Genomic DNA, 57671 nt, shown 5'->3' with positions numbered 1-57671 from the left:
CGGCTATAGAGCGCGTAGTTAAGTTAGGAATAAAAGTCGATGTTCTTTTGGGGGATTTCGATCGCGGATTCGACCCCGAAAAATATAAAACAACACAATATCCTATAGAGATTGTACATACTCCAGATCAGGACAAAACCGACTTAGAAAAAGCATTTGATTACTTAATCGAACGTAAAATTCCTGCTGCAAATGTAGTTTGGGCAACAGGAAAAAGAGCTGATCATACCATTACAAATCTTACCAATATAGTTCGCTATCGAAACTTACTCAAGATTGTAATCCTCGACGACCATTCCAAAATATTTTTATTACCTAATAAATTCGAAAAATGGTATACCGCCAACACACCTATTTCGCTCATACCGATTGGAGTCGTAAACGGAATCTTTTCAGATAATTTGGTATATCCGTTACAAAATGACACCTTAACGATAGGCTATAGAACAGGTAGCAGTAATTCCGTTGCCAAAGACGGAATTGTTACAATTACCCATTCCGACGGCGATTTATTGCTAATGGAATGCATGGATTAATTTCCTTACTCTACTGAATTAAGCAAAAGTATAAGGAGCAATTTCCTGCTGTACACTATATCTTTTTCTGTCTAAAGGAGCCAGAAAAAGGATGTCGTTTCCATCAGGGCTAGGCCAAATCATTTCATAAGAAATACTTCCCTTATTTACAAATTAGGATTACGTACCTTTGCACCGAAATTAAGAATGATGAAAACTACAAATAGCCCCGAGAAAACAAGTCTGCATCCTAGAAACCCGCATCGTTTGCGCTATGATTTTGAACAACTAATCACAGATTGTCCCGAATTAAAGAAGCACGTCGTTATAAACGAGCATGATATCGAAACAATTGATTTTAGTAATCCCGAAGCTGTAAAATCGCTTAACAAAGCATTATTAATTCATTATTACGACATACAAAACTGGGATATCCCTAAAAATTATCTTTGCCCACCCATTCCAGGAAGAGTCGATTATATTCATTACCTGGCCGATTTATTAGCCACCACAAATAATGGAGTTATTCCAGAAGGAGAAGCCATTTTAGGTTTAGATATAGGTGTTGGTGCCAATTGTATCTATCCAATATTAGGAAATGCTGCTTACGGATGGAGTTTTGTCGGAACCGATATTGATGAAAAAGCAATCGAGAATTGCAGCAAAATAATCGAAGCCAATCCTAGGCTAATTGATGTTATCAGTTTACAACAACAAACAGAATCACGTTTTATATTCAAAAATATAATTACACCCGAAGATAAATTTACATTCACGATTTGCAATCCACCATTTCATTCTTCGTCAGAAGAAGCTAATAAAAGTGCAGTTCGAAAAGTAACAAATCTAAATCCAAAAGCAAATAGAAAAGCAGCGCCCGTTTTAAACTTCGGAGGTCATAATGCCGAACTATGGTGCGATGGAGGAGAAATTGGATTTATAACGCAAATGATTTACGAAAGTGCCAAATATCCAATGCAATGTTTATGGTTTACTACATTAGTATCTAAAAGAGAAAACCTGTCGAGTATCTATAAAACATTAAATAAAGTAAATGCTTCAATTGTAAAAACAATCGATATGGCACAAGGTCAGAAAACAAGTCGTATTGTAGCATGGTCTTTCCTTACCGAAGCACAACAAGGTAAATGGAGTTTTAAAAGCGAACTTTAAATTATAATAATCCGTTGCCATAAATAATTCTAACACATAGAAACATAGATTTTGCGCTCTAAATAAAGGCGTTTCACTTATTCAAAATACACAGAGCCAACTATGCGAAGGAAATGTATTTCTTTTTTGCTTTCTTTTTCACACCTAAAAACCTATGTTTCTATGTGTTAAATAAAATTTCATCAATTACACCCAATGCATTGTTATGAATACTCTTGAACTTAAAAACATTTTAGACAGTCGAAATACTTCATTTAAAAGTTATTCTGGACAATATAACGAAGAACTTAAGATTGCAGAACAAGATATTGAATTCAAAAAATCTTATTCTCACAACGAGATTAAAGATAAGATCGAGCAATGGAAAAAGAAGTAACATTGTAATTATGATAGATATAAGTAAAAAGCTGATACTATAATCATCAGCTTTTTAGTACTTTTAATCTTAATTGAACATAACTCCTATGCCGAAATTATTTTTAAAAGTTATTGCAATTCTTTTATTCACAAGTTGTAGCGCAACAAAAGAAAAAAAGATTGACAATTATGTTTTCAAAACAAAAAGCGAAAGAAAAGAATACATCAATTCTTATAATGCTGCATTAAAACTTTGGGGTATTCCTTATCAGGAAGAAAATATCGAAACCAGTTATGGCACAGCTCATATAATTGTGACTGGTCCAAAAGACGGCAAAGATTTAGTATTACTTCACGGAATGGACGCCAGCTCGACAATGTGGTTTCCTAATATTAAAGCATTATCAAAAAATCATCGGGTTTACGCAATAGACTTTTTAATAGAAGCAGGAAAATCTCAAGCTCCCAAAAAATCCCTCACAAGCGACGAAATTGTTATTTGGTACAATGAGATTTTTACTCATTACAAACTAAAAAACTTTGATGTAATTGGTGCATCCCGTGGTGGTTGGATTGCTACATTATTAGCAACTCAAAAAGAAAGTAAAATCAACAAACTGGTTTTAATAAGTCCGGCACAAACATTTAAGAACATCGATAAAATGAGAAAAGCATCATCGGCATTCTTTCTGAAAATTTTTCCAAATGAGAAAAAATTAAAAAAGACGCTAGAAACCTTTTCTTATTATCCCGAAAAAATAGACCCTATTTATAAAAAGCAATTTTATCTAGCTAATAAATATGCAAAATCAAACACTAGTTTTTTGCAAATGCAACCATTCTCTGATGAAGATTTAAAAAAAATAACCATTCCTGTTTTGGTCCTTATAGGAGATCATGATGTAATTAATTCAGACGAAAGTATAATTAGAGCCAAAGAATTATTGAGTAATAGTAAAACCGAAACTATCGAAAATGCAGGACATTTTTTAAGTATCGATCAATCTGAAAAAGTAAACAAACTAATGATTGACTTCTTAAAATAGTTTTAACGCTAGAAACTCTTGATTTTTTTAGCCAGAGATTATAAAGATTAAAAGTTTTGAAACATTAAAAAAGTGTTATTAACTATTCTTTAATAATCTTGTAAAAACCACATGGAGTAAATACTATATATAAGCTCCAGAGGAGCATAATGTTTATAGCCAATAGTACATATTAGTTGTAAAGCTCCAGCGGAGCGATATGGATAGCTATCTTCTGATTACTAAATATGCCACCCCGATGGGGTTCTTTTGAAAAAAATGATATTTCTATAAATATTGCGTCCCTCTGGGACTTCTCTTAAAAAGTGTTAGATAGAATTATTAAGGATTAAAAAACTTTGCTCCCGACGCTTCGGGCAATGTCATTAAGTTAAGCTTTTTGAGTTTTTTTTAAAAGAAGCAAAGATTGACTTCTGACTCCGAAGCTTCAGGATTGGGACGAGAAAAAATCCGTGTTTTCGCCTTAGCGAATCCGTTTCATCCGCGTTCCCTTTTAGACAATGTTTGTACAGAAAATAATTAACTATAATTAGCTAAAAAAGCTTAACTTAATGACATTGCGCTTCGGGATTGCGTAAACCTTTGCGAACTTTCTCTAGACCTATGAACTTAAATTGTCTATAAAGGAACACTGATGAAACGGATTTACAAAAGTAAAGACGCGGATTAAAAACGGATTTTAAAAAATCAATAGATATAAAATCTGTTTAATCCGTGTTTTCGCCTTAGCGAATCCGTTTCATCCGCGTTCCTTTCGCATAGAATTATAAAGATTAAAACCTTTGGACCTTTGCAACTCAGAACCTTTTTTAATCCACAAATTTCAATTTAAGATTTTACTTTGTAACTTTACAATCCCAACAATTCTAAATTAAATAAATGAATTTTCAAGTAGTCTCAGATTATAGCCCAAAAGGAGATCAACCGCAAGCAATCGAAAAATTGACCCAAGGTATAATTGATGGCGAAAAATACCAGACTCTCCTTGGAGTAACTGGTTCAGGAAAAACATTTACAGTTGCCAATGTTATTCAGGAAGTACAAAAGCCAACTTTGGTTTTGGCACACAATAAAACATTAGCAGCACAATTATATTCAGAATTCAAACAATTCTTTCCAAACAACGCCGTAGAATATTTCGTTTCTTACTATGATTATTACCAGCCAGAAGCATTTATGCCAGTAACTGGAGTATTTATCGAGAAAGATTTATCTATAAACGAAGAGTTGGAAAAAATGCGTTTAAGCACAACATCTTCCCTACTCTCAGGGCGACGCGACATATTAGTTGTAGCTTCCGTTTCTTGTTTATACGGTATCGGAAATCCAGTAGAATTCCAAAAGAATGTTATTGCGATAGAAAAAGATCAGGTTATTTCGAGAACCAAATTATTACATAGTCTGGTACAAAGTTTATATTCCAGAACCGAAGCCGATTTTAATCCCGGAAGTTTTAGAATAAAAGGAGATACTGTTGAGGTATATCCTAGTTATGCCGATGATGGATTTAGAATTCACTTTTTTGGAGATGAAATCGAAGAAATTGAATCATTTGATATAAAAACTTCTCAAGTAATCGAGAAATACAATAAACTAACTATTTATCCAGCCAATATGTTTGTAACATCTCCAGATGTATTACAAGGAGCGATTTGGCAAATACAGCAAGACTTGGTAAAACAAGTTGATTATTTTAAAGAAATAGGAAAACATCTTGAAGCCAAACGTCTTGAAGAACGTACCAATTTTGATTTAGAAATGATTCGCGAGTTAGGTTATTGTTCAGGTATCGAAAATTATTCTCGTTATCTAGACGGAAGAGAAGCAGGAACAAGACCGTTCTGTTTATTAGATTATTTTCCCGATGATTATTTAATGGTAGTCGATGAAAGTCACGTAACCATATCTCAGGTTCATGCCATGTATGGAGGAGATAGAAGCCGTAAAGAAAACCTTGTAGAATATGGTTTCCGTTTACCTGCGGCAATGGACAACCGCCCTTTAAAATTCGAAGAATTTGAAGCTATGCAAAATCAGGTAATTTATGTTTCGGCTACTCCGGCAGATTATGAATTACAAAAAACAGATGGTGTAGTTGTAGAACAAGTCATTCGACCTACAGGATTATTAGATCCAATTATCGAAATTCGTCCTAGTTTAAATCAAATTGATGATTTAATCGAAGAAATTCAGATTCGTTGCGAGTTAGATGAACGCGTTTTGGTTACAACATTAACCAAAAGAATGGCCGAAGAATTAGCCAAATACTTGACCAAAGTAAGTATTCGTTGTCGTTACATTCACTCCGATGTAGATACCCTGGAACGTATCGAGATCATGCAAGATTTACGAAAAGGAATTTTTGATGTTTTAATTGGAGTAAACTTACTACGTGAAGGTTTGGATTTACCCGAAGTTTCTTTAGTAGCAATTCTTGATGCCGACAAAGAAGGATTTTTGCGTAGCCATAGATCATTAACTCAAACTATTGGTCGTGCGGCGAGAAACCTCAACGGAAAAGCAATTATGTATGCTGATAAAATTACGGCAAGTATGCAGAAAACCATTGATGAAACCAATTATCGTCGTACAAAACAAATTAATTACAACCTCGAGAATAATATAACTCCACAAGCATTAAATAAAAAAATCGATAGTGCTTTTACCAAAAATCCATTGGTAGAGTATGAATTAGGTCATACCCTAAGTGTAGCAGCCGAACCTGATACTGCTTATTTATCCAAAGCCGAATTAGAGAAAATGATACGTGAAAAGCGTAAATCGATGGAGAAAGCAGCTAAAGAATTAGACTTTCTTCAGGCGGCAAAATTGCGTGACGATATTAAAAAGCTACAAGAACAATTGGCTTAATTGTGTTGTTCCTGGAAAATTTTCAATAATATCTCAGGGTCAATCATCGCATTCGGTGCATTCTTCATTAAATTTAAAATACGTTTAGTTGCTATAGGATTCAATCCCATATCGATAGAAATTTGCTGTATTGCAGCAGCCTCTTTACTATGCAATATTCCGTCGCAATGCATGATTAAAGCCAATCTATAAAATTGCTGAATGCGCTGAAACTCCGATTTTATAACAACAGGAGGAACTTCCTGATGAAACAAATCCTTAAAAGTTACTTCGTCAATATTTAATTCCTGAGCAACTAGCGACAAAAAATCAAATTCCCTCTTATGTAATTCTCCATCAACAGTCGAGAAAGAAATCATTTCTAAAAGTAAACTTATTTTTTCGGCATCCGTATTCATCAAATTCATATTTTTAGCTAAAATATTGTTTTTAAATTTAAAATACAAAAACATCAGAAATGCAATTAATTATCAGAGCATACGATCTTAAATTAAAACACACATTTAGGATTTCAAGAAAAACAATTGATTACCAACCAACGGTAATTGTCGAATTAAAAAAAGACGGATTTTCAGGTTTTGGCGAAGCAACATCCAATCCATATTATAATATTACAATTCCGATACTAGAAAATGATATCGAGAAAATCAGACCGATAATTGAAACTATCGACAATGAAACTCCCGAAGAATTTTGGACAAAAATAAATCCATTATTACAAGAAAATAAATTTGCATTATGTGCATTAGACAATGCTTATAATGATTGGTATGCTAGAAAACAAGGTAAGAAGCTATATCAATTATGGAATTATACTATCGAAAATAATCCACTGACCAATTATACTATCGGAATTGATTCTATCGAAAAAATGGTTTCAAAAATGAAAGAACTCCCATGGCCTATTTATAAAATTAAGTTAGGAACTCCAGAGGATATCGCCATAGTAACTGAATTAAGAAAACACAGTAATGCTGTTTTTAGGATTGATGCCAATTGTGGTTGGAATGTTGATGAAACTATTAAAAATGCCATTGAACTAAAAAAACTAGGAGTCGAATTTCTGGAGCAACCTCTCAAAGCTGATGATTGGGAAGGACATCGAGAAGTTTTTAAACATTCGGTGTTGCCAATTGTAGCCGATGAAAGTTGTATTATAGAAAGTGATATTGCTAAGTGCCATAATCATTTTCATGGTGTAAATATAAAATTAATGAAATGTGGTGGTATCACACCCGGACGACGAATGCTACACGAAGCAAAACAATTAGGATTAAAAACAATGATAGGTTGTATGACCGAATCTACTGTTGGAATTTCTGCAATTGCTCATTTATTACCAGAACTCGATTATGTAGATATGGACGGTGCTTTGCTATTAGAAAAAGATATTGCAAGTGGCGTTATAATACAAAATGGAGAAATAAAATATGCCGAAGGTAACGGAACGGGAGTTATCTTATATTAATCGTAATTTCAATATAAGGAAAGTGACTATTGAATTACTTTTAAAACGTACCTTTGTAAAAAATTAAACGATGACAAATAACGATATCCTAAAAAAACTACGCGTAGCCTTAATGCTCCGTGACGACCAAATAGTTGAAATATTAGAATTGGTAGATTTTAGAATTTCAAAATCAGAGTTGGGCGCTTTTTTTAGAGCCGAAGACCATGAGAACTATATGGAGTGTGGCGATCAGGTATTGCGTAACTTCTTAAACGGATTGGTAATTCATTTAAGAGGAACAAAAGAAAATCCTAAAAACCCTAATGAGGTTTTAGCTAAACACAAAGCAGAAATTCCTGCTAAAGATAGCACAAAGGAAAGACCAGAATTTAAAGCTAAACCAAAAGATGAAGAAAGTGCCAGAGGAGATCAAAGGCCATCTAAATCTGGAACTGGTGCAAAAAAGCCTTTTAAAAAGAATAATAGTAAGTCTACTCCAAAAATACAAGTAGTTGAAAAAGTAAAATTCAACTTCGGTAAAAACAAAAAATCCTAAGCTCACACTTAGGATTTTTTTTATGCCATTATGTTAAAGTGAAACCATTTTTGTGTTTTCAATCTCAATTCTGAATTCTTTTTGAATTTGAATCTGTATTTTTGTTTAAAATTAGATATTAAAACATGAAAAGACTTATTTTATTTTTAGCATTTGTATTCGTTACCCAAATAAATGCACAAGAGCGTCCAAAACTAGTAGTTGGAATTGTTGTGGATCAAATGAAGATGGAATATCTCTATCGCTTCTCTGATGACTTTACTCCTAATGGTTTCAAAAGGCTTATGAATAATGGATACACGTTTCAGAACATGCATTACAATTACATGCCTACTTACACTGCTCCTGGACATGCATCTATTTACACAGGAACAACTCCTGCAACACACGGAATTGTAAGTAATGAATGGTTTAGCCGAAAATTAGGAAAACAAATGTACTGTACTGATGATGCTGGTGTAGTAACTGTAGGCGATGGTACAAAGGAAGAAGGCGAAATGTCTCCAAAAAACTTATTGAGCACAACTATTACCGATGAGTTAAGAATGGCTACCAATTTTGAAGGAAAAGTAATTGGTGTAAGTCTTAAAGATCGTGGTGCAATTTTACCAGCTGGTCACTTTGCTAATTGGGCTTTTTGGTATAGCAAAACAGGTTCATTTATTTCTAGTACTTTTTATGGAGATAAACTACCTGATTGGGTTACACAATTTAATAGCGAAAAACATTTTTTACCATACATAAACAAAGGTTGGGATTTATATAAACCAGTTGCTACTTACAACGAGAGTTTACCAGACAACAATCCTTACGAAGGAAAATTATACAATAGTGCAGCACCAGTTTTTCCATACAACTTAAAAGAAATGTATGATAAAAATGACGCTGGAGTTATTCGTTCTACTCCATTTGGAAATGACTTATTAGCCGAATTTGCTAAAAAAGCAATCGAAAAAGAAGAATTAGGAAAAGATAATATTACAGATTTCTTAACGGTTAGTTTCTCATCTACAGATTACGTTGGGCATTTATTAGGACCACGTTCTATGGAGTTACAAGATACTTATTTACGTTTAGATCAAACTATAGCCGACTTTTTAGCTTATCTAGATAAAACTGTTGGTAAAGATAATTATTTACTTTTCTTGACAGCTGATCATGCCGGAGCAGAAAATGTAAATTACCTTAAAGATCGTAAGTACAATGTAAATAGTATTAGCCCTAAAGATATCCGTAAAAACCTAACTGATTTTTCTGTAAAGACGTTTGGTCAGGATTTAGTTTTAAACTATTCTAGCTTCAACTTATTCTTCAATAAAGAAATAATCAAAAACAAAAAATTTGATTTTGTGAAAGTCAAACAAGCTTTTAAAGATTATTTAATGGCTCAGGATTACGTAAAAAGAGTATATACCGAAGAAGACATTTTAAATGCTACAGGTAATGATTACTACTTAAACTTTATTGTAAAAGGATATGATGTAACTCAAAACGGGGATTTAATTGTATTAGACAAACCAGGTTATATCGAATATATGGGAACGGGAACTTCTCACGGAACACCATATACATATGACACACACGTTCCAGCAATTTTTTACGGTTGGCATATTAAAAAAGGGGAATCATACAACAAGAAAACGATTACTCAAATTGCACCAACAATTGCTCAGAAAATAAAAGTAACGTTCCCGAACGGAACAGAAGCAAATGTTCTGGAAGAAGTTTTAGACAAAGAGAAAAAATAATCTTTTTTCTTAATCCTAAAAAAGGGCTGTATTTATATAAATACAGCCCTTTTTGCTATACAATAGTTCCCTTTATTACTTCGGCTAAATTGCTACTTTTTATATCACACACCTCCATTAAAGACATTTTACTCCTTTATTTTATATTCATTTATAGACTCTTTTTAAACTTTGCAAACAACCTCAACAGTTAAATCTCTTAAACTTAAAAAACAATATTCTTATAAATTGTTAAAACACCTTAGATTACCTTGTTTTTAAGACAATTTACTTCTATATACATCAAAATTTACTATCTGATAAATATCATCATAATGTAGCAAATATCTGAATATTTTTAATACTACAATTAAGGGATATTATTATGATTAAGATTTTAAATTATTTATTACCACCACGCAAATGGGTACCCTTTGTTATAATGGCAGTGGGTATAGGAATGGGATTATTTGCTTATTTATTATATGTATCTAACGCAGTCTCGTACCTCTCCGACGATCCTAAAACATGTGTTAACTGCCATGTAATGACTCCTTTTTATGCTACTTGGCAACATAGCTCCCATGCAAGAGTTACCAATTGCAATGATTGCCATGTACCACACAACAATGCCTTTAATAAATACTTTTTTAAGGCAAAAGATGGTATTTATCATGCAACCATATTTACATGGAGAGCAGAGCCACAAGTTATCCATATAAAGGAAGCTGGTACAGATGTAGTTCAAAAAAACTGCCAACGTTGCCATAGTGATCTTAATGCTAATGTTAGTACAACAGGAGTAACTCTGGAAAGCAAAAAACATGGTGAAGGAAAATTATGCTGGGATTGTCACCGCGAAGTTCCTCATGGCAGAGTAAATAGTTTATCGTCTGTACCAAATGCCAGAGTTCCTTTGTTGGAATCTCCTATTCCAGAATGGCTACAAAAACAAACCGATAGTACAAAAACTGCAAAAAAGAAAGAATCAAATCAAACAAAATAGAATAAGAATTAAAATTTTCAATTAAATACAAATATAATTATGGCACCACTAAAAGAAATTATAAAACGCAAACCATGGTTAGGATGGGTAATGTTTGGCATTACCATGTTAGTTGTGTTTATGCTTGGCTTATTAGTTAATAGCGTAATGGAACGTCGTACAGAAGCTTTATTTGTTAATAAAGTATTAGCTCCTGTCGGTGAATTTGAATCAAGAAATGAAGTTTGGGGAGCAAATTATCCTCGTGAGTTCCAAACTTATTACCAAACTGCCGATACCAGTTTTACAAGTATGTACGGTGGCGGAAAAATGAGAGATATGCTACATGAAGATCCACGTATGGTAGTTCTTTGGGCAGGTTATGCTTTCGCGAAAGATTACAATCAAGGCCGAGGACATTTTTATGCCATAGAAGACATCAACAATTCCTTAAGAACAGGAGCGCCTAAAGGACCTCAAGACGGACCTCAGCCATCTAGTTGCTGGGTATGTAAATCTCCAGATGTGCCACGTATGATGGATAAATTAGGTATAGATGAATTTTACAAACAAACATGGGCATCTTTAGGGCCAGAAATTGTAAATCCTATAGGATGTGCGGATTGTCACGATTCTAAAACAATGAATCTAAAAATTACACGTCCAGCATTAATCGAAGCTTTTAAAGAGCAAGGAAAAGATATTACCAAAGCTACACATAACGAGATGCGCTCATTAGTTTGTGCACAATGCCACGTAGAATATTATTTTGATAAAAAATCTGTAGAAGGCGCGGTTAAAGTAAAATTCCCATGGAAAAACGGTATGACTGTAGAGGATATGGAGAAATATTATGATGATATCGATTTTACAGACTTTGTCCATGCATTAAGTAAAGCACCAATTCTTAAAGCACAGCATCCAGATTATGAGATTCATCAAATGGGAATCCACGGACAAAGAGGTGTTTCTTGCGCAGATTGTCATATGCCATATAAAAGCGAAGGAGGTCAAAAATTTACCGATCATAAAATACAATCTCCACTTAACAACGTAGCAAATTCTTGTCAGGTTTGTCACCGAGAAGAAGAAAAAACATTGGTAGCAAACGTAAACGAGCGTCAACAAAAAATTCATCAAATACGTATTGAACTAGAAGACCAATTGGTAAAAGCACATCTAGAAGCAAAACTAGCTTGGGATAAAGGAGCGACAGAAGCTCAGATGAAAGGCATCCTGAAATTAATTCGTCAATCACAATGGCGTTGGGACTTTACAGCAGCATCTCACGGAGGATCATTTCATGCACCATTAGAAACTGCAAGAGTTATTACAAATGGGTTAAACAAAGCTGCCGAAGCAAGAATTGAATTAAGTAAAGTATTAGCTTCATTAGGACAAACTACACCTATGCAATATCCTGATATTTCTACCAAAGAAAAAGCGCAGAAATTCATAGGTCTTGATATGGACAAAGAGAAGGCCAATAAAACCGAATTCAAAAAAACAGTTTTACCTAAATGGCTAGATGAAGCTAAGAAAAAACAACTGCTATATTCTAATCCTGCCAAATAACAACCAATAAGTATAAAGAGGGTTTGTATAAGTTATTATCAACCTTACAACCCTCTTTAATTAAAAGTTCCAAATTAAGAAAAGAATGAGATTAGTTAATTTTGAAAAACATAAAATTCCAAAAAGAAAGCTCTGGCAATATCCTTGGGATTATAAAGAATCTTTTATAATCGCTGGCGGATTATTACTAACGGGTTATTTATTACAAATAACAACCAGAACTAGTATTAAAGCCATTGGAGCACCTATAAATTATATCATCGGTGGTTTATTTATTGGCATGTTACTTTTGCTGCATTTTACCAGCAGGACACATCCTTGGGTAAAATGGCTAAGATCAGTTCCAGCATCTGTTAGTGCAATTGTCTTGGTTTTAATACAAGCCGTTATCATGGGAACGCTTCCTCAACAAAATTTTGTCGAAGGAGTAAAACCTGATTTATTCGGGTTCTCATTTGTATTAACAAGTTGGCCATTTATTATCGCGCAATTGTATTTTCTTATTACACTTGGTCTCGCAACCCTTAATAGAATGACTCCATGGCAATGGAAAAACTGGGGTTTTATATTAAACCATTTAGGGCTTTTTATAGCAATGACAGCGGGAATTTTAGGTAGTGGAGATTTACAACGCTACACAATGAAATTATACGAAAACCAACTTGTATGGGGAGCCGAAAACGAAAAAGGTGTTATGATCCCCATGCCTATTGCATTTGAACTTACAAGCTTTGATATGGAAACCTTTGCCCCAAAACTTGCATTTGCCGATATTACAAACAATAGTATTGAGACAAAAGGAGTAAACGCGCTTAGAATGATTAATAAAGGAGATAGCTATGACTATAAAGGCTATAAAATTAAAATCATTAATTATATAGAAAACAGCAAGTTTACTGGCAATGGTTATTTTCAGGTAAATGAAGAAGGAGCAACTCCAGCTGCACTGGTCGAAGTGAAATCGGCTACAATAGATACTACAGCATGGATTAGTTGCGGAAGTTTTGCAACCGAATATTCTTATTTACAACTAAACGATAAAGAAGCAATCGTAATGTTACAGCCTGAAGCAAAAAAATACAGTTCGCATGTAAATGTTTTTGTTAAAGATGAGAAAAATGATAAAACAGTAATCGAAGTCAATAAACCTTATAAAGTAAACGGATGGAAAGTATACCAATTAAGTTATGATGAAAAATTCGGAAAATGGTCCAAATTAAGCGTCATAGAATTAGTTCGTGATCCTTGGTTACCTATTGTTTACTCCGGAATTTTCATGATGATAATAGGAGCAGTTTATTTAATATTTAAAGGAAGAGGAACCGTAGTTTAAACAGTTATATGTTTAAATGAATGTTTGAAATTGTATATAAATAAAGATTTTTTAAATGAATTATTGGATCTATTTTTCTCACTATGCCCTTGTGGCGATTATTTGTTGGTTAGTCTGCATGCTTTTACAAGTTGTAAAAAGCACACGTAATAAAACAGTACCTATACTTCTTTTTGCAACATTAGGTGGTTTGGCAATGGTACTATTTACCTATAACTTATGGCAACACTTGGGGCGACCACCTATGCGCACACTTGGCGAAACAAGACTTTGGTATGCCGTATTCTTACCCATTATAGGCGTAATAACCTATACCCGATGGAAATACAAATGGCTCTTAAACTATAGTTTGGTTATGGCAATAGTATTTTTAACCATCAACTATCTTAATCCAGATACCTACAACAAAGCCCTAATGCCAGCCTTACAAAGCATTTGGTTTGTTCCCCATGTATTGGTTTACATTTTTTCTTATGCCTTACTTGCAGCATCATCTATTGTAGCATGTTATGGATTATACGAATATTATAGAGGCACTTATAAAGATGCTATACTCCAACTTGCAAACAATCTAGTATATGTCGGTTTTGGTTTCCTTTCCTTAGGATTATTGTTTGGTGCTTTATGGGCAAAAGAAGCTTGGGGACATTACTGGACATGGGATCCTAAAGAAACCTGGGCAATGCTCACCTGGTTAGGATACTTAATTTATATACACATGCGTTATCGTTACCCCGATAGTATTAAACCCGTTTTAATAACCCTGGCATTAGCATTTGTTGTATTATTACTTTGCTGGTTCGGCGTAAACTATATGCCCTCAGCAGCACAAAGTGTCCATACCTACTCCAATACATAAAAAAAAGAGCAGCAACTATATTTTAGTTGCTACTCTTTTTTACATATAAAGTATCTATCATCTAAATCTATTCCGAACGATGATATCCTTGAGTTTGGCTTTTAAATCTTCGCCCGTATCATAAACCATTTGCTCGTTATTAGGAAATGGCACGGCACGTTTATTAAAATAGCCAATATAACTATCCTCACAAGCATTTCTATCCCCTCTATAAGTTGCATAAGTATAATCAAAAATAAACTCGCTCGTTATAGGAAACGATTGTATTAACTGATTTCCTTTTAAATCAATATAATCAACCTTTGCAGTTACCTGACAAGATTTAAATTGTCTGAACTCATATATATTTGCTCTAAGCGTTCTATAATTATCCACTTTTATTTCGCGACCTAAGCTATCCTTAACAGGTCTTCCTCTGCCATCCAAAAGAGTTCTTACACCATCTTTAATCTCTCTTTCCTTAATAAACTCTTTTTCTTTAATCTGCTCAGGTGAAATAAATATCTCTCTAAAATTCAATACTAAACTATAATCATAAATAACATTTTTCTGTCTGGCGCTATGATAAACAGTCCACTTATCGTTTAATCCATACGTGCTAAAATCTAGCAAATCGTTTTGAAGCTGTTTTGGGATAACCATATTCGTTTCGTTTTTAGCATAAACATCAACAAAATCAGTTCCTTTAAACAAAGCCTCATCCATAAGCTTTTTAGTATTCTTATATCCGGGATTTATACTTTCCAGATAAGCAAAATCATCATACGCTTTTCTAAAGTCCAGTTTGTTTTTAGATTTTAAAAGTACCGAAGCGTTTTCATATAAGTATTTTGACAACGCATTTTTGCTACTTACAATTTGTTCCGAATAATTATCAAACGGGAAATAAGCATTTTTTCCTTGCTTCATTAATTGTAATGGCAACAAAGGTCTTATTTTCTCCTGACGATTATTTAATTGAATGTAGGTGTTATAAACACGCTCTATATTAGCAGGATTAGCTTCCTTAGCCATCATATCAAGATTGCGTAAATCTCTTTCTTTTGCTTTAGCAAAAGCCTCTTCCAGCAAATAAACATAATCTTGTTTCCCCTTAGAATCTTTTTTATTCCTTAATCCCTCAACAGCACGATTTATTGCTCCATCATAATCACCATCACTTAACAACGATTGAGTAGTTTTTACACCACAAGAAAACGCCAAAATCGATATTGAAAAAAGTATTATAATCTTTTTCATTCCTTAATTTTTTAAAGTGCAAATATATCTGTTTTAGATCAATTCAGATAAATAGGATCATGATTTAAAATTTAAGAAGCAAAAACTTTCATTTTCATAACAACCTAACTTCCCGCTGTACGCTAAATCTTTTTCTTGAGATCCTTCCTCCGTCAGGATGGCAAGAAAAAGGATACCGCTCCCATCGGGGCTAAATTAGAGATGCTTTTTTTCAATATAGTAACCTCGTAGTAATTTGACTTTCAGAATTTAATCAAAAATATATTTTATTTTGGCCAATATAAAACATTAAATTTATGTCCATCTGGATCAGAAAAACCAAAGAAATATCCTTTTCCATAATCTTGTGGTTCAGCAAAAATTCTTCCTCCTGCTTTTTTAACGTTTTTTAGCCATTGATCTACTTCATCTTTGCTTTCGGCAGAAAGTGAAAATATAATTTCATTTCCAAGTTTTAAATCAGTCATTTCAGCATCAACAGCCCACTTAAATCTATCTTTTATAAAAAAATGAATTATAAAATTATCGTCTCCAAAAGTAAAACTTGTTAGTTCTTCAGATACACCGTGACCGTTTCGTTTAAAGCCTAGATCGCTATAAAATTTGGTTGTTCTTACTAAATCTTCTACTCCCAAATTAGCCCATATTTTTTTAGTTTCCATAATATTCATTTTAAAAATTAGAGTTTAATTCCGATTATTAAATAATTAATCGCACACTAAATTTATGACTTTTTAAATTAAAAAAAATAGAGATGCACAATTGCGCACCTCTACGGATTCAGATTAGAAATAAGATTATGTAAGTTTTACAAAACAATGTATTGTAGAGATGTATCGAAATACATCTAACATATAGTTCTATTTTAATTGTTTTCTACTTTTTATTTGATACACAATTTCCCAAAACAAAATAGATAAAAAGGCGTAAACCATTAATGCCGTTTTAATCCCATGAGGGTCATATTTTGAAAACAGACGTAAATCACCAAACTTCAATGCTAAGAATAAAGCTAAAGATGCAATTACAGCAGAGCATATTATATTTAGTAAAGGAGTCCATTTTAATACCTTAAAAGAGAAAATTAAATTGATAAGAAGAAAACCACAGCCTAAAGTTATAAATCTATGATCTTTTAATTTTTCGCCCAGTGTCAGTAAAAATGAAGTTGAAAAACTATAGGTAAAGAATAATAAGGAATAAATCAGAATGCGTATTTGTAATTTCATTTTTTGTAGTTTTTTTTAATTTGCCGAAATTACAAATTAAAAATGAAGCTTAGATTAGGTTAACCTTGATAATTCATGTTATAAATCTATGTTACCAATCTTGCTAACGCGAGCGTCCCGCTCGTGAACATAAGTCACCTAAATGATATGATAAGCAAACGGGAAATAGATTATAGACACGAGCGTGACGCTCGCGCCAGAGGAGAGCTAATCTCTTTCAGCAATAGATAAGTTTCCATTTGTACTCAAGATTATTACTTTTTTATTTTTAAGATTTATAATAATATTTGATTCATCGTCGTATAAAAACGAAATCCAATATTTGCAAATTATACCCCATTTAGATTCTATTCCAGAGTACTTATTCCAAAAAAACATAACCTCATCATCTTCCTCCCAATCAATTAATGGCTTAACAATTTCGTTGAAAGCTTCAGTATTAGTTTCGTTCCAGTCATTTTGCCAATTATATTCTTTTTTAATCTCATTTTTTATTTTCCATTGGTCAGGATTATTTATGAGCATAAGATGTTTTTGACTTTCTGAAATATATTTATTCCAAAGTTGGGAACAATAATTATTTGTGAAGGCTTGTATTTCTGGTTTATCAAAATCATTTAAAGTCGGATAACAATATTCATTTTCAAAATAATAGAATTTTTCTAGAGAATCATATTTCTTATCTAGACTAGCTTTTTGTTCGTCTTCAATTTGTTTTTCCCAAGATTCAATAGCCAAATCGACATCATTAAATTTATCAATTAATTCTTTCGCAGCACTTAGACCTATATTTAGTTTTAATTTAACTAGATTTATTTTTTCTAAATTTTTCATGTTCACCTCTTAGTAATTGCAAATCCTTACTATCTGATTAATTCATCTTGACATAAACAAATTCATAGTCTTTATCAAACATTGTACTTTTAACTTTAATGTATTCACATTGTGTTTGTAATATTTTTGTGGTCAAAGAATCACCTACTTTAGCATAGTAATTAGGTATTGTAACTTCTAGAATTGTGGTTTTATATTCACACTCATTTAAAAACTCCATTATTGATTTAACATATTGACCATTTTCAATGTATTCTGTTTGTATTCCGTCCTTAACAATCATATAATATTCTTTTGGACTATAACCTATGCTTGCAAATTTTCCGTTCTTCAATTCTTCACAATTTGGCTCTTTATCTGGATCAAGAAATATATTTTCTTGCGCAATTAAAACATTACTAAATAGAAAAAATAGAATTATTATGTTTTTCATTATGATGAGGTTTTATTATTATTGTCACTACGAAGTCGTGAGACTTCGCCTTTACTTTGGATTAGATAAAAAACTTTAATTTTATTCAAAGGAAAGCAGAGGTGAACTTTAGACTTCGCTAGTTAAGAACCATGCTGTGCATTAGTCCTCTGCCTTCTCCTTGAATCCCGTTGAATTGCTTCAAATAGAATGATAGACATGGCGGTCTAATAAAGGCTCTAAAGAAGTTCAACATTTTTATTCATCTTAAATTCAAAGTTATGAAAAAGTATTTATTTTATGTTGGTATTGATGTATCAAAAGCAAAATTGGATATTAATATTCTTGATTCTTTAACTCTTAAATCAGAGCATTTTATCATAGAAAACAATATTAAGAGTATTTCTATTTTTATTAAAAAACTGGATAGAAAAGTTGATAAAGGATGTACTCTTTTTTGTTGCGAGAACACAGGTGTTTATACCAATCATTTATCAAGTGTTTTAGTGAAACTTAATCTAGATTTATGGATTGTTCCCGCTATTGAAATAAAAAAATCTAAAGGAATTTCAAGAGGAAAAAATGACAAAACTGATGCTAAAGATATTTCTTATTACAGTTATAGAAATATAGATAAATTAAAACTATTCGCTTTCGCAAGCATGGATATTCAGAAATTAAAAATTCTTTATACTGAAAGAGAGAAAATGCTAAAAGCGTTATTACTTCTACAAGCGACTAAGGAAAGTAAAGCTTTCACGGATAAAATAATTTTTAAAGAAGTATCACAAATTAACCAAACTCTTGTCAAATCTATTAAAAATTCCATCCATAAAATTGAGTCAAAATTAAAGAAGTCATCAAAGCAAACGATCAATTAACTAAGCAAGCTCAACTTATCAAATCGATTCCTGGATTGGGAGAACAAACCAGCGTATATTTGATTATTGCAACAAAAGGATTTACAGCTTTTAAAAACTGGAGACAATTTGCCTGTTATTCTGGTGTTGCGCCTTTTGAACATAGTTCAGGTTCGAGTGTAAAAGGAAGGACAAGAGTAAATCATATGGCAGATAAAAAAATGAAGTCATTATTGCAAATGTGTGCTATGACAACATTAAAATATGATCCACAATTAAAAGAATATTACAAAAAGAAAAAAGCGGAAGGTAAAAACTCAATGTTGGTTTTAAATAATATTAGATGCAAACTTATAAGCAGAATTTTCGCTGTTATAACTAGAGAAACTCCCTATATAAATACTTATAAATTTGCATCTTGAATTTTAACTCTTTTTACTTGTTTTTCATCATAGAATGCACAGCAGGGGAAAAGTTGGTGTTCGTGAAAAACATAGTCCTTTTGATAAGATACTATTTAGGTATTTTTTCACAAAAAACAAATGTAAAATTTTTCGCACAAATAAAGGGTTTGCTAATCCATTATTAACACAATAATTATCGCAGAGCAACTAAAGTTTCATTAGAACACTTCGAAGAGCTGAGTAATACCAAATAAAAAAACATATCAAAAGCTAAAATTTAAAAATCATATATTTGTTTAATTAATCAACTTAACCAAATAATACTATGGGTGATTTTCTAAATGCATTTAACGGGTATAATTATATGTCAAAACAATTAATTATTTTCTTTATAGTTATCTGCGCATTTTGGACTGTTCCATTTTGTTTATTTAAGCCTAATTTTTTTACATATCCCTTTTATGCACAATTTGCAATGATTTTCGCTCTTTCAATAACTTGGTTTCTTTGTTCAGTTTTTACAACAATAAAATATATCACAAGTCTTAAGATTGAAACTAAGCACTCCCTTTTGATAATAACTGTTTTTTCTATTTTTTTATTAAGCATCTCAATTCTGATAAGTTATTATTTTTCTAGTAGCTTTACTTTCTTTCTTAGAATTGCATTTGGTCTTATGTCATTGTTTTTCGTAATCCAATTAATATATTGGGTAAAGTCAGAATTTAAAAGAATGGATACAGAAGCAAAGAACCAACCAACCGCATAATTTTTTTATTTCCCTCAAAAAAAAATACTTTTTAATCTGACGTGCTGTACGAAGTCGGGAGACTTCGAAAGCAGTATTATTTGTTCAATGATTTTTTCATTATATCATTTTTCTCAAAGTTATACTAATTCTTCCGATTTCTGTTTTTGATTGTGGAATCGAGTGTTGCCAATTTTCTTGAACTTCTTGCGTCATATAAATCAAACTACCTTCCGTTAATTCAAAGCTTTCAAATAACTCAGGATTTAATATATTTCTAAATTTCAGAATTCTAATTGCTCCAACTGAAATAATTGCAACTCCAGTTTGTGGTTCTAAAATATCAATTTGGTCTGAATGATAACCCATTTTAGATTTTCCATCTAAGTAATAGTTTATGAGACAATTATTAGGTTCAAAACCAATTATTTTCGAAACTTTTTGATTAATTTCTTTTAGTTCAGGTAGAAACTCTTGGAATGGATATTCTATTTGAGAATAATTGTATGCTTTTCCAAAACTTGCAGTTTTTCTGGCACTCATTCTTTCGTCCCATGTCACATTTACCTTCAAATTTTCGAATAGTTCGTTTGGGTTTTCAATAAAATTTTCAACAAATGTAATTCCTTTCATTTTTTTCTTTATTTCAAATATATTTATTTTTTCTTACAAATGACTTTAAGTCGTTATGATTGTCTAATGAAAACGAAGATTGCGTCAAGGATAGAGACGGTATCCTTTTACAAAATGAAACGAAGAAAAGAATATAGCCCCTTTTTCATTGGTAAACACCCAAATTATTAAATTTCAAGCCTCAATTATCCACAATCTTGTCTTTTCGACGTAAGGAGAAATCTTCGCAAGAAACTCTACAAAGAATGGAAATGTTGTGTAGAGATTTACAAATAAAATCATTCAAATAAATAATTCAAAAAATCCAAACTTGGATTAATAGTCTTTATCAATTCTATTTTCTTTTCCCTACGCCAATCTTTTACTTCTTTTTCGCGAGCAATTGCATCTTGAATCCAAGTAAATTTTTCATAGTATAGTAAGAACGTAACATTATACCTTGATGCAAAGGTTTTGTTTCCATTTGTATTGTTCTCTTTATGTTGACTCAAACGAACTCTTAAATTATTTGTAACTCCAGTATAAAAAACAGTTTTAGATTTGTTTGTTATTATGTATACGTAGTAATTATGATAACCTTCTTGAAAATTCATTCAATTTATTTTTGCCTAAAGGTATAAATATTTTTAAGATTTTTCTTCCTTTTGTATTTAAATATGATATACTTTATGGAGTTTCTTGCGAAGATTTCTCCTTACGTCGAAAGGACAAGTTTGTGGTTACTTGCGTGAACTCAAACTTTACCTCAGCTTGAAAATATTGTGTGTAATAAAAAATCACGCCGTGTGAAGTATCCCGACTTTGTACCCGTTTCTATATTCTTTTTAATCTTTGTTATCCCCATTGTTATCGCTACGAAGTCGAGAGCGTTTGCAGAGTAGTGACTTCCAAATTATTAAATATTTAAGTCCCAATATCCACAATCTTCTCATTTCTTTAAAAAACAAGTTTGTGTAGAAAACCTTAGACTTCTCTCTCCCAAACAAGTAAATTAAATTAACATAAAACAAAAAAATCCCATTTCAGAAGAAATAGGATTAAGCAAGGATTAAATACAGAATTACTATTAACTGTAATGTTTTCTATATTCAATTATATTTAAATCAATCGTATCCTTTTTTCGCTTTCTGTAAGTTTTAAAAGGAATAAATCCGAGTTTTTCAGGTATTTTTCGGCTAGCGATATTTTCTTCGTCCACAGGATATAAAATATATTCAACCTTAAAATTATCTTCAATAAACTCAATTATTCCGGTAATTATCTCCGTACCAAAACCTTGACCTTGAAATTCTTTTTTTAACCACAAACCAACTTCAATCGATTCTGGATTTATATTATGAATCCCACAGCAACCCATAAATCTTTCATCAATATCAAGAACAACAAATACTATATCTGTTTTTTCTAATAAGCCTTTCTTAGAATTAAGAACAAAATCAATAATCTCATTTTTATTTCCTTGAGGATTAAAAGGCATAAACTTAGTTACCTCACTAGTAAAGCTTTCATAAATATCATCGATATATTTTTCTTCAATTGGTTTTAAGATCAATCGTTCTGTTTTGATAAAAATATTTGTGTTTAACTTCAAATTAAAATGATTTATGTTTTTTTTATAAACTTAGGACTTGAGTATTATCATAGCAATTTATTCTTGCTGAATCCATTCGTATTTTCCATCTTTTAAATAAATTACTCCGCCACCGCAACTTTCTTCGGCGTGAATAAATATTCCGTCATTCAATAATTTTATTTTATCGGCTTCATTAACTTCTTCATCAGTCATAATTTCGCCTTCGTCATTTACATTATTCCAATACAATTCATTTTTGGGAGCTTTTTCAAATATTCCAGCCCAATCTATCTCATCAAAACCTTGTTCTAGAATATTATTTCCCATTCCTAAATAATCCGTTCTTTTTCCATTTCCGAATATGATTCTTAAACCGCTTTTCTCATTTTTGGTACTTCTTACAATTTCAACAGTTTCATTCAATCCATCTCCATCTAAATCACAGGAAATCTTGTTTACCTTATGCTTTTTAGAAACTACAATTGTATCAGAATTCTTGGTTTCTTTTTCTTGAGGTTTTATTATTGTATCAACTTTTAAACTTTCAAATTTATCGTTTTGTTGTTTTTCTTCTTTTTTACAAGAGATAAAAATGAGCGCTACAATTATTAAAATTCTAATTTTCATATTCCTAATCTTCTGTATTTTTTTCTTGTTATCTATTATTTAGCTTTATACGCAACGAAGTCGGGATTTCTCTTCAGCCGATATTATTATTCAAAAACTTCTTTAATTTCATTCCACTTATATACCTTCTCCCTGAAGTTTAGATGCTTTGCATAATTTTTATTAAAATAATCCGGATCACTCATATTGTTATCTTTAAAAGACACACTTATATTTTTCCCTTTACGAGGTAGCTCTATTGTAAATTGAGTACTTGACAAATCCTCTTTAACCGATTGACTAGTATTTTTTTTAGTGAATTCAGTAACAAGATTATTTATAAAAACTTCAAAATTTGAAGTGTAACTTTTTAAATAACCATTTCTTGCTTCGGTCAAGTTTTCGTCTTTGTATTCAAAAAATTTAAAATTATGTTGATGAAACCCTCCATTACTTCCCAAAATACTAGAAACGGCAATCAGCTTTTTATTTTTCACATTCCAATATGCTATTTCGTAAATCCCATATCCTGACTGTCCTTCTGTATAACTTTGTTCCAACCGCAAATACCCATTTTTAATATCATACTCTACTGTGTATAGCATATCATATTTTTCTAGTCTTTTATTTTTAATCAAATTTTTTCTTTCAACATAACTTAGACTATCTACGTATTGTGATGGAATAGAATAAAAGAAATCTATAATATTTTGAGCACATAAATTTTGAATAGATAAGAATAAGATGCTCAAATAAAATACTTTTTTCATTGGTGGTAATTATTAATAAATTATGTTTTAATACTTATACTCCTTGTTACACATTTAATTTGAATTATCGATACTAGCATATTCTTTTAATAATTCTTCACTTTTAGTATCTCCGTGATCTATAAAATATTTTAATATACCGTTAATTAATTCTCGAGATCCTAAATCAATGATTCCGTACTTTTCTTGTAAATCATACTCCTCCATAAATTGATTGTAGGTTACAATTCCTCTTTTCTCAAAATCTAATGTAATCCAAAATAAAAACACAGCTTCATTATCGTAAGCTGGATAATTAAAAGTGTAGAGCTCTGCAACGTCGCTAATATCAATGTTAGAATTATTGTCTAAAATTTTTCTAAACACCTCATTACTCTTACTACCCTGATATGATTTAGAATCTACTTTATGATTATCTAAAGCTTCTTTAATTTGTATGTCATTCAAATTAAAAATAGGGTTTGAATGGGTTCGTAAATGAATAACATAATTTAATATTTCTTCATCTGTCATTTTTGTGTTGATGTGATCACTAATTGTTTTTAATAAAACATTATTCGAAAGGGAAGTAAAACCTAAGATATCCTTTTTACTTAAACTTGCTAAATGAGTATCTTCAATATAATTTCTACCTCGATGAGACATACAAACAGGATCACATAATTCTGTTGCATTGTGTTTCGTTAGGATTCGCTCAAAATAGATTATCGCTAAATATTTTACACAATTTACATTCCCTAATTTTGCTCCTATTTTAAAATGATTTATAGGATGTCCATCAGCAATACTAAAATAGCCATACGATTCCATTAACCCTGCAGTGTAAAAACTTTCAGGTATTTTTAAATCATTTTTACTCTCAATAAAACTGACTAACTTATCGTTTACGTCTATAAAATCTGAATCTTTAAGTGAATTATAATTAGCGTAAATTTCCATTGCTGCTTCTACTCTATTATTTAAAGTATCAATGGATTGTTTCGATGCATTTTGATTTAAAAAATCAGTTAGAAAAGCTATATATTTTTTCCTCGCAGCAATTTCGTCTTCACTACTATGATCTATAGAATCATCACTTTGCGACGCAATAGTATCTGATGTAGGATTCTTGTGTGTTTTTGGGATATTACTCTCTTTGGTTTTGCAATTAAAAAATAGCAAGAATAACAAACAAAATACGTGTGAATATTTTTTGCTACTGTGATAAAAATTATTGAATTCAAATTTCATTTTTTTGGTTTTGGTTTTAGTTTTTATTATCCTTCTTTATTGAGTTTTTATATAATTAATCCTAATATATTTAGTTTTGCAAGGGTTGAAGTTTTTTGGCGAAAATATTAAAATAATACTTACAAATCTTTAATTATTTTATATTTTTCTTATGAAAACAAGGACTGCGTGAAGGATAGAGGCGATATCCTTTTGTGAAGAGAAACGGAACAAAAGATAAAGCCGAAAGCCTGACCCGGAGGGACACGCCCAAAATATTAAATTTCAATTCTAAGCTTTGTGGTTACTTTGCGTGAACTTCTCCCGAAGTTCCGGGATCGCTCAACCTGACAATTAGAATGACAATGTTGAGCAAAAAAAATCCCATTCACCTTTCGGGAATGGGATCTTTTAAATTGACATTCTTTTTTTTATTTTAAACTGTTGCAGCAACTTCTTGTGGCAACGCGATTTGATTTCTTAATAAATCTTCGAATGTTTCATGAGCACGAATTAAGTGTCCTTCGCCTTTGATCCATAAAACTTCGGCTGGTTTGTATCTTGAATTATAATTAGAAGACATTGAGAAACAATATGCTCCTGCATTTCTAAAACTCAAAATATCACCTTCTTTAATTTCCGAAATTCTTCGGTTATTAGCAAATGTATCTGTCTCACAAATATATCCAACCACCGAATAGAAACGCTCTTTTCCTTTAGGGTTAGAAATGTTTTCGATATGATGTTGTGAACCGTATAACATTGGACGAATCAAGTGGTTAAAACCACTATCGATTCCAGCAAATACTGTTGAAGTCGTTTGTTTTACAACATTTACTTTCGCCAGGAAGAAACCTGCTTCACTTACCAGGAATTTACCTGGTTCGAAAATCAAGGTTAAATCTTTTCCGTATTCTGTACAAAACGAATTGAATCTTTTTGATAATTTTTTACCTAATTCTTCAATATCAGTTTCGATATCATCTTTTTTGTATGGTACTTTAAATCCACTTCCAAAATCTAGGAATTCTAAGTTTTTGAAGTTTTTAGCAGCGTCGAATAAAATTTCGGCAGCATATAAAAACACTTCAATATCCAGAATATCTGATCCTGTATGCATATGAATACCTACGATATGCATTTTGGTATTCTCTACAATACGCACTAAATGTGGCAATTGATGAATAGAAATCCCGAATTTACTATCGATATGTCCTACAGATATATTAGTATTTCCTCCTGCCATTACGTGCGGATTGATACGAATACAAACTGGTGTATTAGGATATTTGGTTCCGAATTGCTCCAGAATAGATAAGTTGTCGATGTTTATTTGTACACCCATTGCAGCTACTTCTTCAATTTCTTCAAGAGAAACTCCGTTTGGTGTATAAAATATTCTTTCAGGCTCATATCCAGCGTGAAGTCCTAGTAATACTTCCTGAATAGATACTGTGTCTAACCCAGACCCCATATCCTTTAACAACTGAAGTATTGCAACATTGGACAAGGCCTTCATGGCATAGTTAATTCTAAGATTCTCTACTTTAGAGAACGCTTTAGTTAACCTGTTGTATTGTGATTGGATTTTTTCAGCATCATACACATATAATGGACTTCCAAATTGGTCTGCTAATTGCAGTAAATCTTTTGATTGCATTGTTAAACTATTTTTGACAAATTTATTACTCTTTTGAATACCCACCAATAAAATGTAAAATAATAACAAATTATAACAATTTGTTTAAAATAAAACATTTTGTGCGCTATTTTAAATTTATATAAAATCCTCTTTAGATCCTAAGCTGCTAAGGATCTAAGATACTAAGTTTTTTGCCACAGAGTGTTTAATGCATAATATTTTTTTGCCGCGAATGACTCGAATTTTCTCTAATTTTTATTTATGGAATTTTACTAAGTACCTGTTTAATAAGCGTCATTTGTGAAATTGGTTCCCCTATTTGCTATTATTCGGATCGTAGCAAACCAACAAAACCCTTTAATCAGAGAAATTCGTAGCAAAAAAAGCTGCTAAGATTCTAAGCTACTAAGGTGATTAAGTAAAAAACTTAGAATCTTAGTCGCTTAGTGCCTTAGCAGCTTAGCAAAAGTGTGTTGTTTGTTGGTTTATAGACTTGGTAAGTCTCCGCTTCCTTTTGTTGGTAAATTTGTAGATCCCATTAAATATAAATCTACTTCTCTCGCAGCCTCACGACCTTCGGAGATTGCCCAAACGATTAAGGATTGTCCTCTGCGCATATCTCCAGCTGTAAAGATATGTGGAACATTTGTTTGATAATTTGTCGCTTTGTAATTGCTTCTCATATCCAACTGTAATCCTAATTGATCGCTTAATGTTTTTTCTGGCCCTGTAAATCCAAGTGCCAATAATGCTAAATCACATGGCCAAATTTTCTCTGAACCTTCTTTTTCTATAAGTTCTGGTCGTTGTCCCGGAGTCATTTTCCAAGCAACTTCAACCGTTTTTAAACCTACTAATTCTCCTTTTTCGTTTGCTAGAAACTCTTTGGTATTAATTAACCAGTTTCTGTCACAACCTTCTTCATGTGAAGATGATGTTTTAAGTTGCAACGGCCAGAACGGCCAAGGTGTTGTTTCGCTTCTTCCAACTGGTGGTTTTGGCAAAATTTCAAAATTTGTAACCGATTTTGCTCCATGTCTGTTTGAAGTTCCGATACAATCTGATCCTGTGTCTCCTCCTCCAATAACAATTACATCTTTACCAGTTGCTTTTACTTGGTTAGGAATTTCTTCGCCAAATAAAACTTTTGTTTGCTGTGTTAAGAAATCCATTGCCTGAACAACTCCTTTGCTTTCGATTCCTTTAGTTGGCAAGCTTCTTCTTTCTGTAGCTCCTCCACATAAAACGATTGAATCGAATGCATTTAGTTCTTCGATACTATAATTAACTCCAACATTTACATTGGTTTTAAAAACAATTCCTTCGGCTTCTAATATTATTACACGTCTGTCGATAATTCCTTTTTCTAATTTAAAATTAGGAATTCCGTAACGCAACAATCCACCAATTGCATTGTCTCTTTCAAAAACCGTAACTGTGTGTCCAGCTCTGTTTAATTGTTGTGCTGCTGCTAAACCTGCAGGACCAGAACCAATAACCGCAACTGTTTTTCCAGTTCTCTTTTTTGGAGGTTGTGGTTTAATCCAACCTTCAGCAAAACCCCTTTCGATAATATTTTTCTCGATATTCTCAATCGCAACTGGTTCTTTGATAATTCCTAATACACATGATTTCTCACATGGTGCAGGACATAAACGACCTGTAAATTCAGGGAAGTTATTTGTTGATTGCAAAATTTTTAATGCACTCTCCCACTCTTCCTGATGTACCATATCGTTAAAATCTGGAATTAAATTCCCTAACGGACATGCACTGTGGCAAAACGGAATACCACAATCCATACATCTTGAACCTTGTTCTTTAATCTTATCTTTTTCTAAGGTTATCGTAAACTCATTATAGTTTGATACACGTTCCTTAACAGCAATATTACTTTCGTCTGCTCTATTATATTCTTTAAATCCACCTATCTTACCCATGACATTTTAATTAAATTCCAATTTTTAAAATTCCAAATCCTTCTCCCAAGGTCTCAGGACGATGAGGAAGACATTGCCATTGAAATTGATTTTTGAAATTGATGTTTTATTAAGCTATTAGTTCTTCAATTTGCTTTTCTTCTGCTATTCTTTGTAATGCCTTTTTGTAATCTGTAGGCATTACTTTGATGAAATGTTCCTGCTCGTTTTCCCAGTCTGCCAAAAGTCTTTTTGCCAATGGGCTATTTGTGTACAACGAATGGTTTTTTATCAAACGTCTTAACTTGATAAAATCATCCTCTTCCATTGGATCGAATGCAACCATTTCCATGTTACATAAAGTAGAATCGAATTTTTTATTCTTGTCGTAAACGTAAGCAACACCACCGCTCATACCCGCAGCAAAATTTCTTCCGGTTTTACCCAAAATAACAACAGTTCCTCCAGTCATGTATTCGCAACCGTGATCTCCAATTCCTTCTACAACTGCTGTTGCTCCAGAATTCCTTACACAGAAACGTTCTCCGGCCATACCATTAATGTATGCTTCACCAGTAATAGCTCCGTAAAGAGCAACGTTACCAATAATGATATTCTCCTCAGGTTTGAAAGTAGCAGTAGGTGGAACTTTAATAATTAGTTTCCCTCCAGAAAGTCCTTTTCCTAAATAATCATTACAGTTTCCGTGAATTTTAAATGACAATCCATTGGTAGCAAAAGCTCCAAAACTTTGTCCTGCTGAACCTTCAAAATCAACTAATATAGTATCTTCAGGTAATCCTTGAGCACCATATATTTTTGAAATTTCATTACTTAAAATTGCACCAACTGAGCGGTCTGTATTCTTAATTTTAAAAGTAACTCTTGTTTTTTCTTTTCTATAAATAGACGGAATAGCTTCTTTTATAATTGCAAAATCCAATACGTTTTCTAATGCGTGATCTTGTGTAGTCGTATTGTGATTTGGAACTGTTTTTGCTTTCTCTGGTTTGTAAAGTATCGAAGACAAGTCTAATCCATTTGCTTTATAATGTTTGATAGCTTTGTTCACATTTAATTTTTGTGATTGCCCCACCATTTCTTTTAAAGTTCTGAATCCTAATTGTGCCATGATTTCTCTTAACTCCTCGGCAATAAAATACATGAAGTTAATTACATGCTCTGGCGTTCCCTTGAAATTTTTTCTTAATTCTGGATCCTGTGTAGCAATACCAACTGGACATGTATTTAAGTGACAAGCTCTCATCATGATACAACCAGAAGCTACAAGTGGTGCTGTCGCAAAACCAAATTCTTCTGCTCCTAATAAAGCTGCAATAGCTACATCACGACCTGTTTTTAACTGACCATCACACTCTAATACTACACGACTTCTTAAATCATTTAAGATTAAAGTTTGCTGTGCTTCCGCCAAACCAAGTTCCCAAGGAATACCTGTATGCTGTAAAGATGTTAATGGTGCAGCACCAGTTCCTCCATCGTAACCAGAAATCAAGATCACATCGGCTTTTGCTTTTGCAACACCAGCAGCGATTGTTCCAACTCCAACTTCTGAAACTAATTTTACATTTACACGTGCTTCACGATTAGCATTTTTTAAATCGAAAATTAATTGAGATAAATCTTCGATAGAATAAATATCGTGGTGAGGTGGTGGAGAAATAAGCCCAACATAAGGTGTTGAATTTCTAATTTCTGCAATCCAAGGCACTACTTTTTCACCAGGTAATTGCCCTCCTTCTCCAGGTTTTGCACCTTGAGCCATTTTTATTTGAATCTCTTTAGCATTTGTCAGGTAATTGATAGAAACACCAAATCTTCCTGAAGCTACTTGCTTAATAGCACTATTTCTAGAATCTCCGTTAATTTCTTTCTGGAAACGTTTAGGATCTTCTCCTCCTTCTCCCGAATTACTTTTTCCGCCAATTCTATTCATTGCAATTGCTAAATTCTCATGTGCTTCTCTACTAATAGATCCATAAGACATTGCTCCTGTTTTAAATTTTTTCACAATTTCTGTCCAAGGCTCTACTTCATCAATAGAAATTGGATCTAAATTATTAAATTCAAACATTCCTCTAATTGTCATAAGGTTTGAGCTTTGCTCATTGACCATATCTGAGTATTCTTTGTAACTTTCAGGACTGTTTAAACGAACTGCCTGCTGTAATTTTGCAATTGTAGTTGGATTGAACATGTGTTTTTCACCTGATCTTCTCCATCTGTAAATACCTCCAATTTCTAATGGCAATAAATTTGCAATTTTAGAATTTGGAAATGCTTTTTGGTATCTTTTCTTAACTTCTTTTTCAATCTCCATCAAACCAATTCCTTCAATTCGAGATGGTGTGTATGGGAAATATTTAGTCGAAAAAGTTTTATTTAATCCTAAGATTTCAAAAATTTGTGCAGCTCTATAAGAATGTAATGTAGAGATACCTATTTTATTCATAATCTTAAGAATCCCTTTTGCAATAGCTTTATTATAATTAGCAATTGCATAATCGGCTTTTATTCCAGTAATAAAACCTTGCTCTACTTGATTATGAATAATTTCATTTACCATATAAGGATTAATAGCACTAGCACCATAACCAAATAATAAAGCAAAATGATGTGGCTCACGAGGTTCTGCCGATTCGATTATAATTCCGAATTTAGAACGAACCTGTAAGATATTCAATGAGTGGTGAATATAAGAACAAGCCAATAACATTGGTATTGGTGCCAATTCTTTACTTACTCCTCTATCTGAAAGTATGATGATGTTGTGTCCTTCATTTACAGCTTTAAAAGTTGCCTGAACACATTTTTCTAAAGCACGCTCTAAACCATTTACTCCTTTTTCTATTTTATATAAAGTAGAAATAGTAGCGGTTTTAAAATCAGCATGATCTATATTTTTGATTTTATCCAAATCCTCTTTAGAGATAACCGGATTTTGAATTTTTAATTTTTTACATTGTTTTGATTCAATTTCAAAAATATTAAAATCTCCTCCTACCGCTAAACTGATATCTGTGATAATCTCCTCACGAATACCATCCAAAGGTGGATTGGTTACCTGTGCAAACAATTGTTTGAAATAATTATACAACAACTGTGGTTGCTCAGACAAAACTGCCAATGGTGTATCATTACCCATAGAGCTAATCGCTTCTGCTCCACTAGACCCCATAGGGTTAATTATTGTTTTTAAATCTTCGATTGTATAACCAAATAATCGTTGTCTTGTTTCGAAATCAATGCTCTCGACAGGTGTTGGATTATTAGTATAAGGTACCTTTGCTAATGGCAATAAATTTTCATTAAGCCATTTTTTATATGGGCGTTTTGTTACGATAGCATTTTTAATCTCATCATCTTCAATAATACGTCCTTCATTCATATCTACCAAGAACATTTTACCTGGCTCTAAACGACCGTGTTGTATTACATCTTCAGGATTAACATCAAGAACACCGATCTCTGATGACATGATTACGAAACCACTTTTTGTTAAAGTATAACGAGAAGGACGCAATCCATTTCTGTCTAGTAACGCACCAATTACATTTCCATCGGTAAACGGAATAGAAGCTGGTCCATCCCAAGGTTCCATAATACAAGCATTATATTCGTAAAATGCTTTTTTATCTTCAGACATTGTTTGGTGTTTCTCCCAAGCTTCTGGTACAACCATCATCATTGCTTCAGGCAGTGATCTTCCTGTCATTAACAGTAGTTCTACCACCATATCCATAGAAGCAGAATCTGATTTTCCTTCTAAGATAATAGGAAACAATCTCTTAATATCATCTCCAAAAATATCACTTTGCATCAATTCTTCACGGGCTCTCATTCTGCTAATGTTACCACGCAAAGTATTGATTTCACCATTGTGACACATATATCTAAAAGGCTGAGCCAACTCCCAAGATGGGAATGTATTCGTAGAAAAACGTTGGTGTACTAGAGCCAAACGTGTTACTAAGTCAGTATCTTTTAAATCAGTATAGTATCCGCTGATATCTTCCGGCATCAACAAACCTTTATATATAATGGTTGTTGTAGATAAACTAGAAAAATAAAACATATGACTCTCAGAAGTCTTAGAATTTCTGACAGCATGTTCTGCTATTTTGCGAGCTGCAAACAACTTAGCGTTAAATTGTTGTTCTGTTAGTTCTTGCCCATTTTTACTAACAAAAACCTGCTTAACGGTCGGTTCTTTTTCTGCTGCAATTTCTCCTAGACTATTTACATCAACCGGGACGTCTCTCCAGCCTAAAATAGCTAAGTTTTGCTCTTTTATGGTTGTTTCAAATGCATTAATACAAAATGCTACTTGATTTTTACTTTTAGGTAAAAAAACCATTCCTACTCCATACTCTCGTGTTTCAGGGATTTCAAATTCACAAACTTTCTTAAAAAAATCATGTGGGATATCAAATAAAATTCCAGCACCGTCTCCAGTTCTTCCATCAGAACTAACTGCACCACGATGTTCCAATTTTATTAAGATATCCAATGCTTTATGAATGATGTCATTAGACTTAATACCATTCAAATTACAAATAAATCCTGCACCACAATTGTCGTGTTCAAATTCGGGCAGATATAGCCCTTGTTCTTTAACTTTCATTCTTGATATTTTTTTTACAAAAATAAAGATTCCGTTAAACATACTGTATCAAATAAAGCGTATCGCTTACATTTTTATACTAATAATAGAAAAACAATCCTAAATTATCAATAATATTATTTAACCCACCCCGAATTGACAAAATCATAATTCGAATTTCATTTTTATTGACAAAATCCTTATTTCACGCTGAAAACAGCAACGTTTTATGTTAAATCTCAAACGATATAGTGTCTTTGAATTAACATTCATTACACAATTATTTAACTCAAATTTTTAATTAATTTTAAAGAAATCACAATCCAAAATAAGTCTTGCTTTTTATTCCAAAAAGATTTCTTTTTAAAGTTCATTTTTGCTATTTTTGTGCCACTTTTATTCTGAAATTAATTCAGAACCAGACAAATTCTATATTATGAACATACACGAATATCAAGGAAAAGAAATTTTAGCTAGTTACGGAGTACGCATCCAACGCGGAATTGTAGCTAATAATGCGGTTGAAGCTGTAGCTGCTGCAAAACAATTAACTGCTGAGACTGGTACAGGATGGCACGTTATTAAAGCACAAATTCACGCAGGTGGACGTGGAAAAGGTGGTGGAGTTAAGTTAGCTAAAAACTTGCAACAAGTTGAAGAAATAGCTGAACAAATCATCGGAATGCAATTGATTACACCTCAAACTTCTGCTGAAGGTAAAAAAGTAAATAAGATTTTAGTTGCTGAAGATGTTTACTATCCTGGTGAAAGCGAAACTTCTGAATTTTACGTTTCTGTTTTATTGAATAGAGGTACAGGTCGTAACATGATCATGTATTCTACTGAAGGTGGTATGGACATCGAAGAAGTTGCTGAACACACACCTCATTTAATCTTTACAGAAGAAGTTGATCCATCTGTAGGATTACAAGGTTTTCAAGCAAGAAGAATTGCCTTTAACTTAGGTCTTTCTGGAAATGCTTTTAAAGAAATGGTAAAATTCATTGACTCATTATACAATGCTTACATTGGTTCTGATGCTTCTATGTTTGAAATTAATCCAGTTTTAAAAACATCGGATAATAAAATCATGGCTGTAGATGCTAAAGTAAATATCGATGATAATGCTTTATACAGACAAAAGAAATATGCTGAAATGCGTGATATTCGTGAGGAGAACCCAATCGAAGTTGAAGCAAAAGAAGTAGGATTAAACTATGTAGATCTTGACGGTACTGTAGGATGTATGGTAAACGGAGCTGGATTAGCAATGGCTACTATGGATTTAATTAAGTATGCTGGTTTCGAACCTGCAAACTTCCTTGACGTAGGTGGTACTGCTGACGCAAAACGTGTTGAAACAGCTTTCCGTATCATTTTAAAAGATCCTAATGTAAAAGCTATCCTAATTAACATCTTTGGAGGAATCGTTCGTTGTGACCGTGTTGCTCAAGGAGTTGTAGACGCTTACAAAAACATGGGAGATGCTATTAAAGTGCCAATCATTGTTCGTTTACAAGGAACAAATGCTGCTATTGCAAAAGAACTAATTGACAATTCCGGAATGCCGATTTTATCTGCTGTAGAATTTCAAGAAGCTGCTGACCAAGTTAAAGCTGCACTTTCTTAATCAAATAAGAAATCAAATTATATATAAAAATCCTTCCGATAATCGGAGGGATTTTTTGTTTTACAAAACCACATGTATTATAGAAATGTATTGCTGTACGCATACGTTGCGCAAAATCCAAGCTGTTTTTTTACCCGCTATGCACGTTAAGATTTTATTCTAGCTTTATGATTAAAACACAAAGTTCGCAAAGCTATAGATAAAGCTTTGCGAACTTTGTGTTTATTGTAAAATCCTTACTATGCGAGAACCTTAGTGTGTTTTGCACCTAAGTTAGCTATCTCAGAACAGTTGATAATTCCACAAGTTCAAATGTTGGATCATTTACAATAAACTGCCTGAACATTGCAGCATGACCACTGCCTACTAAAACCATTATTTTATCATCTTTGCTTTCAGTTAGCTTTTGGATTAAAGAATACATATACAAGTTTCGTTTATACCAATTCGCAACTAAAGAAGCTCCTGTAAAATCATCTGGATTTCCTGTTCTATTTGCTACTTCTAAGTACCATTGTAAATTATCTTCATCAGCTTCTTTTTCATTACTGTATAACATAAGTTCGGTTAAAGTACTTTTTGAGATTCTTTCGTTTTGATCATTCTCAAATTTCTTCATCAATTCCGCAGTTCTTTCCTTTAAATTCTTTTGATTAGCTTTATCCATGCTTATCATTAAACTGTCATAAGAAAAGCGGTTACGATAATCGATTCCATATAATTTTTTATGATTTAGTTTTTTAGCAGTACGAAGCGCCAGTTGCGTAATTTCGTTTGCGTCTTTTTTGAAAAGACTATCTGTGTTTTTATTGTAAAACTTATCTAATTCGGCTTGTTTGGTAAATTTCCATTCAACAAAAATTTTATCTGGTCCAAATTTCTTGATTTTGTCACTAATAGTTTCAAGCTCTTTTTGACTTTTTTCAGACATAACATTAAACGTTTTTGTTTTAGCAATATCATTTCCTGGATTTGCAAAATGAAAAGTTCCAATTAACAAGATTTGTTTCTTTTTTGTTTGAGCAGAGGATAGGCTAAACGTAATAAGGACAAGTAATAAAATAATTTTTTGCATGATGATTTTGTGTTTAAATTCATTGCAAATGTATGAGCAGATTTGAAGCATTTTTTTCGGTTTTGATGAACACTAAGTTTCACTTGACCAACTGCCGATATTCTGCTTTCAAAATGTTCATATAATATTTTTCAAGGTTCGTCATTAAAAAACAATATTTCATATAAACATCATTTCCATTTAAAGTCATAATTGTATTTTTGAGCTCATAACTATCATTTATGAAACTCAAAATACCTTTTTACTACCATGTAATTCTTTTCTTGGGATTATTCCTAACCTACTGTCTTTGGGATTACGGAATTAATAATCGATTAGTAATGATAGAGCAGTCCAAGCTTTATTTCTGGATGACATCGACTTTTATTCTTTCTGTTTTTGTGGTATATATTATCAATTTTTACACAGTCTGTGATTGGTTTTTAAATAAAACGAAAATTCATTTTTACTTTTTAAGCATTCCTTTTTCATTAACACTTTTCGCTGGTGTCAGATATTTTTTTCAGGAAGTAATTATGTTTCATATTATTGGAGTACACAACTATGCTATTGGCGATTTAGAATGGAAGTTTTACATTCGAGATAATTTCTTTTTTGGATTACCTGCTGTTATTTTTAGCGCTTTAAGTTATTCTTTTTGGCAATTTCAGAGTGCACAACAGCAAAATCAGGAATTACTTTTAGAAAACAAAAAAGCAGAATTTCAAATATTGAAAGCTCAGGTGAGTCCTCATTTTTTGTTTAACACATTGAATTCTTTTTACAGTCAGTTAATTTTAAAAGATGATGAAATGGCTTCGGATATTTTAGTACTTTCCGATTTACTTCGTTATGTTATTACAGAAACAGACAAAGATGAAGCCGTACTTTCAAAAGAAATTCAATTCATACAGAATTATATTCATTTACAGAAAAAGCGATTTGAAGATCAGTTGTATCTTGATTTTTCTATTGAAGGAGATTATTCGAATGAAAGAATTCTATCATCAACCTTAATTCATTTTGTAGAGAATGTTTTTAAACACGGAAAATTCAATACTCAGCAAGAAAAAGTAACTATTACAATCAAAATAAAAGAAGATTTTTTAGAGATTTCAACTTTTAATCATACCGTTGAAGGTGAGAATTATTCTTCAACAGGAATAGGCTTTGATAATTTAACCAAAAGACTAGAATACATGTATAAAGGTAAATTTGTACTTGACAAAACCGAAGAAAATAATATCTTTAAGACCTACTTAAAAATACCACTAAAAAAATAATTTATGGCTTTTAAATGTATTATTGTTGATGATGAACCACCAGCAACACGTATTCTAGAAAATTATATTAGTAAAGTTCATTTTCTTGAAAAAACTGGCGTTTTTAATGATTCCCTAAAAGCATTAGAGTTTTTAAACACACAAACTGTCGATGTTATTTTTTTAGATATTCAAATGCCCCAATTGACAGGTTTACAAATTTCTAAAATTATTTCAAAAGATATAAAAGTTATTTTCACAACGGCTTATCCTGATTTTGCATTAGAAGGATTTGAATTGAACGCAGTTGATTATTTATTAAAACCAATTTCATTTGAACGTTTTTATCAAGCAGTTTCAAAGCTGAGTACTGAATCTAAAAATCTTGTCTCAAATCAGAACAATACACCCGATTTTCTATTCATCAAAACTGATGGTAAAAATAAATTTCAAAAGATTTTCCTAAACGATATTTTATACATAGAAAGCCTTCAAAATTATGTTTGCATTCACACAACTAAACAACAAATTATCACGCATTCTTCTTTAAAAAATGTAATTGAATCCCTCCCGACAAATGACTTCATTCAAATACATAAATCATATGTAATCTCATTAAAACAAATTGAATCTACAGATAATTTTTCCGTTTTCATTAATACTAATGAATTACCAATAGGAGCAACTTTTAAAGATACTTTCTTTCAACAAATTGATAAGAATAAAATATAAAGAGTTACAATCAAATAAACTATAAGCTATTTCATATATTAATAGCTGCTATATTTCGCAAAGAACTACAAAAGCAACACCAAAGACTGTCCTAAAATAGTTTGTCCTTACACTGAAAGAGTTTAAATGGATCAAGAACAAAACCTGGGGAGGAATGTCAAAATAAAATGAGAAATTTGCAATCTTAAGAATTTGAGATGACTCCTATAGACCTTTTAAAATTTATGCTGCCTGATTTTTTAGTAGAACACTTTGAAATAATTTCTAGCACTAACACAGAAGAAGTACTACACCTTTATTTTGAAGAGAGCGCTAAGCCTCCACAAGAGTTTGATATGTTTGAATTAGTATCAAAGGGTTTTCAAGATGAGATTACCATTCAGGATTTTCCATTAAGAGGCAAATTTGTGTATTTACATATCAAAAGACGCCGCTGGACCAATAAAACCAATGGTCAAATTATAAAAAGAGATTGGGCATTAGTAACTAAAGGAACTCGCATGACGCAGGAGTTTGCAGCTTTTTTAAAAGAAATTAATCGATAAAAGTGCTACCGATTGTCATACTATTGGAGGCTTCTTCGGAGTCAATGGAAAAAAACTTCAAAGACAATATAAAAAACATCTAAGCTCTTTTAGTACATGGACTCCGCGCGAACATGCACACCAGTGGATTGTTTACCCCGAAAATATGGGTACTCATTTATCCATTGATGAAGTAGCTTTATCTCAGGGTGAACTATATACAATTGTGACCAACAAGAAATTCAAAGGCAAAAAAGGCTGCTTAGTGGCTATTATTGCAGGAACCAAAGCTGATCAGGTCATAGAACACCTCTGTAAAATTGATTACAAAAAGAGATCTTGTGTAAAAGAAATAACACTTGATATGGCTAATTCCATGAAATTAATATCAAAGAGAGCCTTTCCAAAAGCCATACAAGTAACCGATAGGTTCCATGTTCAAAAATTGGCATTGGAAGCATTACAAGAAATCAGAATCAAACATCGATGGGAAGCTATGGATTTTGAAAATCAATTGATATTACAGGCAAAAAGAGAAAACAGAGCATATATTCCCGAGCTATTGCCTAATGGAGATTCTGTAAAACAGTTATTGGCCAGAAGCAGATATTTACTTTATAAATCTCGAGAAAAATGGACACAGAGCCAAAAAGAAAGAGCTCAAATGCTCTTTGATCTATATCCAGATATAAAAACAGCCTATAATCTAAATCAACAACTTCGAGGGATTTACAATAATCACAACGATAAACATATTACTATGACCAAACTAGCGCATTGGTATAGAAATGTAGAGGAGTCAGGTTTTAAAAACTTCAATATTCTGCTCAATACTATAACTTTTAACTACCAATCAATCTTAAACTATTTTGATAATAGAAGTACCAATGCTTCTGCCGAATCTTTTAATGCAAAAATAAAAGCATTTAGAAGCCAATTTAGAGGTGTAAGAAATATTGATTTCTTCTTGTTCAGATTATCTAATCTTTTTGCTTAATCCCCAACTTTTGAACCTGATCCGTTTAAATCGATACAACTCCGAAGCACCTACATTTTTTTTGAAAATACGACGGATAAAATAATAAGTTTTACTAAGCTGGCTAAATGGCACAAGAAAGAAAGAAAGAAAGAAAGAAAGAAAGAAAGTAAATCAAAATGAATCACTATCAAACGGTATTGAACTATTTTGATATAGAAGTATAGAATTTCTTCCAATGCTAAAATAAAAGCTTTTAGAGGTGTAAGAAATATAGATTTCTTCTTATTCAGATTATCTAATCTTTTTGCTTAATCCCCAACTTTTGCATCTGATCCGCTTTCGTTTGAGTCCAAAAAAAAAAAAAAACTCCAATTAACATTTGCTAATTGAAGTTTTAGTACTCAGAGCGGGACTTGAACCCGCACGAACATTGCTGTTCACTGGATTTTAAGTCCAGCGTGTCTACCAATTTCACCATCCGAGCATTATTGTGGTACCTCCAGGGATCGAACCAGGGACACATGGATTTTCAGTCCATTGCTCTACCATCTGAGCTAAGGTACCTATACTTGTTTATAAAAATATAAACAAATTAAGAAAAAAACCTGTTTTGTTAAAAACAGGTTTTAAAAGAAAGGCGACGACATACTCTCCCACATAACTGCAGTACCATCTGCGCAGGCGGGCTTAACTACTCTGTTCGGGATGGGAAGAGGTGAGCCCCGCCGCAATAACCACCTTAAGGTCGTTGTTACTTGAGGTAACTTTTTTAATTAATAATTAACAATTGATAATTCATAATTAAAAATAATATCTTAACACACTGAGATAAAGAAAAAAGTATTTTTTAGAAAGTTTCTCCCAGCCCCTTTGTTCCCCCTTTGGGGGTTAGGGGGCTGGAAAAGCGTACATAAGCTTACGGATTATTAGTACTACTCGACTATGACATTACTGCCTTTACATCTATAGCCTATCAACGTGGTCATCTCCCACGATCCTTAAAAGAAATCTCATCTTGTGGTGGGTTTCGCGCTTATATGCTTTCAGCGCTTATCCCTTCCAAACGTAGCTACTCTGCGGTGCTCCTGGCGGAACAACAGATACACTAGAGGTTTGTCCAATTCGGTCCTCTCGTACTAGAATCAGATCCACTCAAATTTCTTGCGCCCACAGTAGATAGAGACCGAACTGTCTCACGACGTTCTGAACCCAGCTCGCGTGCCACTTTAATGGGCGAACAGCCCAACCCTTGGGACCTTCTCCAGCCCCAGGATGTGACGAGCCGACATCGAGGTGCCAAACCCCCCCGTCGATATGAGCTCTTGGGGGAGATCAGCCTGTTATCCCCGGCGTACCTTTTATCCTTTGAGCGATGGCCCTTCCATGCGGAACCACCGGATCACTATGCTCTACTTTCGTACCTGATCGACCTGTATGTCTCTCAGTCAAGCTCCCTTATGCCATTGCACTCTACGCACGGTTACCAAGCGTACTGAGGGAACCTTTAGAAGCCTCCGTTACTCTTTTGGAGGCGACCACCCCAGTCAAACTACCCACCAAGCAATGTCCCCCGCTTGAGCGGGGTTAGGCCTCAGATAAACAAAGGGTTGTATTTCAACAATGACTCCACAACGCCTAGCGACGCCACTTCACAGTCTCCAACCTATCCTACACATCATTTATCCAAGGTCAATACTAAGCTATAGTAAAGGTGCACAGGGTCTTTTCGTCCCACTGCGGGTAAGCGGCATCTTCACCGCTACTACAATTTCACCGAGCTCATGGCTGAGACAGTGTCCAGATCGTTACACCATTCGTGCAGGTCGGAACTTACCCGACAAGGAATTTCGCTACCTTAGGACCGTTATAGTTACGGCCGCCGTTTACTGGGGCTTCAATTCAATGCTTCTCCGAAGATAACATCTCCTCTTAACCTTCCAGCACCGGGCAGGTGTCAGGCCCTATACTTCATCTTACGATTTTGCAGAGCCCTGTGTTTTTGATAAACAGTCGCCTGGACCTCTTCACTGCGGCCAGCATTGCTGCTGGCGACCTTTCTCCCGAAGTTACAGGTCTATTTTGCCTAATTCCTTAGCCATGAATCTCTCGAGCACCTTAGGATTCTCTCCTCGACTACCTGTGTCGGTTTGCGGTACGGGTACTTATTACCTGAAGTTTAGAGGTTTTTCTTGGAAGCCCTTAGGCGCACTATCTCTTTGACCGAAGTCTCCGAGTACTATCGTATTTCCCCAAGCCGCGTGGATTTGCCTGCGCAGCTTATAGGTAGGTACTTCAACGAACTATTCCGTCAGTTCGCGGCGCTTTCATCACTCCGTCACCCCATCACAGTAATAAGTAGTACGGGAATATTAACCCGTGGTCCATCGACTGTCCCTTTCGGGTTCGCCTTAGGTCCCGACTAACCCACAGCTGATTAGCATAGCTGTGGAAACCTTAGTCTTTCGGTGTGCGGGTTTCTCGCCCGCATTATCGTTACTTATGCCTACATTTTCTTTTCTAACCAGTCCAGCACGCCTTACGACGCACCTTCAACCCTGTTAGAATGCTCCCCTACCACTTTAACTTACGTTAAAATCCATAGCTTCGGTAATATGTTTATGCCCGATTATTATCCATGCTCGTCCGCTCGACTAGTGAGCTGTTACGCACTCTTTAAATGAATGGCTGCTTCCAAGCCAACATCCTAGCTGTCTGGGCAGACAAACCTCGTTCTTTCAACTTAACATATATTTGGGGACCTTAGCTGATGGTCTGGGTTCTTTCCCTCTCGGACTTGGACCTTAGCACCCAAGCCCTCACTGTTGTGAAACATTATATAGCATTCGGAGTTTGTCAGGAATTGGTAGGCGGTGAAGCCCCCGCATCCAATCAGTAGCTCTACCTCTATATAACTTTATGCACAACGCTGCACCTAAATGCATTTCGGGGAGTACGAGCTATTTCCGAGTTTGATTGGCCTTTCACCCCTACCCACAGGTCATCCGAAGACTTTTCAACGTCAACCGGTTCGGTCCTCCACTGTGTGTTACCACAGCTTCAACCTGCCCATGGGTAGATCACACGGTTTCGCGTCTAACACTACTGACTAAAGCGCCCTATTCAGACTCGCTTTCGCTACGGATCCGTGGCTTAACCACTTATCCTTGCCAGCAACGTTAACTCGTAGGCTCATTATGCAAAAGGCACGCCGTCACCCCACGAAAGGGCTCCGACCGCTTGTAAGCGTATGGTTTCAGGATCTATTTCACTCCGTTATTCACGGTTCTTTTCACCTTTCCCTCACGGTACTGGTTCACTATCGGTCTCTCAGGAGTATTTAGCCTTAGCGGATGGTCCCGCCAAATTCAGACAGGGTTTCACGTGCCCCGCCCTACTCAGGATACCACTATCCTTTACACTCATTACCTATACGGGACTATCACCCTCTATGGTTCTACTTTCCAGTAGATTCTAATTCTTTGTGCAAGAAATGTCGTGGTCCTACAACCCCAACATTGCCGTAACAACATTGGTTTGGGCTAATCCGCGTTCGCTCGCCACTACTTACGGAATCACTTTTGTTTTCTTCTCCTCCGCCTACTTAGATGTTTCAGTTCAGCGGGTTTGCCCACCTATCGGTGTACTATGTCTTCAACATAGTGGGTTGCCCCATTCAGGTATTTACGGATCATATCGTGTGTGCCGATCCCCGTAACTTTTCGCAGCTTATCACGCCTTTCATCGCCTCTGAGAGCCAAGGCATCCCCCATACGCCCTTATTTTGCTTATTGTACCAGTCTTGACAAGTCAAGACCGTTTTCTTTATCGTCTGTATCACTACTTTCAATAAAAAATGCTTTCTACTTTTTATTATTTTCTTATCTCAATATGTCAATGAACTTTATTATGCTTTAGGCTTTACGCTTTAGGCATTAAGCTTTTAGCCTACGGCTTATAGCTTTTTGTGGAGAATAACGGAGTCGAACCGTTGACCTCCTGCGTGCAAGGCAGGCGCTCTAGCCAGCTGAGCTAATCCCCCATTTTAATTAAAAATTAAAAATCGTGAATTAAAAATTATGAACTTTATCATTCTTAATCTTTCAACTTCTAAAATTTCCTTTTTTTTTAAGTTTACAGTCTTTTCTTTTGTTTTAAATTCATAATTTATAATTATCAATTCACAACTCTAAAAAAGTAGTCCCGGGCAGACTCGAACTGCCGACCCCTACATTATCAGTGTAGTACTCTAACCAGCTGAGCTACGAGACTCTGTTTTACTTAATTGTATTATTTGAACTAACAGCAGAGTAATATAATCTTCAATTTAACCTATAGGTCAATTCGTCTTCTTTCCCTAACGTGCATTGCTGCTAACATGTAGGGCTCTAGAAAGGAGGTGTTCCAGCCGCACCTTCCGGTACGGCTACCTTGTTACGACTTAGCCCTAGTTACCAGTTTTACCCTAGGCAGCTCCTTGCGGTCACCGACTTCAGGCACCCCCAGCTTCCATGGCTTGACGGGCGGTGTGTACAAGGCCCGGGAACGTATTCACCGGATCATGGCTGATATCCGATTACTAGCGATTCCAGCTTCACGGAGTCGAGTTGCAGACTCCGATCCGAACTGTGACCGGTTTTATAGATTCGCTCCTGGTCGCCCAGTGGCTGCTCTCTGTACCGGCCATTGTAGCACGTGTGTAGCCCAAGGCGTAAGGGCCGTGATGATTTGACGTCATCCCCACCTTCCTCACAGTTTGCACTGGCAGTCTTGTTAGAGTTCCCGACATGACTCGCTGGCAACTAACAACAGGGGTTGCGCTCGTTATAGGACTTAACCTGACACCTCACGGCACGAGCTGACGACAACCATGCAGCACCTTGTAAATTGTCTTGCGAAAGTTCTGTTTCCAAAACGGTCAATCTACATTTAAGCCTTGGTAAGGTTCCTCGCGTATCATCGAATTAAACCACATGCTCCACCGCTTGTGCGGGCCCCCGTCAATTCCTTTGAGTTTCATTCTTGCGAACGTACTCCCCAGGTGGGATACTTATCACTTTCGCTTAGCCACTGAAATTGCTCCCAACAGCTAGTATCCATCGTTTACGGCGTGGACTACCAGGGTATCTAATCCTGTTCGCTACCCACGCTTTCGTCCATCAGCGTCAATCAATCAGTAGTAACCTGCCTTCGCAATTGGTATTCCATGTAATCTCTAAGCATTTCACCGCTACACTACATATTCTAGTTACTTCCTAATAATTCAAGTTTAACAGTATCAATGGCCGTTCCACCGTTGAGCGATGGGCTTTCACCACTGACTTATTAAACCGCCTACGGACCCTTTAAACCCAATGATTCCGGATAACGCTTGGATCCTCCGTATTACCGCGGCTGCTGGCACGGAGTTAGCCGATCCTTATTCTTACAGTACCGTCAAGGTTCTACACGTAGAACTGTTTCTTCCTGTACAAAAGCAGTTTACAATCCATAGGACCGTCATCCTGCACGCGGCATGGCTGGATCAGGCTTGCGCCCATTGTCCAATATTCCTCACTGCTGCCTCCCGTAGGAGTCTGGTCCGTGTCTCAGTACCAGTGTGGGGGATCTCCCTCTCAGGACCCCTACCCATCGTAGCCTTGGTAAGCCGTTACCTTACCAACTAGCTAATGGGACGCATGCTCATCTTTTACCGTTGTGACTTTAATAATTGCTCGATGCCGAGCTATTATACTATGAGGTATTAATCCAAATTTCTCTGGGCTATCCCTCTGTAAAAGGTAGATTGCATACGCGTTACGCACCCGTGCGCCGGTCTCTAATTCCGAAGAATTATACCCCTCGACTTGCATGTGTTAAGCCTGCCGCTAGCGTTCATCCTGAGCCAGGATCAAACTCTTCATCGTATATTTTAATATTATATGCGACTAATGATTCCATCGGTTTTATTCAAATCTATCGATTCTATTACTCTTATTTTGTTGTTCTAAGATCTCTCTTAAAACGGCTGTCAATTCAATATGTCTAGGAACGTGTTCTTCTTTTTTAAATATCGCTTGTTTCTCAAAGCGGGTGCAAAAGTAGAAAAGTCTTTTCTAACTGGCAAGAAATTTGTGAAGTTTTTTTTTGGGGAAATTTTCATCTCCGTTTTCTTCTTTCTTATCAATCTTTCAAGGAACTTTCCGTTATTTAGCGGGGTGCAAATGTAACATCCGTTTTCCATTCTCACAAGCTTTTCGAAATCTTTTTTTTTAGAATTTTATTTCTAATTCGATTCGTCTTGCTTGTCAGTATTTAAAGGAACGTTTGTCGTTGTTGCGGGTGCAAAACTACCACCTTTATTCAGTTAAACAATACTTTTTAGAGAGTATTTTTTGTTTATTTCTAGACTTATTCCTTAACACTCTGACAATATTAAGTTTACATTTTAACAAAATTTACTATTTTTAAGTATTTTCTGATTCAATTTATCATTCCGTCAAAAATAGCTATTCAAAAAGCATCAATTTTGCGAGGTTTACATTAAAACAGCGTATTTTTTAATAACTCACCTGCATAAATCTTCTTTATATCTATCCTAAAAGAAGAAATCAAGAGATTATCTTCCTTAATACAACTAACAAAACCACTTTCCTTAACCTAATATTATAGCCATCACAAAAACCAGGGTTTTCTTTCCCTATAAAGCACCGCTTATCTGGCAAACCTGCTCTCCTAGCCCTGATAGAAGCGGAAATCCTTTTATGCCGTGGTTCGGCATAAAAGATTGGAGTAAATAGCAGGATTAAGCTCCTTATAAAAATCTACTCCTATATATAGTATAAACTTATACATATATATTGTATGTATTTTTGTAATCCACTATATTTGCATTCATAAAATTATAAACAATGATTAAGATTACTTTGCCCGATGGGTCAATTAGAGAGTTTGCTGCTGGCGTAACTCCTATGGAGGTTGCGAAAAGCATTAGTGAAGGATTCGCCCGAAACGTGATTTCGGCATCTTTTAATGGTACAACTATTGAAACCGAAACTCCTCTGACGACGGATGGTAGTCTTATTTTATATACATGGAATGATGCTGAGGGTAAAAAAGCTTTTTGGCATTCGACTTCGCACGTAATGGCTCAAGCTCTTGAGGAACTTTTCCCTGGGATTAAACTAACTCTAGGGCCCGCTATCTCAAATGGTTTTTATTACGATGTAGATTTTGGTGACCAAAAGATATCTGATGCTGACTTTAAAAAGATTGAAGATCGTGTTCTTGAAATTTCAAGAGGTAAACATGAATTTAAAATGCGCCCTGTAAGCAAAGCTGAAGCTTTGGAACTATATAAGGATAACGTATACAAGACTGAGTTAATCTCTAATCTTGAAGACGGAACAATCACGTTTTGTGATCATGCTACTTTTACTGACTTATGCCGTGGTGGTCATATTCCGAATACTGGAATCATCAAGGCTATGAAGGTTATGAGTGTTGCAGGTGCTTACTGGAGAGGTGATGAAAAAAACAAACAATTAACTCGTGTTTATGGAACGTCATTTCCTAAACAAAAAGATTTAACTGAATATTTAGAACTTCTTGAGGAGGCGAAACGTCGTGATCACCGTAAATTAGGTAAGGAGCTTGAATTATTTGCTTTCTCTCAGAAAGTTGGTCAAGGTTTACCTTTATGGCTACCTAAGGGTGCAGCTTTACGCGACAGACTTGAGCAGTTTTTAAAGAAGGCTCAGAAAAAAGCGGGTTACGAACAAGTAGTTACTCCACATATTGGACAAAAAGAGCTATATGTTACTTCTGGCCATTATGCTAAATATGGTGCTGATAGTTTCCAGCCTATTCATACTCCTGCTGAAGGGGAAGAGTTTTTGCTAAAACCAATGAACTGCCCTCATCACTGTGAGATTTACAATGTAAGACCTTGGTCATATAAAGATTTACCTAAGCGTTATGCTGAATTTGGTACTGTATATAGATACGAGCAATCTGGGGAATTACATGGATTAACTCGTGTACGTGGGTTTACTCAGGATGATGCTCATATTTTTTGTACTCCGGAACAATTGGACGAAGAGTTTAAAAAAGTAATTGACTTGGTTCTTTACGTATTTGGTTCTTTAGGTTTTGAAAACTTTACGGCTCAGATTTCTTTACGTGATAAAGAAAATAGAGATAAATATATTGGTAGTGACGAAAATTGGGAAAAAGCAGAGAATGCGATTATCAATGCTGCTGCCGATAAAGGCTTAAACACTGTGGTTGAATATGGTGAAGCTGCTTTTTATGGTCCTAAACTAGATTTTATGGTTAAAGATGCTTTAGGAAGACAATGGCAACTAGGAACTATCCAGGTTGACTATAACTTGCCTGAGCGTTTTGAATTGACTTACAAAGGAGCTGACAATGAATTACATAGACCTGTAATGATTCACAGAGCACCTTTTGGTTCTATGGAACGTTTTATTGCAATTTTGCTAGAACACACAGCAGGAAATTTCCCACTTTGGCTGATGCCTGAACAGGCTATAATCTTGTCTTTGAGCGAGAAATATGAAATATATGCTAAAAAAGTTTTAGATTTGCTAGAAAATCACGAAATTCGCGCCCTAATTGACAACAGAAGTGAGACAATAGGTAAGAAAATTAGAGACGCAGAAATGCAAAAACTACCGTTTATGCTAATCGTAGGTGAGGAAGAGGAGAAAAATGGAACTATTTCTATCCGTCGTCACGGTCAAGAAGGTAAAGGAAATATTACAGTTACAATTGATGAATTTGTCGCAATTGTAGACGAAGAAATAAAAAAGACATTAAAAGTATTTACAGTTTAACTTAAATTATAAAGTCATAGCAATAAGAAGCAACAGAGGTTACCAACCTCGCGTAGAAAAAAAAGATGCACACAGAATAAACAATCTTATTCGTGTTCCTGAAGTACGCCTTGTAGGCGAAAACATAGAGCCTGGGGTTTTTAAAATAGCCGAAGCTCTAAGATTAGCTGATCAATTTGAATTAGATCTAGTTGAGATTTCGCCAAATGCAGAGCCACCAGTTTGTAAAATCATGGATTACAAGAAATTTGTTTACGAACAAAAGAAACGTGATAAGGCACTGAAAGCAAAATCAACACAAGTTGTGGTGAAAGAAATTCGCTTTGGTCCTCAAACTGATGAGCATGATTATGAGTTTAAGAGAAAGAACGCTGAAAAATTCCTGAAAGAGGGTGCTAAATTAAAAGCATTTGTATTCTTTAAAGGACGTTCTATTATCTATAAAGATCAAGGTCAGATTTTACTATTAAGATTGGCTACCGATCTTGAAGAGTACGGTAAAGTAGAAGCTATGCCAGTTCTGGAAGGAAAGAGAATGATTATGTTCATTGCTCCGAAGAAGAAAAAATAATTATTTGCTATAAGCAATAAGTCTTAAGCTTTAAGCAAACTGTTATTGTAAACTTTTGCCTAAAGCTTAAAGCCTAAAGCCTAAAGCTCTTGAAAATATAAGTAAGTAAGAATAAATTAAAACACTAGGAAAAATGCCTAAAATGAAAACAAAATCTAGCGCCAAGAAACGTTTTAAAGTTACTGGTTCTGGAAAGATTAAAAGAAAGCATGCTTTTAAAAGTCACATCTTGACTAAAAAATCTAAAAAACGTAAATTAGCTTTGACACATTCAGCGTTAGTTCACAAAACAGATATGAAAAGCATCAAACAACAATTAAGAATTATCTAATAATTCTTTAGGTTAAAAAATTTAAAAATAACCTTGGAGTATGGCCGATAAGTTCCCTTGATTAAATTCGGGACGCCATCTACAAAAACACATAAAAATTATGCCAAGATCAGTAAATTCAGTTGCTAAAAGAGCAAGAAGAAAAAAGATAATGAAGCAAGCCAAAGGTTTCTTTGGTAGACGTAAAAACGTTTGGACAGTTGCTAAAAATGCGGTAGAGAAAGCAATGTGCTACGCTTACCGTGACAGAAAAGTGAATAAGAGAAATTTCCGTGCTTTATGGATTCAACGTATCAACGCTGGAGCTAGATTGGAAGGAATGTCTTACTCTCAATTCATGGGGAAAGTAAAAGCTAACGGAATCGAATTGAACCGTAAAGTTCTTGCAGATTTAGCAATGAATCACCCAGAAGCTTTCAAAGCAGTACTTAACAAAGTAAAATAAACGTTTTATAAACTCAATTTATATTACTTACTTATATAAAAGCCCAATCGTAAGATTGGGCTTTTTGTTTTTAATATCGTGCTATAAAAAACTTAGTTCTAATTATTTATTAGCTATTTATCCAATTCAACTTTTGCTGTATAGGAAGAAATGGTTGTTGTACCTGAATCATTCTTGACTACATAAATACCTAATATATTATTTTTGTATACGGTATTAGCACTTGTAATATTTGAATCTGGAAATTCAATATCTATCCAATTCGCTTCTCCAAATGTTCCATCAGAATTTCGATTTACGTAAACAAATGATGCTCCACTACCCTCTCCGTTTATAGTTACCCAATCGGCAGCCAAATTATAGCCTTTATTGGAAGAAGCTGTAATACCTTCAAAATGTGTAATTATCGACATGGTTGTTTCGTTTTTATAACTAAACGATTTTAAATTACTTATTTGTTTTGTTTTAGAATCATAATCGACCAGAAATGCCTGACTCAGTTTTCCAAATTTAGGGCTAGTATAACCACCTGTTATTGTATAACTATTACCTCCGTTATGCCAAATACCATACAATGTATTGGTTAATGAATCTGGTAATTTAAATTCTGTATATTCTTTTGTATTAATATCATATAGAAATGCATATCCATTCTTATCATTTTCTACATCATAATTCCCTACTGCAATTCCTCCCATTATGCTATGAACGAACACATTATTTGTATTCCCTCCGTTTGGGGTTACTGGTGTCCATATTCCTGAACCATCAAGTGGTCCTTCATAATAAAATCCAAGATTTCCGCTTGGGAATCCTCCACTTGATGTTGTTATCTTATAAGATCCAACAATTTGTATATTTCCGTTAGTTCCATTATTAGGCCCATAACAAGAGGTATTGGTAACTATCTGTGATGCTGTACTTGGAAAATTAATGACATGCCATTTTCCTTCATTACCATTACCTAATAGCTTACCTTCATAAATCAGCCCCTGAACAATGCTGTTTTGCCCTAATAAACTTGCTGTAATGTAAACATTTTCAGATTCTGAAACTCCTCTTATTCCTTGTATTGTTGTTTGTCCGTTTGAATTATTAAAATCCATATAACTAACTGTATTTACTTCTTGTTTTAAATTTTGTGACATAATGTGTATTTTTAGATTATTTATCTGTTTGCCCTTTTACATTACTATGTCGCTAAATTATTTTTAGTTGAATTTTACAGTATTAAAGACATCTGTAGGTGCATTTACCCAAAGTTTGTCTACTTCGAGCTGATGTAATTGCTCTTCTAATTCCATTCTTATTTCGCTATATCCTGGATCATAAGCAAGATTGGTAATTTCTAATGGATCATTTACTAAATCGTATAGTTCGTATTGTTTGAAATAAGCGCTTGAGGCATCGAAATAATAATCGAATTTCCACTTTTCTGTTCTTATACATCGAATGCGATTAGCTGCTTTTACTATTGCCCAATTACTATTTGACCCTGCCTTAATATCATCGTATGTAAATAAAATACTTTCCTGAACTGGTGTTCCATCCTCTATTATTGGCAATAAGCTTGTACCTGCAAGTCCTGTAGGTGGATTTGATACATTGGCGATTTCTAGCAATGTAGGCATGATATCTGCCAAGGTTGCCAATGCCATAGATTTTTTAGTTTCTTTATCCTTAAATAAAATAGGATTAGATATTACAAGTGGGATTCTTAATGCTTCTTCGTAAGCTACAAAGGTTTTCTGACGTAAACCTCCATGTGCTAATCCCATTTCTCCATGATCTGATGTTAATGTTACAATTGCGGTGTCTGCTAATTTATTTCCGTTTTCGTCTTCTTTGTATAATTCTTTGATTAGGTAGCCTATTTCTTTGTCAACATGACTTAGCAAATATCCATAAAAGTTAATATAATTTAATTTTTCTTCTGGTGTTGCTATTGCTCCTAAGCTAAGTGCCATGTTAATTAAAATTTGTTCTTGTGCCATCGGTTTCTTATTCTCCAGCAAATTTTCGTTTACTGTTACTGGTAGTTCAATTTCTCTACCTGACCAACTATCTGGATGGTATCCTGAAGTACCAGCAGATTTTGGATAGGCTAAAACATCGTGTGGATTAACTAATGAAAGGATCAGACAATATGGTTTATGATCTCCTGCTGCTCTTCTTGTTTTTACTTCTTTCAAATATTGTATTGCTTCTGCAGTATATCGTGCATCATGATTTGCATATCCTCCACCAAAATTCAACGGATTTACATCTTCCCCTGCATCTGGAGCTATCCAGCCCATTGCCCCAAATAATGAAATATCGGCTGGTGTTAAATCATCATAATTGGTCTTTGTACCATTGGGAGCAACTCCTTTACTCATATGCCATTTCCCTCTGTATTGAACATCATATCCATCTGCCCAAAGTACATTCATAATATTTGGTAAAGTGTTATCGAGTGTTGGTTCTTGTGGCGATAAAAGTCCTCCTTCTGTTAATGTCTGACTAACGCCATGCTTGGCAGGATACATTCCTGTAAATAATGTAGCTCGACTTGGGGAACACATACAGGTATTGCAAAAAGCTCTATCGAAACTAAATCCGTTTTCTTTAAGAAATGTAAGTGTTGGAAGATTTTTCTCTTCCCAACCTGGTGGAAAATGTTGTGTTGCTCTTTGCTCATCTGTAATGATAAGAATCATGTCTGGCTGTTGACCAATTTGTTCTAGTTGCATTTTAAAGTCCATTGAATATCGTTTTAAATTATTAAATAAAAAATGTAATTACGTATGTACCGTTTTGATATAATCGTTAATCAATTTGAAAATCAGCTCTTTGGATAACTTATTTTTAGTTAGGTATTTGCTTTCTAATTGTATGATTGAGTTTATATACTCTCAATGATATTTGCTTATTCATGAATCTTTTTCATGATATCCAATTAGGTCAGAATAAAAGAACAATAATAAAAGAACTTATTTAAACGTATAAACACCTGTTTTTCAGAAAGTAAAACAAACAAAAAAAGCCAATCTATCGATTGACTTTTTTGCTTTAGGCTGATATTGTGACTTTATGTCAAAACTTATTTCTCATCCTTTTCTAGAATATGTTTATCTATCATATACTGTGTAATTGGTCTTAATGTCTTTCCTGTTTCTGGATGTAATCCTGGAGCTGTAAAATACTCATAATTACCATCGAATGACTTCCCGTACCAAATACATGGCTTTCCCATTTTAAAAAAACTTGTTGTATCGCAAGCCTTAATTTTTTTAAAATTAGAAATCAACCCTTCTTCTTTCTTCATTACTATAGGACTAAGTAATGTCATTGTATTTGAAACATCATCACAAGGAACTTCTTCATAATGGTCCTTATTCCAAACCATACAATTTTCTTCTTCATTAAAACTCCAGATTGCAAATGACCCGCTCAATATAAAAATGCATGTCAATAAGATTAAATATGGTTTCTTAATAGGTGGAATTGGCTCATTTGGCTTTCCAACAAAAGAATTAATCTGAACATCTTTGTTGACAAATGGAGATTCATTCTCTTTTTTGATAGGTGCTGAAATCTCACTCAAACCAGATTTTGGTGTATTTGTAACCAATTCTTCTCTTAAAAACCTATTATATGGTCTCTTCTCAAAATCTACCAAAATTGCTGCCAATTCAATTCTCGCACTATTATCTGATTCTTTCTCTCCAGTTAAAAAAGAAATAATAGGTCGGAATTTTGCAATTTCAAATCTCTCTATAGCTCTCCTTAAATCCTCCCCTTCTTTTGTGTTTAGAAAAACTCTAAATGTTTTTTCATCATTTACTGATAGTGATTTATCAAAAATAATTAAACATAAGTTTCGCAATTGCGCAGGTGAAAGATTCAGCAAAATACCCGTAGGTTCTTCCAATTTATAAGTTTGGTATTTTGCTTTTATAGCATTTTTATATTCTTCAAAAGTAATTTTACTCATAAGCATTTATCGGAATTATTAAACATTTTGCAGCAATCAGCAGAATTGTCAGCATTACTGGAATTTCATCTCAATGCCCCGCCAAAGCTGTCATTTCTTTGCCTCAGAATTAGTTACCGGTTTAATCTGCAGGTTAAAACAAATGTACAAAACTGATTCTTTAAAAAAGTGCGTAAAACCGTAAGACCGAGTTTATCCGGGAAGTATAAATAAAAATCATACTGTTTCTACACGCTTTACTTCCCTCAAAAAATCAAAAGAACATTCCGCCAGAAGCGGTTTGAAAATCAGTTCAAAATTTCGATTTCAGAAATCGGATGAGGCAACTTATGTAAAATTTTAAAAATAAACTAAGATGAAAAGAATTATAGCAATATCGTGTTTTATAGTAACTAGTATCGTATTTGTATCATGCACTAATGATGATGATGAAACAACAGGCAAAAGCAAATTAACAATTTCGGCAGATGCTCCAGACGAATCAGGTGGTGGTGGGCAAAACGGACAAACTCCAATTCCTCCACCAAAACCATAATAAATTTCTTAATTAAATATAAATCCTCAATTTAATTAATTTTCAGTATTTTCGGGAAATGAAACTTCAAAAAGTCCATTTCCCGATTTTTATTTTTACTATAATTTTATTCTTTTCATGTAAAAAAGAATCGAAGATAATTATCCAAACAAAGATCAATACTGAATACAGTAATTATTTAGCATTAGCAGATAACCATTTTAATAATCAAATTTATGATAGTGCTTTCTATTATTACAATAAATCAAAACAAGTCTGTAATCCAAATGAGAATGAAAAAATAATTTATTCTTTATTAAAAATGGCTGTTACCCAGCAAATACAAGGTGATTATTTTGGGAGTGAAACTAATGCTACTGAAGCAATACCTTTTTTTACAAAAACAACTAATTTATATTATAAGTGTGCTGTGTATAATATACTAGGTATTAATTATGAAAGATTGCATGAATATGATGATGCTATTTATAATTATAACCAAGCTATCAAATATGTTGAAGTAGATCTCCCTAAATATGTACTTAAAAACAATATTGCAGTTGCATATATGGGCAAAACAGATTACACAAAAGCGGCAAATATTCTTAATGACTTAAATCAAAAAAAAGAAATTTCAAACAACCTTGAAAACCATGCTAGGATACTAGATAATTTAGGTTTTGCGTATTATAAGTTAGGGAATTCAAAAGCTTTAGAATATATAAATCAATCCATAACAATAAGAAAAAAAATAAATGATGACTTTGGAATAACCAGTAGTTATAATCATCTTTCAGAATACTACTCTAATCATAATAGCGTTCTTGCAAATCAATATGCTAATTTAGCCTATCAGAAAGCTACAGAAATAAATAATGTTGATGACCGTCTGACATCATTAACTTTTTTAATTAAAAATGCAAAAAATAACGAATTAAAAAAGGTAACATTTCTTTATTTGAAAATTAACGACAGCATTACCAAAGCAAGGCAAAAAGCAAAGAATCAATTTGCAAAGATAAAATATGATTCTAAAAAAGATCGCGAAGAAAATCTACAGTTAAAAGCTCAAAAAGCTGAAAATGCATTACAATTAGAAAAAGTAAAAAATAGAAATTTAACCTTATATATTGTAGTTGGATTTGTTTTGGGTTCGCTTTTGTTTCTTTATTACTATTTAACTACAAAAGGAAGACGAGAAAAGACTGCTGCTATTTACGAATCTGAAACTAGAATTTCGAAAAAGCTACATGACGAACTTGCCAATGAAGTATACCACACCATCGTTTTGGCAGAAACAAAAGACTTATCTACAGATGAGAACAAAGAAATTCTCCTTTCAAATTTAGATACTATTTATTCTGGAACTCGAAATATATCCAGGCAAAACAGTACGATAGATACGGGAGAAAACTTTGAAAATGAATTAAAAGATATGTTATCTAGCTATAACGGAAATAATGTAAATGTGATTATTAAAGACAACAACAATATTAATTGGCCGAAAATTGAATCTGAAAAGAAAATCGCAATTTATCGGGTATTACAAGAATTGCTTGTTAATATGAAAAAACATAGTCAATGTAGTTTTGTTGTTATTGGTTTTGAAGAAAATGATAAACAAATACAAATAAGTTACTCTGATAATGGAGTTGGTTTTGGTGAAAAAATGAATTTAAGAAATGGTCTTAAAAATGCGGAAAACCGTATTCAAAGCATAAAAGGAACTCTTACTTTTGAATCTGAGCCTAACAAAGGGTTAAAAGCCAAAATTTCATTTCCAAAATAATATAAGCATATGTTTACAAAAGTTTTAATAGCCGAAGATATAGATTTTAATGATATTGCAGTTGTACAAGTTCTCCAAGAACTAAATGTTCCCGAAATAGAATATGCTAAATATTGCGATGATGCTTTACTTAAAATAAAAAAAGGTCTCCTTGATAATCATCCTTATCAATTATTAATAACTGATTTATCCTTTAAACCTGATCATAGAGAAACTAATCTAAATTCGGGCGAAGAACTTATTGCTGCTGTAAAGCTATTATTCCCTGAAATAAAGATAATTGCGTTTTCTATTGAAGATAAAGCCTATCGTATAAAGTCTCTATTCGATAAATATAATATCAATGGCTTTGTAATGAAAGGTCGTAATAGTATCCCTGAGTTAAAGAAAGCGATACAGAATGCTTTCGATACGGATAAGAAATATCTTCCTCAAGAATTAAACTATATTCTTCAGGATAAAACGACTAATGAGATAGACAATTATGATATTCAACTTATTAAATATCTCTCGATAGGTGTTTCTCAGGATAGTATGGAAGCTAAATTTAAAGAAGTTGGTATTACTCCAAATAGTAAAAGTACAATTGAAAAACGCATTAATAAACTTAAAGTCTACTTTAAAGCCAATAATCCAACACATCTTGTGGCAATTGCCAAAGATTTGGGCTTAATATAAACTCTCCTTTTGTTTCATTTACTTTCTTTACGGATTTCCGTAAGGATACTCTATTGCCGATTTATAAGTTTGGCTTTCCAAAACTTATTTTATGAAGAGCAATTATTTTATACTTCTGTCAAAAAAATGTTTGACAAGAAGTATCTCTCCCAAAAACAAAATTATACTTAAAACAACTCTTCTTTGTTTCTTACTATCTTTTGGTATAGCACTTTTAGGTGCTATATCGGGATATATTGATATAGATTGGAAGTTACTTTTCATTCCAGCAATACTTACTTTTCTAATCGTACTACTCATACTTGCAATTATAAATAGATACAAAAAAGTATAACCCTATTTTGAGCGCTTTCCTTAATCCTCTTCTGATTATTGTAACTCTCCTTTAAAACTAAACAATTTTATTTCATTTATTATTTTACTGAATGTGGAAAGCCGTAATAAACTGTTTTACAATGAGCTTAAGTTTGTTAAAGAAAAACAACCATACACTCATTCCTAATAATAAATGATATGATAAACGATTTGAAGAAATTTTTAAATGAAGAACAAGATCCTAAAGCAGTTGAGAAACTACTGTCAAAAGTTAGTGGTCTACTCACCTCTGGGGAGCAAATAGAATATGTTGCTGTACAAAAAAAGCCTGCACTAAACCTATCTCCAGATTGTATTGCATTAACAAATAAAAGAATAATATTCTGCAGACCACGAAATTTAGGCCTTTCAATGGATTTTCAAGATTATGCTTGGAAAGACATTCTCGATTGTCACATGAAAGAAGGTATCATGGGAGCAACTTTCTCAATGAAAACAATCAAAGGTAACGTTAATATGCTCGATTATCTTCCTAAAGCTCAAGCAAGAAAATTATATCAGTTTGCTCAGGAAAAAGAAGAAAACATGATTGAATACAGACGTCAACATGATCTTGAAACTAAAAGAGCCATTGCCGGAGGCGGTATTATCGTCAATGCAGGAACTGCAATGCCGCAAAATGTAGAAACAAAAGAAGATCCATTAGAAATATTGCAAAAATTAAAAAAGTTATTAGATGGTGAAATCATTACACAAGAAGAATTTGATATCAAAAAAACTGAAATAATATCTAAAATGTAAATTATGAAAAGTAAACTAACAGCAACAATATTGACTTTCTTTTTGGGAGGAATTGGAATTCATAAATTTTATCTAGGAAAATCTACA

Annotated in this window: 48 protein-coding genes, 4 tRNA genes and 3 rRNA genes (2 of these 55 only partly in view); 28 read left to right on the top strand and 27 right to left on the bottom strand. The window is 33.6% G+C overall.

Going from position 1 to position 57671, the window contains the following annotated elements:
* The 5 genes from AC3IPI_RS11195 to uvrB form a co-directional block, all read left to right on the top strand.
* Nucleotides 1-536, top strand: the 3' portion of a protein-coding gene (locus AC3IPI_RS11195; RefSeq protein WP_323491003.1) for a thiamine diphosphokinase. Its footprint begins 127 nt before the window's first position; the window shows 536 of its 663 coding nt (coding positions 128-663); its start codon lies off the left edge, out of view; its stop codon occupies nt 534-536.
* A gap of 189 nt (nt 537-725) precedes the next feature.
* Complete coding sequence (gene rlmF / locus AC3IPI_RS11190) at nt 726-1688, top strand: 23S rRNA (adenine(1618)-N(6))-methyltransferase RlmF (RefSeq protein WP_039115516.1); 963 nt, start codon at nt 726-728, stop codon at nt 1686-1688.
* A 205-nt stretch (nt 1689-1893) separates the two neighbouring features.
* The gene (locus AC3IPI_RS11185; RefSeq protein ID WP_489159059.1) at nt 1894-2064 is read left to right on the top strand and encodes a hypothetical protein; all 171 of its coding nucleotides are present in this window, start codon (nt 1894-1896) and stop codon (nt 2062-2064) included.
* A gap of 88 nt (nt 2065-2152) precedes the next feature.
* Entirely contained in the window at nt 2153-3091 is a 939-nt protein-coding gene (locus AC3IPI_RS11180; protein ID WP_489159057.1) for an alpha/beta fold hydrolase, read from the top strand.
* Nucleotides 3092-3970: 879 nt separating this feature from the next.
* On the top strand, nt 3971-5962 hold the full coding sequence (uvrB, locus tag AC3IPI_RS11175; protein WP_039115520.1) for an excinuclease ABC subunit UvrB: 1992 nt from the start codon (nt 3971-3973) through the stop codon (nt 5960-5962).
* Here the strand turns inward: uvrB and AC3IPI_RS11170 are convergent.
* Nucleotides 5959-6369: an excinuclease ABC subunit B gene (locus AC3IPI_RS11170; RefSeq protein WP_346425754.1), complete on the bottom strand. Its 411-nt coding sequence runs from the start codon at nt 6367-6369 to the stop codon at nt 5959-5961. The genes uvrB and AC3IPI_RS11170 overlap by 4 nt on opposite strands.
* Before the next feature lie 50 nt (nt 6370-6419).
* Here AC3IPI_RS11170 and AC3IPI_RS11165 point away from each other — a divergent pair, with 50 nt between their 5' ends.
* From AC3IPI_RS11165 to AC3IPI_RS11135, 7 genes are all read left to right on the top strand, one after another.
* Nucleotides 6420-7430 (top strand): dipeptide epimerase, encoded by a 1011-nt coding sequence (locus tag AC3IPI_RS11165; protein WP_489159054.1) that lies wholly within the window; start codon nt 6420-6422, stop codon nt 7428-7430.
* Nucleotides 7431-7500: 70 nt separating this feature from the next.
* Nucleotides 7501-7968 carry a DUF1456 family protein gene (locus AC3IPI_RS11160; RefSeq protein ID WP_039115525.1) on the top strand — a complete coding sequence of 156 codons (468 nt, stop codon included), beginning with the start codon at nt 7501-7503 and terminating at the stop codon, nt 7966-7968.
* Nucleotides 7969-8093: 125 nt separating this feature from the next.
* A complete protein-coding gene (pafA, locus tag AC3IPI_RS11155) occupies nt 8094-9716 on the top strand; it encodes an alkaline phosphatase PafA (RefSeq protein ID WP_039115526.1) in 1623 nt (540 codons plus the stop codon).
* A gap of 364 nt (nt 9717-10080) precedes the next feature.
* Entirely contained in the window at nt 10081-10701 is a 621-nt protein-coding gene (gene nrfH / locus AC3IPI_RS11150; protein WP_039115528.1) for a cytochrome c nitrite reductase small subunit, read from the top strand.
* A gap of 60 nt (nt 10702-10761) precedes the next feature.
* Nucleotides 10762-12255 carry an ammonia-forming cytochrome c nitrite reductase gene (gene nrfA / locus AC3IPI_RS11145; protein ID WP_489159228.1) on the top strand — a complete coding sequence of 498 codons (1494 nt, stop codon included), beginning with the start codon at nt 10762-10764 and terminating at the stop codon, nt 12253-12255.
* A gap of 85 nt (nt 12256-12340) precedes the next feature.
* Nucleotides 12341-13588, top strand: a complete 1248-nt coding sequence (locus AC3IPI_RS11140; protein WP_489159050.1) for a cytochrome c biogenesis ResB family protein — start codon at nt 12341-12343, stop codon at nt 13586-13588.
* 55 nt (nt 13589-13643) lie between these two features.
* Entirely contained in the window at nt 13644-14447 is an 804-nt protein-coding gene (locus AC3IPI_RS11135) for a cytochrome c biogenesis protein (protein WP_489159048.1), read from the top strand.
* A gap of 57 nt (nt 14448-14504) precedes the next feature.
* Here AC3IPI_RS11135 and AC3IPI_RS11130 read toward each other — a convergent pair whose 3' ends face one another.
* The 5 genes from AC3IPI_RS11130 to AC3IPI_RS11110 all read right to left on the bottom strand — a co-directional run bounded on the left by AC3IPI_RS11130 (nt 14505) and on the right by AC3IPI_RS11110 (nt 18182).
* A complete protein-coding gene (locus AC3IPI_RS11130) occupies nt 14505-15686 on the bottom strand; it encodes a hypothetical protein (RefSeq protein WP_039115535.1) in 1182 nt (393 codons plus the stop codon).
* Nucleotides 15687-15952: 266 nt separating this feature from the next.
* A complete protein-coding gene (locus AC3IPI_RS11125) occupies nt 15953-16348 on the bottom strand; it encodes a VOC family protein (protein ID WP_323490996.1) in 396 nt (131 codons plus the stop codon).
* Nucleotides 16349-16546: 198 nt separating this feature from the next.
* Complete coding sequence (locus AC3IPI_RS11120) at nt 16547-16915, bottom strand: hypothetical protein (RefSeq protein ID WP_489159046.1); 369 nt, start codon at nt 16913-16915, stop codon at nt 16547-16549.
* Between the two features lie 207 nt (nt 16916-17122).
* Nucleotides 17123-17749 (bottom strand): DUF2947 family protein, encoded by a 627-nt coding sequence (locus AC3IPI_RS11115; RefSeq protein WP_489159044.1) that lies wholly within the window; start codon nt 17747-17749, stop codon nt 17123-17125.
* 37 nt (nt 17750-17786) lie between these two features.
* Nucleotides 17787-18182 carry a hypothetical protein gene (locus AC3IPI_RS11110; RefSeq protein ID WP_489159042.1) on the bottom strand — a complete coding sequence of 132 codons (396 nt, stop codon included), beginning with the start codon at nt 18180-18182 and terminating at the stop codon, nt 17787-17789.
* Nucleotides 18183-18442: 260 nt separating this feature from the next.
* Between AC3IPI_RS11110 and AC3IPI_RS11105 the strand changes: the two genes are divergently transcribed.
* Together AC3IPI_RS11105 and AC3IPI_RS11100 are read left to right on the top strand one after the other, a co-directional pair.
* Nucleotides 18443-19042: an IS110 family transposase gene (locus AC3IPI_RS11105; RefSeq protein ID WP_489159040.1), complete on the top strand. Its 600-nt coding sequence runs from the start codon at nt 18443-18445 to the stop codon at nt 19040-19042.
* Nucleotides 19009-19443: a transposase gene (locus AC3IPI_RS11100; RefSeq protein WP_489159227.1), complete on the top strand. Its 435-nt coding sequence runs from the start codon at nt 19009-19011 to the stop codon at nt 19441-19443. Before AC3IPI_RS11105 ends, AC3IPI_RS11100 begins: the two co-directional genes overlap by 34 nt.
* A gap of 850 nt (nt 19444-20293) precedes the next feature.
* Here the strand turns inward: AC3IPI_RS11100 and AC3IPI_RS11095 are convergent.
* From AC3IPI_RS11095 to gltB, 9 genes are all read right to left on the bottom strand, one after another.
* Nucleotides 20294-20806, bottom strand: a complete 513-nt coding sequence (locus tag AC3IPI_RS11095; protein WP_039117612.1) for an alpha-ketoglutarate-dependent dioxygenase AlkB — start codon at nt 20804-20806, stop codon at nt 20294-20296.
* A gap of 278 nt (nt 20807-21084) precedes the next feature.
* Nucleotides 21085-21399, bottom strand: a complete 315-nt coding sequence (locus tag AC3IPI_RS11090) for a GIY-YIG nuclease family protein (RefSeq protein WP_489159038.1) — start codon at nt 21397-21399, stop codon at nt 21085-21087.
* Nucleotides 21400-21872: 473 nt separating this feature from the next.
* Nucleotides 21873-22397, bottom strand: a complete 525-nt coding sequence (locus AC3IPI_RS11085; protein WP_489159036.1) for a GNAT family N-acetyltransferase — start codon at nt 22395-22397, stop codon at nt 21873-21875.
* Between the two features lie 57 nt (nt 22398-22454).
* Nucleotides 22455-23006, bottom strand: a complete 552-nt coding sequence (locus AC3IPI_RS11080) for a hypothetical protein (protein ID WP_489159034.1) — start codon at nt 23004-23006, stop codon at nt 22455-22457.
* A gap of 86 nt (nt 23007-23092) precedes the next feature.
* Nucleotides 23093-23755, bottom strand: a complete 663-nt coding sequence (locus AC3IPI_RS11075) for a hypothetical protein (protein WP_489159032.1) — start codon at nt 23753-23755, stop codon at nt 23093-23095.
* Between the two features lie 54 nt (nt 23756-23809).
* Nucleotides 23810-24985, bottom strand: coding sequence for a hypothetical protein (locus tag AC3IPI_RS11070; RefSeq protein ID WP_489159030.1), 1176 nt, complete (start codon nt 24983-24985; stop codon nt 23810-23812).
* Nucleotides 24986-25400: 415 nt separating this feature from the next.
* Nucleotides 25401-26624 (bottom strand): diaminopimelate decarboxylase, encoded by a 1224-nt coding sequence (lysA, locus tag AC3IPI_RS11065; RefSeq protein WP_039117618.1) that lies wholly within the window; start codon nt 26622-26624, stop codon nt 25401-25403.
* A gap of 467 nt (nt 26625-27091) precedes the next feature.
* Nucleotides 27092-28546 (bottom strand): glutamate synthase subunit beta, encoded by a 1455-nt coding sequence (locus tag AC3IPI_RS11060; RefSeq protein WP_489159028.1) that lies wholly within the window; start codon nt 28544-28546, stop codon nt 27092-27094.
* A gap of 109 nt (nt 28547-28655) precedes the next feature.
* Nucleotides 28656-33170, bottom strand: coding sequence for a glutamate synthase large subunit (gene gltB, locus AC3IPI_RS11055; protein WP_489159026.1), 4515 nt, complete (start codon nt 33168-33170; stop codon nt 28656-28658).
* A gap of 415 nt (nt 33171-33585) precedes the next feature.
* On the opposite strand from gltB, the gene sucC reads away from it, so the two are divergent.
* On the top strand, nt 33586-34779 hold the full coding sequence (gene sucC, locus AC3IPI_RS11050) for an ADP-forming succinate--CoA ligase subunit beta (RefSeq protein WP_035622256.1): 1194 nt from the start codon (nt 33586-33588) through the stop codon (nt 34777-34779).
* Nucleotides 34780-35056: 277 nt separating this feature from the next.
* On the opposite strand, the gene AC3IPI_RS11045 is transcribed toward sucC, so the two are convergent.
* On the bottom strand, nt 35057-35854 hold the full coding sequence (locus AC3IPI_RS11045) for a DUF5694 domain-containing protein (protein WP_489159024.1): 798 nt from the start codon (nt 35852-35854) through the stop codon (nt 35057-35059).
* 221 nt (nt 35855-36075) lie between these two features.
* Here AC3IPI_RS11045 and AC3IPI_RS11040 point away from each other — a divergent pair, with 221 nt between their 5' ends.
* From AC3IPI_RS11040 to AC3IPI_RS11025, 4 genes are all read left to right on the top strand, one after another.
* Nucleotides 36076-37116 (top strand): sensor histidine kinase, encoded by a 1041-nt coding sequence (locus AC3IPI_RS11040; protein ID WP_489159022.1) that lies wholly within the window; start codon nt 36076-36078, stop codon nt 37114-37116.
* A 3-nt stretch (nt 37117-37119) separates the two neighbouring features.
* The gene (locus AC3IPI_RS11035; protein ID WP_489159020.1) at nt 37120-37827 is read left to right on the top strand and encodes a LytR/AlgR family response regulator transcription factor; all 708 of its coding nucleotides are present in this window, start codon (nt 37120-37122) and stop codon (nt 37825-37827) included.
* A 197-nt stretch (nt 37828-38024) separates the two neighbouring features.
* Nucleotides 38025-38372, top strand: coding sequence for an ISAon1 family transposase N-terminal region protein (locus AC3IPI_RS11030; protein ID WP_489158976.1), 348 nt, complete (start codon nt 38025-38027; stop codon nt 38370-38372).
* Entirely contained in the window at nt 38365-39348 is a 984-nt protein-coding gene (locus AC3IPI_RS11025) for an ISAon1 family transposase (protein WP_489159226.1), read from the top strand. Before AC3IPI_RS11030 ends, AC3IPI_RS11025 begins: the two co-directional genes overlap by 8 nt.
* 380 nt (nt 39349-39728) lie before the next feature.
* Here AC3IPI_RS11025 and AC3IPI_RS11020 read toward each other — a convergent pair.
* From AC3IPI_RS11020 to AC3IPI_RS10990, 7 genes are all read right to left on the bottom strand, one after another.
* A tRNA-Leu gene (locus AC3IPI_RS11020) sits at nt 39729-39814 on the bottom strand.
* 7 nt (nt 39815-39821) lie between these two features.
* A tRNA-Phe gene (locus AC3IPI_RS11015) sits at nt 39822-39894 on the bottom strand.
* 68 nt (nt 39895-39962) lie between these two features.
* Nucleotides 39963-40072: ribosomal RNA gene (rrf, locus tag AC3IPI_RS11010) — 5S ribosomal RNA — on the bottom strand.
* Between the two features lie 164 nt (nt 40073-40236).
* Nucleotides 40237-43121 (bottom strand): 23S ribosomal RNA (locus AC3IPI_RS11005).
* A 174-nt stretch (nt 43122-43295) separates the two neighbouring features.
* Nucleotides 43296-43369 (bottom strand) — tRNA-Ala (locus tag AC3IPI_RS11000).
* A gap of 156 nt (nt 43370-43525) precedes the next feature.
* Nucleotides 43526-43599: transfer RNA gene (locus AC3IPI_RS10995), tRNA-Ile, on the bottom strand.
* Nucleotides 43600-43719: 120 nt separating this feature from the next.
* Nucleotides 43720-45233: ribosomal RNA gene (locus tag AC3IPI_RS10990) — 16S ribosomal RNA — on the bottom strand.
* Together the 16S, 23S and 5S rRNA genes with 4 tRNA genes alongside form the textbook arrangement of a ribosomal RNA operon.
* Before the next feature lie 984 nt (nt 45234-46217).
* On the opposite strand from AC3IPI_RS10990, the gene thrS reads away from it, so the two are divergent.
* From thrS to rplT, 4 genes are all read left to right on the top strand, one after another.
* Complete coding sequence (thrS, locus tag AC3IPI_RS10985) at nt 46218-48164, top strand: threonine--tRNA ligase (protein WP_039116434.1); 1947 nt, start codon at nt 46218-46220, stop codon at nt 48162-48164.
* Nucleotides 48165-48180: 16 nt separating this feature from the next.
* A complete protein-coding gene (gene infC / locus AC3IPI_RS10980) occupies nt 48181-48735 on the top strand; it encodes a translation initiation factor IF-3 (protein ID WP_369827407.1) in 555 nt (184 codons plus the stop codon).
* A gap of 133 nt (nt 48736-48868) precedes the next feature.
* Nucleotides 48869-49066 (top strand): 50S ribosomal protein L35, encoded by a 198-nt coding sequence (gene rpmI, locus AC3IPI_RS10975; RefSeq protein WP_022827375.1) that lies wholly within the window; start codon nt 48869-48871, stop codon nt 49064-49066.
* Nucleotides 49067-49166: 100 nt separating this feature from the next.
* Entirely contained in the window at nt 49167-49511 is a 345-nt protein-coding gene (gene rplT, locus AC3IPI_RS10970; RefSeq protein WP_035633036.1) for a 50S ribosomal protein L20, read from the top strand.
* 113 nt (nt 49512-49624) lie between these two features.
* Here rplT and AC3IPI_RS10965 read toward each other — a convergent pair whose 3' ends face one another.
* The 3 genes from AC3IPI_RS10965 to AC3IPI_RS10955 form a co-directional block, all read right to left on the bottom strand.
* A complete protein-coding gene (locus AC3IPI_RS10965; protein ID WP_489159017.1) occupies nt 49625-50659 on the bottom strand; it encodes a hypothetical protein in 1035 nt (344 codons plus the stop codon).
* 63 nt (nt 50660-50722) lie between these two features.
* Complete coding sequence (locus AC3IPI_RS10960; protein ID WP_489159015.1) at nt 50723-52255, bottom strand: sulfatase family protein; 1533 nt, start codon at nt 52253-52255, stop codon at nt 50723-50725.
* 338 nt (nt 52256-52593) lie between these two features.
* Nucleotides 52594-53487 carry a hypothetical protein gene (locus AC3IPI_RS10955; RefSeq protein WP_489159013.1) on the bottom strand — a complete coding sequence of 298 codons (894 nt, stop codon included), beginning with the start codon at nt 53485-53487 and terminating at the stop codon, nt 52594-52596.
* Nucleotides 53488-53842: 355 nt separating this feature from the next.
* On the opposite strand from AC3IPI_RS10955, the gene AC3IPI_RS10950 reads away from it, so the two are divergent.
* From AC3IPI_RS10950 to AC3IPI_RS10940, 3 genes are read left to right on the top strand one after another with little or no spacing between them, the layout of a single operon-like run.
* Nucleotides 53843-54022: a hypothetical protein gene (locus AC3IPI_RS10950; RefSeq protein WP_489159011.1), complete on the top strand. Its 180-nt coding sequence runs from the start codon at nt 53843-53845 to the stop codon at nt 54020-54022.
* Between the two features lie 58 nt (nt 54023-54080).
* On the top strand, nt 54081-55790 hold the full coding sequence (locus tag AC3IPI_RS10945; protein WP_489159009.1) for a tetratricopeptide repeat-containing sensor histidine kinase: 1710 nt from the start codon (nt 54081-54083) through the stop codon (nt 55788-55790).
* A 9-nt stretch (nt 55791-55799) separates the two neighbouring features.
* Complete coding sequence (locus tag AC3IPI_RS10940; RefSeq protein ID WP_489159007.1) at nt 55800-56468, top strand: response regulator; 669 nt, start codon at nt 55800-55802, stop codon at nt 56466-56468.
* A 102-nt stretch (nt 56469-56570) separates the two neighbouring features.
* On the opposite strand, the gene AC3IPI_RS10935 is transcribed toward AC3IPI_RS10940, so the two are convergent.
* Nucleotides 56571-56768 carry a hypothetical protein gene (locus AC3IPI_RS10935; RefSeq protein WP_039120490.1) on the bottom strand — a complete coding sequence of 66 codons (198 nt, stop codon included), beginning with the start codon at nt 56766-56768 and terminating at the stop codon, nt 56571-56573.
* 213 nt (nt 56769-56981) lie between these two features.
* Between AC3IPI_RS10935 and AC3IPI_RS10930 the strand changes: the two genes are divergently transcribed.
* Complete coding sequence (locus AC3IPI_RS10930; RefSeq protein WP_086895575.1) at nt 56982-57584, top strand: PH domain-containing protein; 603 nt, start codon at nt 56982-56984, stop codon at nt 57582-57584.
* Between the two features lie 3 nt (nt 57585-57587).
* Nucleotides 57588-57671, top strand: the beginning of a protein-coding gene (locus AC3IPI_RS10925) for a TM2 domain-containing protein (RefSeq protein WP_086895576.1). 126 nt of this gene lie beyond the right edge of the window; the window shows 84 of its 210 coding nt (coding positions 1-84); the start codon lies at nt 57588-57590; its stop codon lies off the right edge, out of view.

The sequence above is a fragment of the Flavobacterium sp. GL_143 genome, assembly GCF_057834355.1.
The sequence above is the reverse complement of the archived record's forward strand: the minus strand, read 5'-3'. Positions and strand labels throughout refer to the sequence as shown.

Bases quoted from the DNA above. Each gene is read 5' to 3' on its own strand.
- rlmF (WP_039115516.1), top strand. From the start codon at position 726: ATGAAAACTACAAATAGCCCCGAGAAAACAAGTCTGCATCCTAGAAAC.
- AC3IPI_RS11185 (WP_489159059.1), top strand. From the start codon at position 1,894: ATGAATACTCTTGAACTTAAAAACATTTTAGACAGTCGAAATACTTCA.
- AC3IPI_RS11180 (WP_489159057.1), top strand. From the start codon at position 2,153: ATGCCGAAATTATTTTTAAAAGTTATTGCAATTCTTTTATTCACAAGT.
- uvrB (WP_039115520.1), top strand. From the start codon at position 3,971: ATGAATTTTCAAGTAGTCTCAGATTATAGCCCAAAAGGAGATCAACCG.
- AC3IPI_RS11170 (WP_346425754.1), bottom strand. From the start codon at position 6,369: ATGAATTTGATGAATACGGATGCCGAAAAAATAAGTTTACTTTTAGAA.
- AC3IPI_RS11165 (WP_489159054.1), top strand. From the start codon at position 6,420: ATGCAATTAATTATCAGAGCATACGATCTTAAATTAAAACACACATTT.
- AC3IPI_RS11160 (WP_039115525.1), top strand. From the start codon at position 7,501: ATGACAAATAACGATATCCTAAAAAAACTACGCGTAGCCTTAATGCTC.
- pafA (WP_039115526.1), top strand. From the start codon at position 8,094: ATGAAAAGACTTATTTTATTTTTAGCATTTGTATTCGTTACCCAAATA.
- nrfH (WP_039115528.1), top strand. From the start codon at position 10,081: ATGATTAAGATTTTAAATTATTTATTACCACCACGCAAATGGGTACCC.
- AC3IPI_RS11140 (WP_489159050.1), top strand. From the start codon at position 12,341: ATGAGATTAGTTAATTTTGAAAAACATAAAATTCCAAAAAGAAAGCTC.
- AC3IPI_RS11135 (WP_489159048.1), top strand. From the start codon at position 13,644: ATGAATTATTGGATCTATTTTTCTCACTATGCCCTTGTGGCGATTATT.
- AC3IPI_RS11130 (WP_039115535.1), bottom strand. From the start codon at position 15,686: ATGAAAAAGATTATAATACTTTTTTCAATATCGATTTTGGCGTTTTCT.
- AC3IPI_RS11125 (WP_323490996.1), bottom strand. From the start codon at position 16,348: ATGGAAACTAAAAAAATATGGGCTAATTTGGGAGTAGAAGATTTAGTA.
- AC3IPI_RS11120 (WP_489159046.1), bottom strand. From the start codon at position 16,915: ATGAAATTACAAATACGCATTCTGATTTATTCCTTATTATTCTTTACC.
- AC3IPI_RS11115 (WP_489159044.1), bottom strand. From the start codon at position 17,749: ATGAAAAATTTAGAAAAAATAAATCTAGTTAAATTAAAACTAAATATA.
- AC3IPI_RS11110 (WP_489159042.1), bottom strand. From the start codon at position 18,182: ATGAAAAACATAATAATTCTATTTTTTCTATTTAGTAATGTTTTAATT.
- AC3IPI_RS11105 (WP_489159040.1), top strand. From the start codon at position 18,443: ATGAAAAAGTATTTATTTTATGTTGGTATTGATGTATCAAAAGCAAAA.
- AC3IPI_RS11095 (WP_039117612.1), bottom strand. From the start codon at position 20,806: ATGAAAGGAATTACATTTGTTGAAAATTTTATTGAAAACCCAAACGAA.
- AC3IPI_RS11090 (WP_489159038.1), bottom strand. From the start codon at position 21,399: ATGAATTTTCAAGAAGGTTATCATAATTACTACGTATACATAATAACA.
- AC3IPI_RS11080 (WP_489159034.1), bottom strand. From the start codon at position 23,006: ATGAAAATTAGAATTTTAATAATTGTAGCGCTCATTTTTATCTCTTGT.
- AC3IPI_RS11075 (WP_489159032.1), bottom strand. From the start codon at position 23,755: ATGAAAAAAGTATTTTATTTGAGCATCTTATTCTTATCTATTCAAAAT.
- AC3IPI_RS11070 (WP_489159030.1), bottom strand. From the start codon at position 24,985: ATGAAATTTGAATTCAATAATTTTTATCACAGTAGCAAAAAATATTCA.
- lysA (WP_039117618.1), bottom strand. From the start codon at position 26,624: ATGCAATCAAAAGATTTACTGCAATTAGCAGACCAATTTGGAAGTCCA.
- AC3IPI_RS11060 (WP_489159028.1), bottom strand. From the start codon at position 28,546: ATGGGTAAGATAGGTGGATTTAAAGAATATAATAGAGCAGACGAAAGT.
- gltB (WP_489159026.1), bottom strand. From the start codon at position 33,170: ATGAAAGTTAAAGAACAAGGGCTATATCTGCCCGAATTTGAACACGAC.
- sucC (WP_035622256.1), top strand. From the start codon at position 33,586: ATGAACATACACGAATATCAAGGAAAAGAAATTTTAGCTAGTTACGGA.
- AC3IPI_RS11045 (WP_489159024.1), bottom strand. From the start codon at position 35,854: ATGCAAAAAATTATTTTATTACTTGTCCTTATTACGTTTAGCCTATCC.
- AC3IPI_RS11040 (WP_489159022.1), top strand. From the start codon at position 36,076: ATGAAACTCAAAATACCTTTTTACTACCATGTAATTCTTTTCTTGGGA.
- AC3IPI_RS11035 (WP_489159020.1), top strand. From the start codon at position 37,120: ATGGCTTTTAAATGTATTATTGTTGATGATGAACCACCAGCAACACGT.
- AC3IPI_RS11030 (WP_489158976.1), top strand. From the start codon at position 38,025: ATGACTCCTATAGACCTTTTAAAATTTATGCTGCCTGATTTTTTAGTA.
- thrS (WP_039116434.1), top strand. From the start codon at position 46,218: ATGATTAAGATTACTTTGCCCGATGGGTCAATTAGAGAGTTTGCTGCT.
- rpmI (WP_022827375.1), top strand. From the start codon at position 48,869: ATGCCTAAAATGAAAACAAAATCTAGCGCCAAGAAACGTTTTAAAGTT.
- rplT (WP_035633036.1), top strand. From the start codon at position 49,167: ATGCCAAGATCAGTAAATTCAGTTGCTAAAAGAGCAAGAAGAAAAAAG.
- AC3IPI_RS10965 (WP_489159017.1), bottom strand. From the start codon at position 50,659: ATGTCACAAAATTTAAAACAAGAAGTAAATACAGTTAGTTATATGGAT.
- AC3IPI_RS10960 (WP_489159015.1), bottom strand. From the start codon at position 52,255: ATGGACTTTAAAATGCAACTAGAACAAATTGGTCAACAGCCAGACATG.
- AC3IPI_RS10955 (WP_489159013.1), bottom strand. From the start codon at position 53,487: ATGAGTAAAATTACTTTTGAAGAATATAAAAATGCTATAAAAGCAAAA.
- AC3IPI_RS10950 (WP_489159011.1), top strand. From the start codon at position 53,843: ATGAAAAGAATTATAGCAATATCGTGTTTTATAGTAACTAGTATCGTA.
- AC3IPI_RS10945 (WP_489159009.1), top strand. From the start codon at position 54,081: ATGAAACTTCAAAAAGTCCATTTCCCGATTTTTATTTTTACTATAATT.
- AC3IPI_RS10940 (WP_489159007.1), top strand. From the start codon at position 55,800: ATGTTTACAAAAGTTTTAATAGCCGAAGATATAGATTTTAATGATATT.
- AC3IPI_RS10935 (WP_039120490.1), bottom strand. From the start codon at position 56,768: ATGAGTAGTACGATTAGAAAAGTAAGTATTGCTGGAATGAAAAGTAAC.
- AC3IPI_RS10930 (WP_086895575.1), top strand. From the start codon at position 56,982: ATGATAAACGATTTGAAGAAATTTTTAAATGAAGAACAAGATCCTAAA.